Origin of the sequence: Rhizobium sp. CSW-27, assembly GCF_018760785.1 — a bacterium.
Taxonomy (GTDB): Bacteria; Pseudomonadota; Alphaproteobacteria; order Rhizobiales; family Rhizobiaceae; genus Neorhizobium.
This window is the reverse complement of the sequence record NZ_JAHHZO010000014.1, coordinates 55242-110551: the sequence shown is the minus strand read 5'-3', so window position 1 is coordinate 110551 and position 55310 is coordinate 55242. Positions and strand designations below refer to the sequence as shown.

General features: G+C 63.4%; 55 protein-coding genes (2 of these 55 cut by a window edge). 27 read left to right on the top strand and 28 right to left on the bottom strand.

Annotated features, from left to right (window positions below; translation table 11 throughout):
• A protein-coding gene (locus KLP42_RS21825; protein WP_215569480.1) for an SIMPL domain-containing protein crosses the window boundary here: on the top strand, positions 1 to 9 show its 3' portion. It extends 744 nt beyond the left edge of the window; 9 of the gene's 753 nt are visible here — the last part of the coding sequence; the start codon falls outside the window, past its left edge; its stop codon occupies positions 7 to 9.
• A 673-nt stretch (positions 10 to 682) separates the two neighbouring features.
• Here the strand turns inward: KLP42_RS21825 and KLP42_RS21820 are convergent.
• The 3 genes from KLP42_RS21820 to KLP42_RS21810 all read right to left on the bottom strand — a co-directional run bounded on the left by KLP42_RS21820 (position 683) and on the right by KLP42_RS21810 (position 2698).
• A complete protein-coding gene (locus tag KLP42_RS21820; protein ID WP_215569444.1) occupies positions 683 to 1018 on the bottom strand; it encodes a hypothetical protein in 336 nt (111 codons plus the stop codon).
• 119 nt (positions 1019 to 1137) lie between these two features.
• Positions 1138 to 1560 (bottom strand): secondary thiamine-phosphate synthase enzyme YjbQ, encoded by a 423-nt coding sequence (locus KLP42_RS21815; RefSeq protein ID WP_215569442.1) that lies wholly within the window; start codon positions 1558 to 1560, stop codon positions 1138 to 1140.
• A 31-nt stretch (positions 1561 to 1591) separates the two neighbouring features.
• Entirely contained in the window at positions 1592 to 2698 is a 1107-nt protein-coding gene (locus KLP42_RS21810) for a DUF930 domain-containing protein (RefSeq protein WP_215569440.1), read from the bottom strand.
• A gap of 330 nt (positions 2699 to 3028) precedes the next feature.
• Here KLP42_RS21810 and KLP42_RS21805 point away from each other — a divergent pair, with 330 nt between their 5' ends.
• The gene (locus tag KLP42_RS21805) at positions 3029 to 3268 is read left to right on the top strand and encodes a DUF2798 domain-containing protein (protein ID WP_252193162.1); all 240 of its coding nucleotides are present in this window, start codon (positions 3029 to 3031) and stop codon (positions 3266 to 3268) included.
• Between the two features lie 143 nt (positions 3269 to 3411).
• Here the strand turns inward: KLP42_RS21805 and KLP42_RS21800 are convergent, their stop codons facing one another.
• The 4 genes from KLP42_RS21800 to KLP42_RS21785 all read right to left on the bottom strand — a co-directional run bounded on the left by KLP42_RS21800 (position 3412) and on the right by KLP42_RS21785 (position 11139).
• A complete protein-coding gene (locus KLP42_RS21800) occupies positions 3412 to 5421 on the bottom strand; it encodes a toll/interleukin-1 receptor domain-containing protein (protein WP_215569438.1) in 2010 nt (669 codons plus the stop codon).
• 232 nt (positions 5422 to 5653) lie between these two features.
• Entirely contained in the window at positions 5654 to 7702 is a 2049-nt protein-coding gene (rpoD, locus tag KLP42_RS21795; protein WP_215569436.1) for an RNA polymerase sigma factor RpoD, read from the bottom strand.
• Between the two features lie 459 nt (positions 7703 to 8161).
• Entirely contained in the window at positions 8162 to 10186 is a 2025-nt protein-coding gene (gene dnaG, locus KLP42_RS21790) for a DNA primase (RefSeq protein ID WP_215569476.1), read from the bottom strand.
• 503 nt (positions 10187 to 10689) lie between these two features.
• Positions 10690 to 11139 carry a GatB/YqeY domain-containing protein gene (locus KLP42_RS21785; RefSeq protein ID WP_215569473.1) on the bottom strand — a complete coding sequence of 150 codons (450 nt, stop codon included), beginning with the start codon at positions 11137 to 11139 and terminating at the stop codon, positions 10690 to 10692.
• A gap of 328 nt (positions 11140 to 11467) precedes the next feature.
• Here KLP42_RS21785 and carA point away from each other — a divergent pair, with 328 nt between their 5' ends.
• Positions 11468 to 12673, top strand: a complete 1206-nt coding sequence (gene carA / locus KLP42_RS21780; protein WP_215569434.1) for a glutamine-hydrolyzing carbamoyl-phosphate synthase small subunit — start codon at positions 11468 to 11470, stop codon at positions 12671 to 12673.
• Between the two features lie 61 nt (positions 12674 to 12734).
• Here the strand turns inward: carA and KLP42_RS21775 are convergent, their stop codons facing one another.
• Both KLP42_RS21775 and KLP42_RS21770 read right to left on the bottom strand, forming a co-directional pair.
• Positions 12735 to 14117: an MATE family efflux transporter gene (locus KLP42_RS21775; protein ID WP_215569426.1), complete on the bottom strand. Its 1383-nt coding sequence runs from the start codon at positions 14115 to 14117 to the stop codon at positions 12735 to 12737.
• 159 nt (positions 14118 to 14276) lie between these two features.
• Positions 14277 to 15191, bottom strand: coding sequence for a LysR substrate-binding domain-containing protein (locus tag KLP42_RS21770; RefSeq protein ID WP_215569424.1), 915 nt, complete (start codon positions 15189 to 15191; stop codon positions 14277 to 14279).
• Positions 15192 to 15304: 113 nt separating this feature from the next.
• On the opposite strand from KLP42_RS21770, the gene KLP42_RS21765 reads away from it, so the two are divergent.
• Positions 15305 to 16300: an aldo/keto reductase gene (locus KLP42_RS21765; protein ID WP_215569422.1), complete on the top strand. Its 996-nt coding sequence runs from the start codon at positions 15305 to 15307 to the stop codon at positions 16298 to 16300.
• A gap of 27 nt (positions 16301 to 16327) precedes the next feature.
• On the opposite strand, the gene KLP42_RS21760 is transcribed toward KLP42_RS21765, so the two are convergent.
• Positions 16328 to 16999 (bottom strand): glutathione S-transferase family protein, encoded by a 672-nt coding sequence (locus tag KLP42_RS21760; RefSeq protein ID WP_215569420.1) that lies wholly within the window; start codon positions 16997 to 16999, stop codon positions 16328 to 16330.
• A 12-nt stretch (positions 17000 to 17011) separates the two neighbouring features.
• A complete protein-coding gene (locus KLP42_RS21755; RefSeq protein WP_215569418.1) occupies positions 17012 to 17530 on the bottom strand; it encodes a DUF2306 domain-containing protein in 519 nt (172 codons plus the stop codon).
• Between the two features lie 89 nt (positions 17531 to 17619).
• Here KLP42_RS21755 and KLP42_RS21750 point away from each other — a divergent pair, with 89 nt between their 5' ends.
• Together KLP42_RS21750 and carB are read left to right on the top strand one after the other, a co-directional pair.
• Entirely contained in the window at positions 17620 to 18468 is an 849-nt protein-coding gene (locus KLP42_RS21750) for a LytTR family DNA-binding domain-containing protein (protein WP_215569416.1), read from the top strand.
• Positions 18469 to 18747: 279 nt separating this feature from the next.
• Positions 18748 to 22233, top strand: a complete 3486-nt coding sequence (gene carB, locus KLP42_RS21745) for a carbamoyl-phosphate synthase large subunit (protein ID WP_215569414.1) — start codon at positions 18748 to 18750, stop codon at positions 22231 to 22233.
• 225 nt (positions 22234 to 22458) lie between these two features.
• Here carB and KLP42_RS21740 read toward each other — a convergent pair whose 3' ends face one another.
• The 3 genes from KLP42_RS21740 to KLP42_RS21730 form a co-directional block, all read right to left on the bottom strand.
• Positions 22459 to 22911, bottom strand: a complete 453-nt coding sequence (locus KLP42_RS21740; protein WP_215569406.1) for a DUF1842 domain-containing protein — start codon at positions 22909 to 22911, stop codon at positions 22459 to 22461.
• A 202-nt stretch (positions 22912 to 23113) separates the two neighbouring features.
• Complete coding sequence (locus tag KLP42_RS21735; RefSeq protein ID WP_215569404.1) at positions 23114 to 24556, bottom strand: UdgX family uracil-DNA binding protein; 1443 nt, start codon at positions 24554 to 24556, stop codon at positions 23114 to 23116.
• Positions 24556 to 25788 carry a putative DNA modification/repair radical SAM protein gene (locus tag KLP42_RS21730; protein WP_215569470.1) on the bottom strand — a complete coding sequence of 411 codons (1233 nt, stop codon included), beginning with the start codon at positions 25786 to 25788 and terminating at the stop codon, positions 24556 to 24558. Before KLP42_RS21730 ends, KLP42_RS21735 begins: the two co-directional genes overlap by 1 nt.
• Before the next feature lie 230 nt (positions 25789 to 26018).
• Between KLP42_RS21730 and greA the strand changes: the two genes are divergently transcribed.
• The 3 genes from greA to KLP42_RS21715 are packed head-to-tail and all read left to right on the top strand — an operon-like array spanning position 26019 to position 28391.
• Positions 26019 to 26495, top strand: a complete 477-nt coding sequence (gene greA / locus KLP42_RS21725; protein WP_215569402.1) for a transcription elongation factor GreA — start codon at positions 26019 to 26021, stop codon at positions 26493 to 26495.
• 14 nt (positions 26496 to 26509) lie between these two features.
• On the top strand, positions 26510 to 27568 hold the full coding sequence (locus tag KLP42_RS21720; RefSeq protein WP_353844908.1) for a glycosyltransferase family 4 protein: 1059 nt from the start codon (positions 26510 to 26512) through the stop codon (positions 27566 to 27568).
• A gap of 7 nt (positions 27569 to 27575) precedes the next feature.
• On the top strand, positions 27576 to 28391 hold the full coding sequence (locus KLP42_RS21715) for a glycosyltransferase family 25 protein (protein WP_215569400.1): 816 nt from the start codon (positions 27576 to 27578) through the stop codon (positions 28389 to 28391).
• Here KLP42_RS21715 and KLP42_RS21710 read toward each other — a convergent pair.
• From KLP42_RS21710 to KLP42_RS21700, 3 genes are all read right to left on the bottom strand, one after another.
• On the bottom strand, positions 28333 to 29529 hold the full coding sequence (locus KLP42_RS21710) for a glycosyltransferase (protein WP_215569398.1): 1197 nt from the start codon (positions 29527 to 29529) through the stop codon (positions 28333 to 28335). The two genes, KLP42_RS21715 and KLP42_RS21710, sit on opposite strands and share 59 nt — an antisense overlap.
• Positions 29526 to 30107, bottom strand: coding sequence for a hypothetical protein (locus KLP42_RS21705; RefSeq protein WP_215569396.1), 582 nt, complete (start codon positions 30105 to 30107; stop codon positions 29526 to 29528). The genes KLP42_RS21710 and KLP42_RS21705 overlap by 4 nt, the downstream gene beginning before the upstream one ends.
• Before the next feature lie 354 nt (positions 30108 to 30461).
• Positions 30462 to 30929 (bottom strand): Lrp/AsnC family transcriptional regulator, encoded by a 468-nt coding sequence (locus KLP42_RS21700; protein WP_215569394.1) that lies wholly within the window; start codon positions 30927 to 30929, stop codon positions 30462 to 30464.
• A gap of 10 nt (positions 30930 to 30939) precedes the next feature.
• On the opposite strand from KLP42_RS21700, the gene KLP42_RS21695 reads away from it, so the two are divergent.
• The 5 genes from KLP42_RS21695 to KLP42_RS21675 all read left to right on the top strand — a co-directional run bounded on the left by KLP42_RS21695 (position 30940) and on the right by KLP42_RS21675 (position 35116).
• Positions 30940 to 31095: a hypothetical protein gene (locus tag KLP42_RS21695; RefSeq protein WP_215569386.1), complete on the top strand. Its 156-nt coding sequence runs from the start codon at positions 30940 to 30942 to the stop codon at positions 31093 to 31095.
• A gap of 80 nt (positions 31096 to 31175) precedes the next feature.
• A complete protein-coding gene (gene trxB, locus KLP42_RS21690) occupies positions 31176 to 32150 on the top strand; it encodes a thioredoxin-disulfide reductase (RefSeq protein WP_215569384.1) in 975 nt (324 codons plus the stop codon).
• A gap of 8 nt (positions 32151 to 32158) precedes the next feature.
• Positions 32159 to 33055: a LysR family transcriptional regulator VtlR gene (locus KLP42_RS21685; RefSeq protein ID WP_353844909.1), complete on the top strand. Its 897-nt coding sequence runs from the start codon at positions 32159 to 32161 to the stop codon at positions 33053 to 33055.
• 579 nt (positions 33056 to 33634) lie between these two features.
• Positions 33635 to 33931: an ArsR/SmtB family transcription factor gene (locus KLP42_RS21680; RefSeq protein ID WP_215569379.1), complete on the top strand. Its 297-nt coding sequence runs from the start codon at positions 33635 to 33637 to the stop codon at positions 33929 to 33931.
• Positions 33932 to 33994: 63 nt separating this feature from the next.
• Positions 33995 to 35116 carry an alkene reductase gene (locus KLP42_RS21675; protein WP_215569377.1) on the top strand — a complete coding sequence of 374 codons (1122 nt, stop codon included), beginning with the start codon at positions 33995 to 33997 and terminating at the stop codon, positions 35114 to 35116.
• Positions 35117 to 35208: 92 nt separating this feature from the next.
• On the opposite strand, the gene KLP42_RS21670 is transcribed toward KLP42_RS21675, so the two are convergent.
• Positions 35209 to 36255, bottom strand: coding sequence for an NAD-dependent epimerase/dehydratase family protein (locus tag KLP42_RS21670; RefSeq protein WP_215569375.1), 1047 nt, complete (start codon positions 36253 to 36255; stop codon positions 35209 to 35211).
• A 102-nt stretch (positions 36256 to 36357) separates the two neighbouring features.
• Between KLP42_RS21670 and KLP42_RS21665 the strand changes: the two genes are divergently transcribed.
• Positions 36358 to 37278, top strand: coding sequence for a LysR family transcriptional regulator (locus tag KLP42_RS21665; RefSeq protein WP_215569368.1), 921 nt, complete (start codon positions 36358 to 36360; stop codon positions 37276 to 37278).
• A gap of 61 nt (positions 37279 to 37339) precedes the next feature.
• Positions 37340 to 38296 (top strand): ornithine lipid hydroxylase OlsE, encoded by a 957-nt coding sequence (gene olsE, locus KLP42_RS21660; protein ID WP_353844907.1) that lies wholly within the window; start codon positions 37340 to 37342, stop codon positions 38294 to 38296.
• Positions 38297 to 38356: 60 nt separating this feature from the next.
• On the opposite strand, the gene KLP42_RS21655 is transcribed toward olsE, so the two are convergent.
• Complete coding sequence (locus KLP42_RS21655) at positions 38357 to 38626, bottom strand: DUF2188 domain-containing protein (protein ID WP_215569359.1); 270 nt, start codon at positions 38624 to 38626, stop codon at positions 38357 to 38359.
• Between the two features lie 208 nt (positions 38627 to 38834).
• Between KLP42_RS21655 and KLP42_RS21650 the strand changes: the two genes are divergently transcribed.
• Together KLP42_RS21650 and KLP42_RS21645 are read left to right on the top strand one after the other, a co-directional pair.
• Positions 38835 to 39944 carry a calcium:cation antiporter gene (locus KLP42_RS21650; RefSeq protein ID WP_215569357.1) on the top strand — a complete coding sequence of 370 codons (1110 nt, stop codon included), beginning with the start codon at positions 38835 to 38837 and terminating at the stop codon, positions 39942 to 39944.
• Positions 39945 to 40122: 178 nt separating this feature from the next.
• On the top strand, positions 40123 to 41346 hold the full coding sequence (locus tag KLP42_RS21645) for a PQQ-dependent sugar dehydrogenase (protein WP_215569466.1): 1224 nt from the start codon (positions 40123 to 40125) through the stop codon (positions 41344 to 41346).
• Between the two features lie 31 nt (positions 41347 to 41377).
• Here KLP42_RS21645 and KLP42_RS21640 read toward each other — a convergent pair whose 3' ends face one another.
• The 3 genes from KLP42_RS21640 to KLP42_RS21630 form a co-directional block, all read right to left on the bottom strand.
• Positions 41378 to 41770 (bottom strand): type II toxin-antitoxin system VapC family toxin, encoded by a 393-nt coding sequence (locus KLP42_RS21640; RefSeq protein ID WP_252193167.1) that lies wholly within the window; start codon positions 41768 to 41770, stop codon positions 41378 to 41380.
• The gene (locus KLP42_RS21635; RefSeq protein WP_215569354.1) at positions 41767 to 42027 is read right to left on the bottom strand and encodes a type II toxin-antitoxin system Phd/YefM family antitoxin; all 261 of its coding nucleotides are present in this window, start codon (positions 42025 to 42027) and stop codon (positions 41767 to 41769) included. Before KLP42_RS21635 ends, KLP42_RS21640 begins: the two co-directional genes overlap by 4 nt.
• A gap of 109 nt (positions 42028 to 42136) precedes the next feature.
• Complete coding sequence (locus KLP42_RS21630; RefSeq protein ID WP_215569352.1) at positions 42137 to 43339, bottom strand: pyridoxal phosphate-dependent aminotransferase; 1203 nt, start codon at positions 43337 to 43339, stop codon at positions 42137 to 42139.
• Between the two features lie 302 nt (positions 43340 to 43641).
• On the opposite strand from KLP42_RS21630, the gene KLP42_RS21625 reads away from it, so the two are divergent.
• The 3 genes from KLP42_RS21625 (at position 43642) to KLP42_RS21615 (ending at position 45652) form a co-directional block, all read left to right on the top strand.
• Positions 43642 to 43974, top strand: coding sequence for a hypothetical protein (locus KLP42_RS21625; RefSeq protein ID WP_215569350.1), 333 nt, complete (start codon positions 43642 to 43644; stop codon positions 43972 to 43974).
• Between the two features lie 147 nt (positions 43975 to 44121).
• On the top strand, positions 44122 to 45021 hold the full coding sequence (locus KLP42_RS21620; RefSeq protein WP_215569348.1) for a DMT family transporter: 900 nt from the start codon (positions 44122 to 44124) through the stop codon (positions 45019 to 45021).
• 415 nt (positions 45022 to 45436) lie between these two features.
• Positions 45437 to 45652, top strand: a complete 216-nt coding sequence (locus KLP42_RS21615; protein ID WP_143125795.1) for a cold-shock protein — start codon at positions 45437 to 45439, stop codon at positions 45650 to 45652.
• Positions 45653 to 45781: 129 nt separating this feature from the next.
• Here the strand turns inward: KLP42_RS21615 and KLP42_RS21610 are convergent, their stop codons facing one another.
• A complete protein-coding gene (locus KLP42_RS21610; protein ID WP_215569346.1) occupies positions 45782 to 46429 on the bottom strand; it encodes an MBL fold metallo-hydrolase in 648 nt (215 codons plus the stop codon).
• A gap of 65 nt (positions 46430 to 46494) precedes the next feature.
• The gene (locus tag KLP42_RS21605) at positions 46495 to 46686 is read right to left on the bottom strand and encodes a hypothetical protein (protein ID WP_215569344.1); all 192 of its coding nucleotides are present in this window, start codon (positions 46684 to 46686) and stop codon (positions 46495 to 46497) included.
• A 373-nt stretch (positions 46687 to 47059) separates the two neighbouring features.
• On the opposite strand from KLP42_RS21605, the gene KLP42_RS21600 reads away from it, so the two are divergent.
• The 3 genes from KLP42_RS21600 to KLP42_RS21590 all read left to right on the top strand — a co-directional run bounded on the left by KLP42_RS21600 (position 47060) and on the right by KLP42_RS21590 (position 49825).
• Positions 47060 to 47527 (top strand): MarR family winged helix-turn-helix transcriptional regulator, encoded by a 468-nt coding sequence (locus tag KLP42_RS21600; protein ID WP_215569463.1) that lies wholly within the window; start codon positions 47060 to 47062, stop codon positions 47525 to 47527.
• A 1-nt stretch (position 47528) separates the two neighbouring features.
• Positions 47529 to 48233 (top strand): response regulator, encoded by a 705-nt coding sequence (locus KLP42_RS21595; protein WP_215569342.1) that lies wholly within the window; start codon positions 47529 to 47531, stop codon positions 48231 to 48233.
• A 293-nt stretch (positions 48234 to 48526) separates the two neighbouring features.
• On the top strand, positions 48527 to 49825 hold the full coding sequence (locus tag KLP42_RS21590) for an ATP-binding protein (protein WP_252193166.1): 1299 nt from the start codon (positions 48527 to 48529) through the stop codon (positions 49823 to 49825).
• Between the two features lie 24 nt (positions 49826 to 49849).
• Here the strand turns inward: KLP42_RS21590 and KLP42_RS21585 are convergent, their stop codons facing one another.
• The 4 genes from KLP42_RS21585 to KLP42_RS21570 form a co-directional block, all read right to left on the bottom strand.
• Positions 49850 to 50191 (bottom strand): tRNA-binding protein, encoded by a 342-nt coding sequence (locus KLP42_RS21585; RefSeq protein ID WP_215569337.1) that lies wholly within the window; start codon positions 50189 to 50191, stop codon positions 49850 to 49852.
• A 29-nt stretch (positions 50192 to 50220) separates the two neighbouring features.
• The gene (gene proC / locus KLP42_RS21580) at positions 50221 to 51039 is read right to left on the bottom strand and encodes a pyrroline-5-carboxylate reductase (protein WP_215569335.1); all 819 of its coding nucleotides are present in this window, start codon (positions 51037 to 51039) and stop codon (positions 50221 to 50223) included.
• Entirely contained in the window at positions 51039 to 51539 is a 501-nt protein-coding gene (locus tag KLP42_RS21575; protein WP_215569333.1) for a type III secretion system chaperone family protein, read from the bottom strand. Before KLP42_RS21575 ends, proC begins: the two co-directional genes overlap by 1 nt.
• A gap of 430 nt (positions 51540 to 51969) precedes the next feature.
• Positions 51970 to 52230 carry an accessory factor UbiK family protein gene (locus KLP42_RS21570; RefSeq protein ID WP_215569331.1) on the bottom strand — a complete coding sequence of 87 codons (261 nt, stop codon included), beginning with the start codon at positions 52228 to 52230 and terminating at the stop codon, positions 51970 to 51972.
• A 226-nt stretch (positions 52231 to 52456) separates the two neighbouring features.
• Between KLP42_RS21570 and lgt the strand changes: the two genes are divergently transcribed.
• From lgt to pgeF, 3 genes are all read left to right on the top strand, one after another.
• Positions 52457 to 53299, top strand: a complete 843-nt coding sequence (gene lgt / locus KLP42_RS21565) for a prolipoprotein diacylglyceryl transferase (RefSeq protein WP_215569329.1) — start codon at positions 52457 to 52459, stop codon at positions 53297 to 53299.
• An 18-nt stretch (positions 53300 to 53317) separates the two neighbouring features.
• Complete coding sequence (locus KLP42_RS21560; protein ID WP_215569326.1) at positions 53318 to 54421, top strand: class I SAM-dependent methyltransferase; 1104 nt, start codon at positions 53318 to 53320, stop codon at positions 54419 to 54421.
• Between the two features lie 138 nt (positions 54422 to 54559).
• On the top strand, positions 54560 to 55310 hold the 5' portion of the coding sequence (pgeF, locus tag KLP42_RS21555) for a peptidoglycan editing factor PgeF (protein WP_215569461.1). It continues 38 nt past the right edge of the window; the window shows 751 of its 789 coding nt (coding positions 1–751); the start codon lies at positions 54560 to 54562; its stop codon lies off the right edge, out of view.

The following is a 55310-nucleotide window of genomic DNA, read 5'->3' as shown; positions in this document are numbered from 1 at the left end:
GCCCGCTAGGCTTTGTCTGGAAAAATGGAAACTGGCTTCCCAGAAGAGGCAAGCGAACGTGGAGGAAGCCGGAATCTGACTGGTCTGGATTGCACCTGACAGATTCTGGTTGCGCGCCTTCCTGATACTGTCCGTCAGGGGCGGGCGGCAATGACCGGAGCCGCCCTCTCCGGATACCCGCATCGGGCGCCCCGGATGGACAGACCGGAACATGCCGGAGGGGCGCTGCTTCCCCGAGATGACCTGGCGCGCCAGCCCGAGTATCGAGCCATGGTGCCGTCGCGGTCTTTCATCCCGGCATGCTGAGGAAAGCAGGAGGGCAAAGCCCATCCGCCGATTCCGCGCGAGCGATCCCATGCTCGCCGCAAATGCTTCGGGAGCCGCAGGCCGCGCGCGGCGGCGTGCCGGCTGCGGCGGACGGCAGCCTTCGGCTTGCCCCTCTGCGACCAATGCAAAAGCCGCCGCTCACAAGCTAGGGGGGCGTGAGCGACGGCCTCTTCCGTCCATTGGGCGATGGAGCGGAACACCACGGGCAGAGAGTTGCCGGATGCCGGCCGGTCCCGCCCGCTGATGCGAAAATGTGCGGCACGGCGGCCGCAGGCCGGCCGGAGCGCGCGTTCGGCACGTTCCGGCCGGTCTCCTGATGGCAGGCGAATGGTCGCCTTGCGCAGAATGGCAGGCGTCAGCGGCGCAACAGCGGGCAGCCGCGCACATTGGCAAAGACCATGCGGTCGCGACCGTGACGATCAAAGCCCGCCACCACCACCACGCGGCGGTTCACATCCACCACGCGGGCGCGACGCAGCCCCATGCGGGCCGCCTTGTCCTCGGCAAGCCAGGGCGCGCAATGCTCCCTTCGCGGCGGGTGATGGCGCGGACCATGCCCGCCGCGCGGATCATCACGCCACTGCACCTCAACGAGGCGGCCATCGGCGGCGGCGGCGCCGGCAAGCGGCGCAACCAGGCCGGTTGCGGCGATCAGGACGGCCAGTCCGGCCTTTGCAAGAAGCTGCGTCATGGTTTTCCTTCCCGAATGTTCGTTCCACCCTTGCGGGCGTTGAAGGCAAACCTAATGTCGCAGATCTGAATGTTAGCCGAACCTTTCGTTCAGCCATGGTTCAGGCTGTCGCCGTCGCATCAGGGGGAAAGATGCAGCACCACCTCGCGGCGATGCGGACGGTCGCGATGTTCGAACAGGTAGATCCCCTGCCAGGTGCCGAGTGCCAGCCGCCCTGCGACGACGGGAATACCGATGGAGGTCGCCGTCAGCGCCGCCTTCACATGCGCCGGCATGTCATCGGGCCCTTCGGTGGTGTGCACCATCCAGCGCATGGCGGCATCGTCGCTCGGCGGCACCAGCCGGCGGAAGAATTCCTGCAGATCGCGCTGCACGTCCGGATCGGCATTTTCCTGAATCAGCAGCGAACAGGAGGTGTGCCGCACGAAGAGGGTGAGAAGCCCCTGCTCCTGCCCGGCGGCGCGCACGAAGGCGGCCACCGGCGCGGTGAATTCGTAAAGCCCCTGGCCGCGGGTGGAGAGGGAAAGCTGGATCTGTGGCATGGCCGGCTCCTTGCGGACGGAAAACGGATCGTCAGAAACTGGGAAAGCCCCGCTCGCGCCACTCTGCCCGCGGAACCCGCGCCCCCACCGCATAGGAGAAGGCTTCCACCTCGGTGGCATCGGCATTCAGGGTGCAAAGGAAGCTGATATTGTACCAGACACCCTCTGCGCGAAAGGCGCCGCGCGGCACGTTCAGCACATCGGTGCCGGACGGCAGGCGATAGGCCGGCAGCAATTCCGGCAGATAGGAAGGCGAACCGTGCAGCAGTTGCGCCTGCAGTTCGGAGGCGCACAACTGGCCGGCCCGCTCTGCCCGCGGAATGCCGGCCATGGCGGTGGCGGCCTTGGCATTGCCGGTTCTGGCGGTGGAATAGAGCCGCTTGACCGGCTTCGGTTCCGGCTGGGCGCGATTGGCCGGCGGCTCCGGACGCGGCTGCGGCACCGCCACCTTCGACGGCAGGGTGATCTGCGGGACCGCCTCGGACGCCGCATCGGCTTCGGCCGAAAGCACCGGCGGCGCGGCCTCCGCGGCGGGCTCTTCCGCGGCAGTTTCCCCGGGGGCAGCCTCCGTTGACTTCTGCTCCGTGGGCTCAGGCTCCGTGGGCGCCGTCTCCTCAGGCGCCGGCGGTTCGGGTTGCGGCTCGGCGGGCTGGGGCGCAGGCTCCGTCTCGGGCTGCGCTTCCGGCTTCGGCGCCTCCTCGGCCGCGGCCTTCTCGCCATCCGCGCTGTTGCCCTCGGCCGATTGCTCCGGCCCGGACGACTGCTCGCCGAAGCGGAAGACGGGACGCAGCGTCGGAACCGGCGGCGGCGCGGCCTGTTGCTGCGGCTCCGGCGCTTGCGGCGGCGGCTCGGGCGCGGGCGGCTCGGGCGCGGGCGGTTCGGGCGCCGGCGGCTCTGGCGGCGGGGGCTCGGGCTGCGGAGGCTCCGGTGGCGGCTCCGGTTTTTGCGGTTCCGGCGGCGGCACGATTTCGACCGAAACGCTCTCTTCCGGCTGAACCTCGGGCGGGCGGGAAGGCAGGTGAATGAAGAACGGCAGAATCACCATCAGATGCAGAAGGACGGAGGCCACGATGACAGAGCCGCGACGGGACAGGCGCGCCGGCTTCGCCAGCGGCTCCTCGCTCTTCATCTCCTGCATTGCGGCGTCATCCTGCATGGTTCCGATGTAGGCGGGAATGGCGGCGGGATCGAGAGGCGATCGGCCACAGACCGGAAAAAACGCCGTCTTGCCCGAATGCCTGCGCTCGTCTGAAACCTGTCACCGCCCGCCGAAGCACCGGCCGGGCGATCTTGCCACATGGCGCTTTCCGCGCTATCCACCGTGCCGTCGATCTTTGATCGGCCGTAAGCGCCTCACGAGAAGCAACGCACCACCCTTCGGACCGTCACGGGGCGAAGGTGTCACGCACAAGGTTGCGAGGTGCCCATGATGTCTTCCGTGCCGCTCCTTCTCCCAAAGAGAAAAAATATGAAGATCAAGCGACTTCCCGCGCGCGCCGCGGGCGTTCTCCTGCCGCTCATCCTGTCCATCCTGATGACCTTCGTCGTCTCGGCCGTCGCGACGATGACAACCATGGGTCCCGCCCCCGGCTTCCTCGGCAAATGGATGTCCGCCTGGAGCCTCTCCTGGCTGATCGCCTTCCCCACCCTGCTGTGCGCCCTGCCACTGGCACGGCGCATCGTGCTTTCGCTCGTCGAGCGGGCGTGAGGGCGGCTCGGCAACAGAGGCCCGGCGGGAGAGGTCCTGCCGGGCGTTCAGGTTTGTCGAGGGTTTGCGGCGTCGGGCATCGTGGAGAAAGGGCAACGTGCGGTTTCAACCTCGTTGCCATCGCCTCCGACGTTCCTGGTCCGTCAACTGGATGACAGAAAGGAGAGGAATTTGCGGATGGCTTCGGCGAGGGTCGCAATCGCCGCCCTGCCTTGCTCGGTTGTCGCCAGCGTCGTCATGCTGCCAAGCGCGGACAGAATACGCTCCCAGAAACCGATTTGCGAAAAAACGAAGCGGCGCTTCGGGGTAATATCCGTGCCCTGGCCGGCATCGGGAGGAATGGGCAGGGAATCGATATCCTTTGCCCTTTGAACGCTATCCTGAACCACCCGCTCAAATTCAGCCGTTGTTCCACCGATTTGGTGCAGTTCAGCAAGAGCCTCGGCAACTTTCTTCACCGGCTCTAGGAATTCCTTGCCGCTGGCACGATCCTCGTCGATCTCATTAGACGCAAGCGTTTCCTCGCGCTCCTGCGACTTCGGGAAGTGCGTGACGTATTTCGAATGGCAGGAAAAGAAGTTGTCGAAGTGGGTTGCCAGCCCATCACCCCAGACGTGAAACTCCACGGACCGAACGTCCCGATTCAAGGCATCGGCCAGCATGCACAGCAAACCGAGGATGGGGCGGGCGCCACGCTCTGCGAGATGGTCGCCATAGGCTTGCAGCGATGGCGCAATTGTTTTCGGACTGTTCTCCGGAAGAGAGGCCTGGATCACCGTGCAGAGTGTCCGCAACATCTGCGGCAAATCCGGCAGATCGGCGTCAACGACCGGGAGGTCATAGATGGCATTGGGAACGACATCGAGCTTGCCATCCGGCGTCGGCGCAACATCCGGGCTGGCGGTTTCCGCAAGCCGCCGCTTCAGCATGTCGGGCGCAAGTGCATCCGGCCCCGGACCGATTGCTTCCAGCACTGCCGCGCGGCGTTCCTCCCCGTTCAGGCCGACCAAAGACTTGTAGACGATCTGGCGGGCCAGTGTGTTGAGGTTGGCCGGTTTTAACAGCAGCGGAACCAGCTTTCTGCCCTTGCCGAGCGGATCCATGTTATAAACAGCCGCCCATTCGGCCCTGCAATGATCTGATGCTACATAGTCTGGCGACAGCAGGGCAATGGCGCGCGCACCGCGCTCCAATCCATCCTGCATTTCGATGACGAAGTTTGAGCCAACCGGGAAATCCTTGAATTGGACGATCGTGGAGTAACCGGCATCCTCCAGGTAGCCGTTGATTTCCCGCGCTTCCGCTTCGTTTTTGGTGGAGTAGCTGATGAAAAAATCGACCTTTTCGGATGCCGCGTCCGACATCGCTTCAGGCTTCCGGGGCGTTTCACCTCCCCCCAACCGCTCGGCCAGGTCACGCATCACCTCGTCGGGCTCACGCCTCCAGAAATCCTCTCGCTCGTCGGCCATAGCCAACGCAATTGCACCCAAGTCGCTGCCCAGCCCTGCGAACGGTGGATGCCCATCGCGCAGCGCCTGATAGAAAGTATAGACTAGGTGCCAGTCGGGGTTAAACGCTTCCAACGCGGCTCTAAAAACCACCTCGGTGTCGATCAGCTCGCTTGGCGCCCGTCCCTGCGGCCAGAGCGGCGCGGCAAGACACACGGTGGCGGAGATCTCCTGCATGCTGGTGAGTTCCCTGCGGATTCCCTCCCAAGCGTCATGTGTGCCCACCCGGGCGGCGCGGGCGGTAGCTACGGTCGCGAAGCTGATGGTCTCGGCATCAACGATACCGGCAGTACGGGCGGCGTAGGACGCCGCTCCCACGACAGCGCGGACGTCGGCTTCCCCGGCGGCAACAGCTGCAGAAGCCGCAGCAGCGTAAGCGGCAGAGGCAGCGGGGGCAAGTTTCCTGACGTAGTCGGTATAATTATACGCCGCCCAGGAGAAGAAGACGGCACGAAAGTCTGCCAGTATCCAATGCTTGCTGTCATCCAGATGAAAAGAGCTGTTTTTTGTAAGCAGCGGCATGACGCGCACGGCGGATCTCAGCGCCAGCACCCGCGCCTCGTCAATGGAACGGGTGCGCAGATAAGCTTCCAGCGACGTACTATCCCTGATCGCCGCAATGTCCGGCATCGCGTCCGCCATCATTCCCCCAAAAAACCTGCCCCAGCACGCTGCAGGCGAAACACCACCATCGCGACTGCCTTCTCTCAGACTGCACAACCGCGTTGCGGCAGGCAAGCCACAACGATTGTCAGCAAACGAATTATCCCGCCTTCGGAACGATCCGACAGGCTGCAACGGCAACCTCCACCGCCAACAGAAAAACCCGGCGGAACTGCTCCCGCCGGGTCCTGATTGTCTTCGATGCCTGACCGCCTCAGCTGTCGAGGAAGCTGCGCAGCTTGCGGCTGCGGCTCGGATGCTTCAGCTTTCTGAGCGCCTTGGCCTCGATCTGGCGGATACGTTCGCGGGTGACCGAGAACTGCTGGCCGACTTCTTCCAGCGTATGGTCGGTGTTCATGCCGATGCCGAAGCGCATGCGCAGCACACGCTCTTCACGCGGCGTGAGCGAAGCGAGAACACGGGTCGTCGTTTCGCGCAGGTTCGCCTGGATGGCGGCGTCGATCGGCAAGAGCGCGTTCTTGTCCTCGATGAAATCACCGAGATGCGAATCCTCTTCGTCACCCACCGGGGTTTCGAGCGAGATCGGCTCCTTGGCGATCTTCAGGACCTTGCGGACCTTTTCGAGCGGCATGGCGAGCTTTTCGGCCAGTTCTTCCGGCGTCGGCTCGCGGCCGATTTCGTGCAGCATCTGGCGCGAGGTGCGCACGATCTTGTTGATCGTCTCGATCATGTGCACCGGAATGCGGATCGTGCGGGCCTGGTCGGCGATCGAACGGGTGATCGCCTGCCGGATCCACCAGGTCGCATAGGTCGAGAACTTGTAGCCGCGGCGATACTCGAACTTGTCGACCGCCTTCATCAGGCCGATATTGCCTTCCTGGATGAGATCGAGGAACTGCAGGCCGCGGTTCGTATATTTCTTCGCGATGGAAATGACGAGACGCAGGTTCGCCTCGACCATCTCCTTCTTGGCGATACGCGCCTCGCGCTCGCCCTTCTGCACCATATGCACGATGCGGCGGAACTCGGTGACAGAGATCCCGGTTTCCGTTGCGAGATTCTGGATCTCCTGGCGGATGTCGCGGATCGTCTGGTTTTCGGCGCGGGCAAATTCCTTCCAGCCGCGGGCGGACAGGTTCGAGATCGACTTCATCCAATGCGGATCAAGCTCGGCGCCCTGATACTGTTCCAGGAAGCTGTCGCGCTTGACGCCGTAGGATTCAGCCAGACGCAGCAGGCGGCCTTCGTTCTGCACAAGGCGCTTGTTGATATCGTAGAGCTGTTCGACAAGGCTGTCGATGCGGTTCTGGTTGAGCGACAGCGACTTCACAGCCGTGATCAGTTGATCCTTCAGTTCCTTGTAGCGGCGTTCCTGGCCGGACGACAGCGTGCCGGTGCAGGAAAGGCGCGCCTCCACCTGCTGGTCCTGCAGCTTGCGCAGCTTCTTGTAGGTGTCGGCGATCGTGTCGAGGGTCTCCATCACCTGCGGGCGCAGTTCCGCCTCCATGGCAGCGAGAGACAGGCTCGATTCGTCATCGTCCTCCTCTTCCTCTTCCATGGGCGGCAGATCGCCACCGACATTGGTGATGTCGTCCTCGCCGGCCGATGCCCGCGGCTTGCGCGACTTTTCCTTTTCCTCGGCTGCCTTGCGGTCGGCCTCGATCTTTTCCGGGCTCTGGAACTGCGGGGCAGCCTTGGCCTCGGGACCGGAATAGGTCGTTTCGAGATCGATGATCTCGCGCAGCAGCGTCGTGCCTTCGTTCAGTTCGTCGCGCCAGATGATCAGCGCCTGGAAGGTCAGCGGGCTCTCACAGAGACCGGCGATCATCGTCTCGCGACCGGCCTCGATACGCTTGGCGATGGCGATTTCGCCCTCGCGCGACAGAAGCTCGACGGAGCCCATTTCGCGCAGATACATGCGCACCGGGTCGTCCGTGCGGTCGGTCGGCTCTTTCTTCTTGGCGGTTGCCACGGCGGTGCCGGTGGTGGGCGCCAGCTCGCCACCCTCGCTCTCGCCGTCGTCATCCGCCTCTTCTTCGCCGGCCTGCTCCTCGACTTCCTCGTCCTCGACGACATTGATGCCCATGTCGGACAACATGGCCATCGTGTCCTCGATCTGCTCGGAGGTCACTTCTTCGGAAGGCAGCACCGCATTCAGCTCGTCCATCGTGACATAGCCACGCTTCTTGGCGAGCTTGATCATCTTCTTGACCGCGTCGTCGGAAAGATCGAGAAGCGGACCGTCCGTAGCGCCGTCGCGTTCGTTTTCAGCTTCTTCGTTTTCTTTGACTTTTGTTGCCATCTATTCGTCTTTCCTTGGACGTCATCCGCGGCGTTCTACTCATCGGCATCCGCAACGCAAAGAGCGGACGCGATCAGAATCGCACTCAATCACGTACCGGCTGGACATTAAATCTCGCTTAACCAAGAAAGTGTTCCGGCCCTGCAAGCATCGTTTCGCCCTTGGCCCGTGAGATCTCACCCACGCAGCCGCAACGCCCCACGTCGCCCTGTTCCGCCTGGAACGGTGATTCCCACAATTTTACTCCCCGTCAAGCCTTTCCAGAGGCAAACAGCAGATATAACGTGGAAAAAGAGGACTATCGTGGGCTCACCACGCCCTGGTCGCGTCAGCTGCCTGTTATTTAGGAAGCCGGGGCGCCATGACAAGAGCGGCAACCGCCAGAAAGACGCCGCCTCGCCACCGCCCGCCGCGGCACCTCAACCGCTGCCGCAACCGTCTGCGGCAACCGGCAGGTGATCAGCTGCCGTGGCTTGCGGCAATGCCCTTCACCCGGCCGGACATGACGCCGAAACCATCGATGATCGCCTCCTGGTTTTCCATGCGCACGATTTCCTCCTGAACTTCCGACAGCGCCCGCAGCAGGGGCTGGATCGTCTCCTCGTCGCCGGCCTCGATCACGGCGGCAATTTCGCGCTCCAGCTCCATTCTCTGGATGCGCAGCGCCTTGGTGCGCTTGTGCAGCGACAGCGCCTGCCGATAGCCTTCGCGGGCATCCTCGGCGGCGGCCTGCTCCGTCGCAGTCCACAGGCGGGCATTGCGCACCTGCTGGTCAAGCGCGGTGACCAGAGGCTCGAAGCCTTCCGCAAACAGCCGCCCCACCAGGTATTCGCGCGAGAGATTCGCCCCGGCGGTTGCCGCAGCCGGCAGCACGGCCGACCACAGCCGCTGCAGATCGCGATTCTCGAAATCGATGGCGGCGATCTCGTCGTAATCCTCCAGCAGCAGTTGCGGATGGTTGACGATGGTGATGGCAAGCACCACCTCGCGCAGCGCCGGCAGGTCCTGATGCCCGCGCACCAGCCCGGACCGGGCCAGCCGGTCCGAGACCCCGAGCCCCCGGGCGGAATTGCCGGCAAAGCCCGGCCCCTGCCCGCCGCCACGGCCGCGACCATTCATGCCGCCCTGCCCGCGGCCGGGACCGGAAAAGGCGGTGCGCCCGTCACGCCCGCCGCGCTGCGGGGAAAAGAAGCCGTTCAGGCGCTCGCGCATGTCCTGCTGGTAATGGCGGCGCACATTCTCGTCGGCAATCACCGAGACCATCTGCTTCAGGCGTGCCTCCAGTTCGGCCCGCTTTTCCGGCGTATCGAAGGTGCCATTGGCCGCCTCGCGCATCCAGATCATCTCGGCCAGCGGGCGCGCCTGGGCCATCACCTTGTCGAAGGGCGCCCGGCCCTCCTGGCGCACCAGATCATCCGGATCCTTGCCGTCCGGCAGAAGCGCGAAACTGACGGAGCGGCCGGGCTTGATGTGCGGCAGCGCCAGATCGGCGGCGCGATTGGCGGCGCGAAGGCCTGCCCCGTCGCCATCGAAGCACAGCACCGGCTGCGGCGACATGCGCCACAGCAGTTCCAGCTGGTTTTCCGTGAGCGCCGTGCCGAGCGGCGCCACCGCATTCTCGACGCCGGCCTGATGGAGGGCGATCACATCCATGTAGCCTTCGACGGCAATCACCGTCGCATCCTCGCCGTCGCGGCCCTTGGCCTGGGCCTGCACCGCGCGGCGTGCACGGGAGAAATTGTAGAGCACATTGCCCTTGTGGAAGAGCTCGGTCTCGTTGGAATTGAGGTACTTCGCCATGGCATCGGGCGACATGGCACGCCCGCCAAAGGCAATCACCTTGTCGCGCGAGGAGAGAATCGGAAACATGATGCGATCGCGAAAGCGGTCATAGGAGACCGGCACATTCTCGTGCACCACCAGCCCGCAGGCCTCCATCTGCTCCTTCAGCACCCCCTTCGATGCCAGATGTTCCTTCAGCGCATTGCGGCTTTCCGGCGCATAGCCGAGCCGGAAGGTCTCGATGGTGCGGCCGCTCAGGCCACGATCGCGCAGATAGGCACGCGCCCTGGCACCGGCCGCGCTCTGCAGCTGATCCTGAAAGAACTGCGTCGCCATCTCCATGACGTCGAGCAGCGTGGCACGCTCCTTCTCGCGCCGCTCGGCCTGCACATCCGGCTGGGGCATGGCAATGCCGGCCATGTCGGCCAGCTGCTGCACCGCTTCCGGAAAGCTCAGCCCCTCGATTTCCTGCATGAAGCGGAAATGATCGCCGGACACGCCGCAGCCGAAGCAGTGATAGCGGCCCTTGCGGTCCTCGCAATGGAAGCTCGGGCTCTTTTCGCCATGGAACGGGCAGCAGGCCCAGTAATCGCCACGCGAGACATTGGTCTTCTTGCGATCCCACGTCACCCGACGGCCGATGACGGCCGAAATCGGCACGCGATCGCGAATCTCATCGAGAAATGTATTGGAAAAGCGCATCATCACCTCACGGACCACAGTCCATATAGGCACCTTGCCCGGCAAACACCATCGCAGGCGCCGGGCGACACCCGCAATTCACAGGCCCGACCGCGGATTTAACCGGCGAAAATGCATGCTGCGTTGCGTCAAAACTAAGGCAGTCCAACGCCCCGAAAAATTAAGTCTTTGTAATTTGAAAGCGGCATCGTCCGGGGCGTATGTCTTCATCGTCGCTTCCTGACGTCCCACTCTCTCTAGCAGGAAGCGCAACGCACAGGGATGTGTCCCCCCATAACGCATCCCTAGCACTGGCATCCTTCCCCCGGATGCCGTGCAATGTCCAGGCGTCAGAGGCAGGACTTCCCCCAGTCCTGCCTCGCTTGCTTTCATGGACCGCGCACATGGCCTGACCGGGACGAAGTTCCTTGCGGCAATATACCTGCGTCAGCGAACAGAAACGCAAAAGCGGCTGAAACGCGATCCGCGCCAGCCGCCCCGGGTCTTTTCGAGGGGAATGACGCCTATTTCAGCAGATCCTTGACGATTGCGGAGGCGCGGGCGAAGTCCATCTGGCCGGCATAGCGTTCCTTGAGCAGGCTGATGCACTTGCCCATGTCGCGCAGGCCCTGTGCGCCGATCTCGGCGATCACCGCCTTGCAGGCTTCGACCACCTGCTCGTCGCTCATCTGCTCGGGCATGAAGTCACGGATGATGGTGATTTCCTCGCGTTCCTGATCCGCCAGTTCGCCGCGGCCGCCTTCGTCATATATCTTGGCCGATTCCTCGCGCTGCTTGATCATCTTCTGCAGGATCTGCAGGATGTCATCATCGCTGACCGGGTCCTTGCCGACGCCGCGATTGGCGATGTCGCGATCCTTGATCGCCGTCTGGATCAGACGGACGGTGGACAGCCGGCGGGCCTCCTTGGCCTTGAGGGCTTCCTTCATCGCATTGGCAAGCTTGTCGCGCATCATCTTTGTTGTTCTCCTTGGGAAAGGCACGGGAAGGCCGGCTGAAGGGCCACCGCGTTTCCTTGTTCTGGCGCCGCCCTCTTAGACCAGCCGGCAGGGCGGATCAATCGGCGGCATCGGGCCTTGACCATCAGACCGGGATAATTCCCCTCGCGCAAGGGGGTGCAATTGACCGACCCGCCCGCTTCCGTTATTTTCCGGCACCTGCACGAGAATTAACCAGGACACAGGCGCGGGATCGATCTCGCCGCCTCCTTTTCTGCGACCATACATGGCCCCGGCATCCCGCCGCTTCAAGCGGACGGGCAACGGGCGGAGACGAACCGACATGACTGAGACAGCACCCTGGACCACCCGCAAGCCGACCGCCGTTCTTGTCCTCGCCGACGGAACGGTCATCGAAGGCCACGGGATCGGCGCCACGGGCAAGGTAACGGCAGAAGTCTGCTTCAACACGGCGCTTACCGGCTACGAGGAGATCCTGACCGATCCCTCCTATCTGGGTCAGATCGTGACCTTCACCTTCCCCCATATCGGCAATATCGGCACCAATGAGGAAGACATCGAGGACCTGACGCCGGCCGCCCGCCGCGGCGCGGTCGGCGTCATCTTCAAGGCCGACATCACCGAACCGTCGAACTACCGCGCCGGCCGTCACCTCAACGACTGGCTGTCCTCGCGCGGCATCATCGGCCTGTCCGGCATCGACACCCGCGCGCTGACCGCCTGGATCCGCGAGAACGGCGCACCGAATGCCGTGATCGCCCATGACCCGAACGGCGTGTTCGACATCGAGGCGCTGCAGGCGGAAGCCCGAGCCTGGGGCGGCCTGGTCGGCCTCGATCTCGCCAAGGAAGCCACGTCCGGTCAGTCCTCGCAGTGGACGGAAACGCCCTGGGTGTGGAACGAAGGCTATGGTTCGCTCTCGCCCGAGGACGCCAAATATCACATCGTCTGCGTCGATTACGGCGTGAAGCGCAACATCCTGCGCCTGTTTGCCGGCCTTGACTGCAAGGTCACGGTGGTTCCGGCCAAGACCTCGGCAGAAGACATCATGGCGCTCCGGCCGGATGGCGTCTTCCTCTCCAACGGTCCGGGCGACCCGGCCGCCACCGGCGACTATGCCGTGCCGGTGATCCAGGAGGTCATCAAGACGGGAACGCCGACCTTCGGCATCTGCCTCGGCCACCAGATGCTGGGCCTCGCGCTTGGCGCCCGTACCGAAAAGATGCATCAGGGCCATCACGGCGGCAACCACCCGGTCAAGGATCACACAACGGGCAAGGTGGAGATCGTCTCGATGAACCACGGCTTTGCGGTGGATTCCAAATCGCTGCCGGAAGGCGTCGAGGAAACCCACATTTCCCTGTTTGACGGCACCAATTGCGGCCTGCGGCTTGCCGGCAAGCCGGTCTTCTCCGTACAGCATCACCCGGAGGCCTCCCCCGGCCCGCAGGACAGCCACTACCTCTTCCGCCGCTTCATCAACATGGTGCGCGAGAAGAAGGGTGAGCCGGCACTCGCCGAACGCTGAGCCCGCTGTCCGGCGAGACACGACCGAAATAGATGGCCCGCTTTTGCAGCGGGCCTTTTCTTTATGTGCGCCGCACCAGAAGCCAGAAGCGCAGGCTCAGCATGATGGCAGCCGCCATCAGCCCGGTGACAAAGCCGATCCAGATGCCGGGGCCGCCCAGGTGGAGGACGAAGCCGAACAGCCAGGCGCAGAAGAAGCCGACCGGCCAGTAGGCGACGAGCGCCAGCACCATCGGCACCTTGGTATCCTTCAGGCCGCGCAGCAGGCCGGCAGCCACCGCCTGCAGCCCGTCGAACATCTGGAAGGCGCCGGCGGCAATGATCAGCGGCACGGCAAGCGTCAGCACCGCTTGCGCATCGGACTGGCGGGTATCGAGGAAGAGGGCGCCCAGCTGTGCCGGAAGCAGGGCGAACAAGCCGCTGCCGATCATCGAGATGACAAGCCCCACCAGAAGAACCACGAGCGCGGCGCGGCGCACGCCGAGCGGATCCTGGCGGCCATGCGCGAGCCCCACCCGCACCGTTGCGACCTGGGAAAGCCCCAGCGGAATCATGAAGGCGATGGAGGCGAGCTGCAGTGCGATGCCGTGGGCGGCAAGCTGCTGCTTGCCCAGAAGCCCCATCAGCAGCGAGGCCGCCGCAAACAGGCCGGCCTCGGCCAGGATGGTGAAGCTGATCGGCAGGCCAAGCCCGAATATTTCCCGGAAGGCGACCCAGTCCGGCCGCCAGAAGCGCACGAAGAGTTCGTAGGCGCGCATCTCCGGTCGGCTCTCTATATAGGCAACCATCAGCAGGAAGCCGAGTGTGTTGGCGCCAAGGGAGGCGATCGCGGCGCCCTGCAGCCCCCATTGCGGAAGCCCGAAATGGCCGAAGATCAGGCCGTAATCCAGGACCGCGTTCAGGCTGAACATGCCGAGGGTGACATAGAGCACGATGCCGCCGCGCTCCAGCGCGCTGGCGAAGGAGCGCAGAACCATCAGCAGCAGCGCCGGGAAGATGCCCCACTGCAGAATGCGCAGATAGCCCTGCGCCAGGGCCGCGATATCCGCCTCCTGCCCGAGCGCCAGAAGCAGGCTCTCGGAAAACCACAGGAGCGGTGCAGTGACGATACCATAGGCAATCACCAGCCACATGCCCATGCGGACCGAGCGGCGCGCCTGCACCGCATCCCCTCGCCCGACGGCCTGCGCCACCAGCGGCACGACGGCGCTGGAAAAGCCGGTGCCGAAAATGAAGACGACGAAGAAGATCTGCGTGGCAAGGACCGCCGCCGCAAGCTGTGTCGTTCCCAGCCAGCCGATCATCACCACGTCCGTCGTGTTGATCGCCATCTGGGCCAGTTGCGCCCCGACGAAGGGTACGCCGAGCCCGATGGTCGCGCGCGCATGCGCCGACCAGGAATTGTCACCGGCCTGCCCGGCCACGGCAGCAGGATGGGTCGCCATGTACAAAACTCCAGAACGAAAAAAGCCGTTGCCCCGATTTCGGGCAAACGGCCTTGGTTTTCTCTAGCGAATGCTCATCCAACAGGCAAGCCGGGCTGAGGATCCAGCAAAAGAATTGCGGGATGCTTCAGCACGCGTGATGGATCGGGCCGACACGGGTCAAACCGCTTCTGCCCGCTTGTGTTCCGCGCGCAGGAATTCCACGAAGGCCCGGAGTGGCGAAGGCATGTGGTGCCGGCTGTTATAGTAGAGGAAAGGCCCGGAGAAGCTCGGCGACCAGTCCTGCAGCACCGACACCAGATCACCACGGGCAAGGGCCGGCCGCAGGAAATCCTCGAAGGAAAACACAATGCCAAGCCCGCGGCAGGCCAGTTCCACCTCAAGGTCGGAGGTCTCGGCAATGATGCGCGCCGGCGGCAGGATGGACAATTCCCGCCCGCCCTTCTCCTCGAAGACCCAGGCAAGCATGCGGCCACTGGAAAAGCGATGCAGAATGCAACGGTGTTGCAGCAGGTCCTGCGGATGGGCCGGCACGCCATGGGCGGCCAGATAGCCGGGGGCGGCCGCGGCTACGTAATGCTGGAGGCGCGGCCCGATGGGCACCGCAATCATGTCCGGTTGCAGGGATTCCTCATAACGCACACCGGCATCGAAGCCTTCGCCGATCACATCGATAAGCGCGTCATTGGTGGAAACCTCCAGCGTGATGCCGGGATGAAGGGCCAGAAAGCGCGCGGCGATATCCGGCAGGATGGTGCGGGCGACAATGCCCGGCACATTGAGTCGAAGACGCCCGACGGGCCGGTCCCTGAAGTCGTTCACGCCGTCGAGCGCGGCTGCAATGTCCGCGAGGCCGGGGCGCAGGCGCTGCAGCAGACGCTCCCCCGCATCGGTCGGCGTCACGCTGCGGGTGGTGCGGTTCAGCAGGCGCACGCCAAGCCGCGCCTCCAGCCGCCGCACCGAATCGGAAAGCGAGGAGGCCGAGACATTGCGCAACTTTGCCGCCGCCCGAAAGCTTCGGTGCTGGGCAACGGCGGCGAAGACATCGAGGTCCGCCAGTGGAAGATCAGTCATTGTACGAATATCCGAACAGGTCGTGCGTCATGCGCCGGATTATCGCACAGACCAGCCGAAGCTAGAAGAGAGCCAGCCGGACAGACCGGACATCACGCGAAAGGATACCGACCATGAAAACACGTCGACTGGGACAGACAGGCCCGCAGGTTTCCGCCCTTGGCCTTGGCTGCATGGGCATGTCGGACATGTACGGGCCGAGCGACCGCACCGAGAGCATCGCCACCATCCATGCAGCAATCGACGCAGGCATGACGCTCGTCGATACCGGCGATTTCTACGGCATGGGTCACAACGAGATGCTGATCGGCGAGGCGCTGAAGGGCGGCCTGCGCGACAAGGTGGCGATCAGCGTGAAATTCGGCGCCCTGCGCGGACCCGACGGAGGCTGGCTGGGCTATGATGCCCGCCCGCAGGCGGTCAAGACGGCGCTGGCCTATACGCTGAAGCGACTGGGTGTCGATCACATCGACATCTACCGCCCCTCCCGCCTCGATCCGGCCGTGCCGATCGAGGAGACCATCGGCGCAATCGCCGAGATGGTCGAGGCCGGGTATGTGCGCCATATCGGCCTGTCGGAAATGGGCGCCGACACCATCCGCCGGGCTGCAAGCGTTCATCCGATCAGCGACCTGCAGATCGAATATTCGCTGATCTCGCGCGGCATCGAGGACGCCATTCTCCCGGCCTGCCGCGAGCTCGGCATCGGGATCACCGCCTATGGCGTGCTCTCGCGCGGCCTGATCAGCGGTCACTGGCAGAAGGACCGCGACACCGGCAGGAGTGATTTCCGCGCCATGAGCCCGCGTTTCCAGGAGGGCAATCTGGACCGTAACCTGGCTTTGGTGGAGGCGCTGCGCAAGATTGCCGAGGCGCGGCAGGTCACGGTGGCCCAGGTCGCGATCGCCTGGGTGGCGGCGCAGGGCGAGGATATCGTGCCGCTGATCGGCGCAAGACGCCGCGACCGCCTTGCCGAATCGCTCGCCGCACTCGACGTGACGCCGACGGCGCAGGATATCGCCGCAATCGAACAGGCAATACCCAAGGGGGCCGCCGCCGGCACCCGCTATGCCGAAATGCAGATGGCGCATCTCGACAGCGAGCGCTGAGCAAGCCACCGGCGGGACGACCTCGCCTCAGCTCGTGGCATAGTCATACTGGCCGCCGCGCACGAGCGCCCGCTGATAGGCCGGACGCGCACGGATCGCCTCCAGGTAACGGCGAACGGCCTGCACCTCGCCCATGGCGCTCATGCGCGTCATGCCGGCTTCCACCGGGAAGCTCATGGCAATGTCGGCGGCGGAAAAATCGCCGCCGGCAAACCAGCCGTCGCGCGCCAGTTCCGCGTTCCAGAAGGCCAGGTGATCGGCCAGCTGCGGATCGACCAGCTTGGCCTGCACCCCGCTCGCGATCATCTTGCCGAAGGGACGCAGGAAGACAGGCAGCTGCCCGGGCAGCCGCAGGAACAGCAGCTTCAGCAGCAGAAGCGGCATGGCCGAACCTTCAGCGTAATGCAGCCAGTAGCGATAGCGCAGCGCCTCGTCGGTGCCGGGCAGCGGCCGCAGGGATTGCCCCGCGCAATAGGTATCGACCAGATATTCGATGATCGCCCCGCTCTCGGCGATGATGCGTCCCTCATCCTCGATGACCGGCGACTTGCCGAGCGGGTGGACAGCCTTCAGGCTGCCGGGGGCGCGCATGTCCGGTCCGCGCTGGTAGGTTTTCACCTCGTAGGGCAGCCCCAGCTCCTCCAGCAACCAAAGAATGCGGTGGGCGCGGGAATTGTTGAGATAGTGAACGGTAATCATGGCTATCCGCAATCAGGAGAACGTCTTGGAACGCGTGCCGTCACGCCAGCCCACGTTGTGCTGAACGAGAAACAAAAGCAACCAGGGCAGCACGAAAGCAGCCAGCAGTGCCAGCAGCTGCGGCAGGCTGCTGCCTTCGAAGACCACCCGGTTCATGATCCGGTAGGGCAGCAGCGTGAAGCCGCCGGCAATCAGGATGCCGCCGACATACATCTGCGTCACCAGCCGGCGATGGGCCGCAACCCGTCCATGCCGCACCAGCCAGACGGCGCGCAGACAGCCGACAAAGACAAGCACGGAAAGCAGATGGATCGGGTTGAAGTCGCCCCACACCCGCAATTCGTGGATGAAGGCGGTGGACAGGCACGAGATCAGCATCACGCCGATCCATATCCTGCCGAGCAGGCGATGCACCGGCGTTCCACGGCCGCGCCAGATCAGCAGGAAGGCGCCGACGACAGCGGCGGGCAGCATGGTTGCCACATGGATCTGCACGGCCAGCGGCGCTTCAAGAAGAGGGTCGAGCGTCATGGAACAAAGCCTCGATTGAATTCGGTGCCGATCTTCGGCAAAACGGGGCTTGGCAAAAGCCTGTCTGCGCCAATCGGGGGAACTGCTTCGTGAATGAGGGGAAACGGCAATCCGCGCTTCGTGAATTGGAAGGCTTCCTGCTGTCGCCACGCTACTGGCTGACGGTCGGCGTCGTCGTGGCGGTCTTTACCATCAGCGGCCCCTTCGGCACGCTGAAGGCCATGCCGCTGTTGCCGCGCCTGGCCTTCTGGCTGCTGCTGCAGGGCGTTGCCTTCTGCGTGGCCGTGGTGTTTGCGGTGGCCGGCAACCTTCTGCTGGCGCCGTTGCTGCCCTCGCGGCTGCTGCGCATGATGATCGGCTCGGCGCTCGCCGCGCTGCCGATTGCGGCGTGGATCGTGGTGCTGCAGGCAGGCTTCGTCAACGATCCGGTCACGCTCGGCGAATTCGCCGAACAGGTCACCGTTTCCGTGCCGCTCTGCATGATCTTCTGCCTGCTCACCTTTCTGACGACGGGCAGGCCGGCACAGCCCGCCGTCCTTGCGGCCCAGCCCCCTCAGGCTGCCGCAGCGGGCGAAGAGACGGTCACCCGGCCCTCCACAGCACCGCCTGCCATTCTGGCGCGCCTGAAGCCGGACAATCGCGGACACCTGCTGCGGCTTTCGGTGCAGGATCATTATACGGAGGTCGTCACCTCCCGCGGGCGCGAACTCATCCTGCTGCGCTTTGCCGATGCACTGAACGAGACCGGCGACACGCCCGGGCGACGCATCCACCGCTCGCACTGGGTGGCCGATGCCCATGTCGAGGCGCTGAAGCGCGACAAGGGCAAGCTCTTCCTTGTGACCGGCGACGGAGCGCAACTGCCTGTCAGCCGGCCCTACGAGGCGGAGGTGCGCCGCTGCTTTGCAAGCCCGGCTCGGCCGGAACGGGTTGCCTAGGGCGGCACCACGCGGCGACGCCCGCCCCTGCAATTGCCCACTCCAACAGCCGCCTCCGGCTGCCCGTTCCGGCCGAGCCGCCGAGACATCCCGCCCTGCCTCTCCTCCGGCATCCACAGGCCGGCGTTTTTCTGCGCAACAGGCAAGATCGGGGGTTCCTTCCGCGCGGACATTTGCCTATAAGCCGCTTCTAGCCTGAAAAAGAACACCTCTGTGCCCGACCGATGCCTCTGCATCCGGCCGGCTTTTTGCGCAGGGAAGAAGAAGCGGAAAGACGAGATGCCGAAGCGCCAAGATATCAAATCCATCCTCATCATTGGCGCGGGGCCGATCGTCATCGGCCAGGCCTGCGAATTCGACTATTCGGGCACCCAGGCCTGCAAGGCGCTGAAGGAAGAGGGCTACCGGGTCATCCTGGTCAATTCCAACCCGGCAACGATCATGACCGATCCGGGCCTGGCGGACGCCACCTATGTCGAGCCGATCACCCCGGAAGTGGTGGCGAAGATCATCGCCAAGGAACGTCCGGACGCGCTTCTGCCGACGATGGGCGGCCAGACGGCGCTGAACACGGCTCTGTCGCTCAAGCGCATGGGCGTGCTCGACCGCTACAATGTGGAGATGATCGGCGCCAAGCCCGAAGCCATCGACAAGGCCGAGGACCGCGCCCTGTTCCGCGAGGCCATGGCCAGGATCGGGCTGGAAACGCCGCGCTCCATGCTGGCGAATGCCACCGAAATCAAGGATGCCGACCGCAAGAAGCATGAGGCGGAACGCGCCAAGCTGCGCGAAACCCTGTCGGGCGACGCCCTCGACAAGGCGCTCGATGCGCTGGAAAACCAGTGGAACCTCGGCGAGACCGACCGCAAGCAGCGCTACATGGCGCATGCCATGGCGATTGCCGCCCAGGCGCTGGACCATGTCGGCCTGCCGGCCATCATCCGCCCCTCCTTCACGCTCGGCGGCACCGGCGGCGGCATTGCCTATAACCGCTCGGAATTCTTCGACATCGTCAATGGCGGTCTCGACGCTTCGCCGACCACCGAAGTGCTGATCGAGGAATCGGTGCTCGGATGGAAGGAATATGAAATGGAGGTCGTCCGCGACAAGGCGGACAACTGTATCATCATCTGCTCGATCGAGAACATCGATCCGATGGGCGTTCACACCGGCGATTCCATTACCGTTGCCCCGGCGCTGACGCTGACGGACAAGGAATACCAGATCATGCGCAACGCCTCGATCGCGGTGCTGCGCGAGATCGGCGTCGAAACCGGCGGCTCGAACGTGCAGTTCGCCGTCAACCCGGCCGATGGCCGCCTCGTCGTCATCGAAATGAACCCGCGCGTGTCGCGCTCCTCCGCGCTCGCCTCCAAGGCGACCGGCTTCCCGATTGCCAAGGTCGCGGCAAAGCTTGCCATCGGCTACACCCTGGACGAGCTGGAAAACGACATCACGGGCGGCGCGACGCCGGCCTCCTTCGAGCCGTCCATCGACTACGTCGTCACCAAGATCCCGCGCTTTGCCTTCGAAAAGTTCCCGGGCGCAGAGCCGACACTGACCACCGCCATGAAGTCGGTCGGTGAAGTGATGGCGATCGGCCGCACCTTTGCCGAATCGCTGCAGAAGGCGCTGCGTGGTCTCGAAACCGGCCTGACCGGCCTCGACGAGATCGAGATCCCCGGCATGGAAGCCGGCGAGGGGTCGAAGAATGCGATCCGCGCCGCCATCGGCACGCCGACGCCGGACCGCCTGCGCATGGTGGCCCAGGCCCTGCGTCTCGGCATGTCGGAAGCCGAAGTGCATGAAGGCTGCAAGATCGATCCATGGTTCATCGCCCAGTTCAAGGCGATCGTCGACATGGAAGCCCGCATCCGCGAGCATGGCCTGCCGACAGATGCGGAGAACCTGCGCATGCTGAAGGCCATGGGCTTTTCCGATGCGCGTCTCGCCAGCCTCACCGGCAAGCGCCCGAAGGAAGTGGCCGAACTGCGCAACGGTCTTGGCGTGCGCCCGGTCTTCAAGCGCATCGATACCTGCGCTGCCGAATTCGCCTCGCCGACGGCCTACATGTATTCGACCTATGAGACGCCCTTCGTCGGCCTCGCCCGCTCCGAAGCCCTGGTGTCGGATCGCAAGAAGGTCGTCATCCTCGGCGGCGGCCCGAACCGTATCGGCCAGGGCATCGAGTTCGACTATTGCTGCTGCCATGCCGCCTTCGCGCTGAAGGATGCGGGCTTCGAGGCGATCATGGTCAACTGCAACCCCGAAACCGTCTCGACCGACTACGACACCTCCGACCGGCTCTACTTCGAGCCACTGACGGCGGAAGACGTGATCGAGATCCTGCGCGCCGAGCAGGAAAAGGGTGAAGTGGTCGGCGTCATCGTGCAGTTCGGCGGCCAGACCCCGCTGAAGCTTGCCGAAGCGCTGGAAAAGAACGGCATCCCGATCCTAGGCACGGCGCCCGACATGATCGATCTCGCCGAAGACCGCGACCGCTTCCAGAAGCTGCTGATGAAGCTCGACCTGACGCAGCCGAACAACGGCATCGCCTATTCGGTCGAACAGGCCCGCCTCGTCGCCTCCGAAATCGGCTTCCCGCTCGTCGTGCGCCCGTCTTATGTTCTGGGCGGCCGCGCCATGCAGATCATCCATTCGGAAGGCCAGCTGCAGAGCTACCTGCTGGATACGGTGCCGGGCCTGGTGCCGGAAGACATCAAGCAGCGCTATCCGAACGACAAGACCGGCCAGATCAACACTCTGCTCGGCAAGAACCCGCTGCTGTTCGACAGCTACCTGACCAATGCCGTCGAGGTGGATGTCGATGCGCTGTGCGACGGGGAAAGCGTCTTCGTCTCCGGCATCATGGAGCATATCGAGGAAGCCGGCATCCATTCGGGCGACTCGGCCTGCTCGCTGCCGGTCCGCTCGCTGTCGAAGGAGATCGTCGACGAACTGGAACGCCAGACGACGGCGCTCGCCAAGGCGCTGCATGTCGGCGGCCTGATGAACGTGCAGTATGCCATCAAGGACGGCGTCATCTACGTTCTCGAAGTCAACCCGCGCGCCTCGCGTACCGTTCCCTTCGTGGCGAAGACCATCGGCGCGCCGATTGCCAAGATTGCCGCCCGTGTCATGGCCGGCGAAAAGCTCGACGACGCGATTGCCGCCTATGGCGAAAAGCCCGATCCGCGCAACCTGAAGCACATCGCCGTGAAGGAAGCCGTCTTCCCGTTTGCCCGCTTCCCCGGCGTCGACACGCTGCTCGGCCCGGAAATGCGCTCGACCGGCGAAGTCATCGGCCTCGACACCAGCTTTGCGCTTGCCTTCGCCAAGAGCCAGCTCGGCGCCGGCGTCGAACTGCCGCGCGAAGGCACCGTCTTCGTCTCCGTGCGCGACGAGGACAAGGAGCGCGTGCTGCCGGCCATCAGGCTTCTGGTCGAAAACGGCTTCAAGGTGCTCGCCACCGGCGGCACCGCCCGCTTCCTCGGCGAAAAGGGCATCGAGGCCACCAAGATCAACAAGGTTCTGGAAGGCCGCCCGCATATCGAGGACGCGATCCGCAATCGCCAGGTCCAGCTGGTCTTCAACACCACGGACAGCAACAAGGCGATTTCGGACTCCAAGTCGCTTCGCCGCGCCACCCTGATGCAGAAGGTGCCCTATTACACCACCATGGCCGGCGCCATGGCTGCCGCCGAAGCCATCGAGGCCCTGCGCAAGGGCCAGTTGGAGGTTCAGCCGCTGCAGAGCTACTTCTGACGGCGTCTGCCCGTCTGACGGCGGAGACAACACGATACGACAGAAGGGCGGCTTGAGGCCGCCCTTCTGCATTTTTGGGGATGGTCCGACACACCGGCCCGCGTCGGCCGTCGTTGGCCGGCTCTGCCGCCTTGAACGACACCAACCGGCATCAAGGACAGTCGGGATGTGCGGGAGACATCGCGTCCGTGCTCGTCCTCATCGCTCCGACGAGCGCAGCACTCTTCAGGCTGCCTTGCTCAGCGATTCCTGGCCGGCCTCGTTGCGGACGATCTTCTGGCGCACCTGGTGCCACTCGCCGGTCAGCCCGGTCCGATACTGGTAGATGATCTCGCCGCTCGAGAAATCCGGCTCGAGAACGATGATCGCCGAGTAGTTTTCCGGAATGACCGGACCGACACCTGCGCCGGCCGGCCAGTTGATTTCCGGCCAACCCGTCAGATCGATGCGAACCTTGGAGCCCGGCCCCATGACGGTTTCATAGATAAGCGTCCCGGTCACATGCGAAGACACGTTGAGCGGCGGATTGACGGCCTGCGTGACTTCCGAATGCCCCGTGACGATGCTCTTCGGCGTGTAGACCGTCAGGCTGAGCGTGTTGACCGGAGCACCCAGTGCGCCTTCCGTGCGCAGCGGCAAAAAGAACAGCCCGGTTTTCTGAACACCTTCGATGGCCATGAAACTTCCTCCCTTTTCTATGGCGTGCAATCCAGAATATTGATTTCCTCTAAATCAACCTTCGGACGCATTCATCATGCGCCAATCGCTAAAATATGCAACCATAAGATTTTATGGATTTCGTGATCACCAAAGTAAAATTTCGATCAAATCGGCAAAATAGACTTCACAACAGAAGCATATGGCGTCAAAATTATACTAATTATTGTATAATCGCGGTTAGATCATCGCGAAACAACTCCCTCTCCCTTTGCTGCGCCACCGGATCCGGCAGACGCAACAGATAAGATGGATGCACCGTCACCAGCAGCCGGCGCCCTTCGGTCATGTTGAGCACCTGACCACGCACCTCCGACAGACGGCGCCGCTCTCCGGTCAGGGAGAAATAAGCGGTCGCGCCCATGGCGACGATCAGGCTCGGGCAGATGAGATCCACCTCCTGCTTCAGCCACCAGCGGCATTGGGCGATCTCCGCTTCGTTCGGTTTCCGGTGGATGCGCCGCTTGCCGCGCGGCTCGTATTTGAAGTGCTTGACGGCGTTGGTCACATAGAGCCCGGCGCGCTCCACGCCGATGTCGGAGAGAACACCGTCGAAGAGTTTCCCTGCCGGGCCGACGAAGGGCCGGCCGGAGAGATCCTCCTGATCGCCGGGCTGCTCGCCGACCAGCATCACGCGGGCATCCTGCGGGCCCTCGCCAAACACGGTCTGCGTGGCATGGCAATGAAGCGGACAGCGCGTGCAGCGGCGCGCCTCCTCGCGGAGCGCCTCCCAGGAGCCTGACGGCGGCGCTTCGAGGGTTTCGGCCTGCCCGTGCCGCGCCCGCAGGCGCGCATGAAAGGCCGGCGGCTGCGAGGCGGCCTTTTCCGCCATCTGCCGTACCTTGGCCTCGGCATTGGCGATGAGGTCCGGAATGAGATCGGCCTCCGGCAGGTTCTTCCAGTATTTCCGCGGCATTTCCGATGTCATCGCCTTCACCTTCAACCGCGCCGGATTGAAGATATTGGCATAATAGATGCGCCACAGATCATCGGCATCGTCGCGAATATCCGGCTTTGCGGCCGGTTCGTCATTGATCGTCAGCTGCTCGCCATCCCAGGCCGCCGATCCCTTCGGGGTCGCAATCACCCAGTCCATGTCGAAGAAGCGGCGGCGAAAGAAGGGCGCCAGTCGCGCAACGATGAAATGATCCGGCTCGAACCAGGCAAGAAAGGAGCGGCGGCGCCCGGTCGGATCGCCGGACGCGACCTCCTTGAAGCGGACGAAGGCCTTCATCTTGTGGCTGTCGCGCCGCACGGATTTTTCCAACCTGCGCGCCGCCATCACATCCGGATCGGAGACCACCTGCATCAGATGCCGATCGCCGCGGATGCGCCAGAGCAGCCGATAGAGAAGATCGAAGCGCTGAGGATCCGAATGGCAGACCGCCGTTTCCGCCAGATCCACGAAGGCCGGCGGCACCGTGACCACCCGTTTCTCCGCCGGCAATGACAGTTGCTGCGGCTCGGCGAAACCGGCCAGCGCATCGCCCTTCCCGGCAATCCGCCAGGCAATCTCGCCCGGAGCAATGTCGTTCAGAAGCAGCAGGCGGGCGGCGGCGCGCCATTCCTCGAAATCGCCGCGCCCCTTGAGAAAGATCGTCTGCATCAGAACAGCGCCAGTTGTTCCGGTTTCGGGGCAAACAGCGCCCTCAGATCGGCGCGGTCGAGCAGCCGGTTCGGCGTCCAGCCTTCCGCCACGATGAAGGGCTGCACCTTGCGCAGCGACACCCCGAGCCGTCCGAGATCCTCCAGCCGGACACGGCGGAAGCGGCGCGAGGACAGAATGGCATTGACCGTCTTCGTGCCGAAGCCCGGCACGCGCAGCAGCAGTTCCTTGCCCGCCCGGTTTATATCGACCGGAAAGCGCTCGCGATGGGCGAGCGCCCAGGCGAGCTTCGGATCGAGATCAAGATCGAGATTGCCATCGGCCGTCACCGCCGTAATCTCGCCGATCTCGAAGCCATAGAAACGGTAGAGCCAGTCTGCCTGATAAAGCCGGTGCTCGCGCATCAGCGGCGGCTTGACCAGCGGCAGCCTGGCGGACGCATCGGGAATGGGACTGAAGGCGGAATAATAGACGCGCTTCAGGCCATAGCTGCCATAGAGCCTGGCGCTCGTGCCGAGAATGGTGGCGTCGCTTGCCCCATCCGCACCGACGATCATCTGCGTGCTCTGCCCGGCCGGCACGAAATGGCGCCGCTTCTTCGTGCGAAGCGTCGGCTCGGCCGCGTCCTCGATCTTCCGCCGCAACTCGCCCATCGCGCGACGGATGCCTTCCGGCTTCTTCTCGGGCGCGAACCGGCCAAGGCCGCTGTCGGTCGGCAGTTCGATGTTGATCGACAGGCGATCGGCATAAAGCCCCGCCTCCTCGATCAGCGCGGCCGAGGCTTCCGGAATGGATTTCAGGTGGATGTAGCCGCGAAAATTATGGGTGGTGCGCAGTTCACGGGCGATCCGCACCATCTCCTCCATCGTGTGATCGGAGGAGCGGATGATGCCGGAGGACAAAAACAGCCCTTCGATATAGTTGCGCCGGTAGAATTCCAGCGTCAGCCAGATCACCTCTTCCGGCGCAAACCGCGCCCGCTCCACATTGGACGAGGATCGGTTGATGCAATAGGCGCAGTCATAGATGCAGAAATTGGTGAGCAGGATCTTCAAAAGAGAGATGCAGCGTCCGTCCGGCGCATAGGCATGGCAGATGCCCGATCCTTCCGTCGACCCAAGCCCGCCGGAGCCGGCGGCATGGCGTTTGGTCGTGCCGCTCGATGCGCAGGAGGCATCATATTTGGCGGCATCGGAGAGGATGGCGAGGCGTTCCTTCAGCGACTTCTTCATTAGTTTGTTCACTATATGTTCGTGGATGAACAGTCAATACGCCGGTGCTCCCGCCTCGGACCATCTTGCTGGATGCGGCTGGTGCCCTATTTCGAATTTTCTGGAAATTCGCGTCACGATTCTGCTATGATTCGCGAAGTTCAGGTTTTCACATGGTTCCGGGGCATCCCTCCGGGACCTGTTTCTTTTTGTGGCCGCCCGTTGCGGCCATGAGACTGAGGAAAAGAGAAATGGTTGATAAGGTACCGATGACGCCGTCCGGATTCGCCAAGCTGCAGGAAGAGCTGCGCTGGCGCCAGCAGGAGGAACGTCCCCGCATCATCGAGGCCATTGCCGAAGCCCGCGCCCATGGCGACCTTTCGGAAAATGCCGAGTACCATGCCGCCAAGGAAGCGCAGAGCCACAACGAAGGCCGCATCACCGAGCTGGAAGACCTGACGGCACGCGCGGAAGTGATCGACCTGACCAAGATGTCGGGCTCCAAGATCAAGTTTGGCGCACGGGTGAAGCTCGTGGACGAGGACACCGATGAGGAAAAGGTCTACCAGATCGTCGGCGACCAGGAAGCCGATGTGAAGGAAGGCCGCATCTCCATCTCCTCCCCCATCGCGCGCGCGCTGATCGGCAAGGAAGTGGGCGACAGCATCGAAGTGAACGCACCCGGCGGCTCCAAGGCCTACGAAGTGCTGTCCGTCAGCTGGGGCTGAGAGCTCCTGCCCTCGTGACAAGCGATCTCGCCCAAGTCGAGGTCATTGCTCCGCACTTCAAGCGAAGGCTGTCGGGCGTGACCTCCACCGTGATCCAGCTGGTGCCGGTGCAGAACCGCCTTGGCCAGAAGGTTGCAACCTTCGGGCCGGGCCTGCCCTCGCATCTGCCGTCGATGTCCGCAGCCGACCTTTTCCGCCTGTGGCGCCCGCCCGTCGGCCGCCGGCACCGGGTCTGGCATGCGCGTCGCAATATCGAGATGCTGCCCGGTATCCTGCTGCGTGACGTGCTGCGCATGCCGCTGAAGCTCGTCTTCACCTCGGCCTCGCAGCGCAAGCATAGCGGCTGGACGAAATGGCTGATCTCGAAGATGGACCGGGTGATCGCGGTCTGCCGGAAAACCGCCGCCTATCTGGAGCGGGAAAGCACCGTGATCCTACATGGTATCGATCTGGAACGCTTCTCGCCCGCACCGGACAAGGCTGCCGCCAAACAGGCGCTCGGCCTCGATCCGGCCCGTCGCCATGTCGGCTGCTTCGGCCGCGTGCGCCACCAGAAGGGCACCGATCTCTTCATCGACGCGATGATCCGGCTGCTTCCCGATCACCCGGACTGGGTCGCGGTGGTGGCCGGTCGCGCCACCGCCAAGCATGTCGCCTTCGAGGACGCGTTGAAGGCGAAGGTGAAGGCCGCCGGCCTTGGCGACCGCATCCTCTTCGTCGGCGAACATACCAACATCAACGCCTGGTATCGCGCGCTCGATCTCTTCGTCGCCCCGCAGCGCTGGGAAGGTTTTGGGCTGACCCCGCTGGAAGCCATGGCAACCGCCGTGCCGGTGGTGGCCGCCGATGTCGGCGCCTTTGCCGAACTGATCGTCGACGGCCAGACGGGCACCATGGTGGAGCGCGGATCGCTCGACAGCTTTGCCGCGGGCATTGCCCCCTATCTCGCCGACCCCGCTCTCTGCACGCAACACGGCGAGAATGCTCTCGCCCACATGCGTGCCAGTTTTTCCATCGAGCGCGAAGCGGCAGCGATCGGTGAGGTGTATGCGGAATTGCTGAGCCACGGATGAGGCCATCGTGACCATCTACGTGATCAATCTCGACCGCGCCACCGAACGCATGGCCCGCATGCAGGCAATGCTGGAGGGACGCGGCCTAGCCTTTCAGCGGCTGGCTGCCGTAGACGGGCGGGCTCTGCCGCAGGAGACGCTGGCCGAATGGTCCGGCCGGCATGCGGATGGCAGCCTGATCCTGTCGCCCGGCGAAGTCGGCATCCTGCTCAGCCAGCGGGAAGCCTGGTCGCGCATCGCGGCGGATGGTGTGCCCGGCATCGTCTTCGAGGATGACATTCATCTTGCCGCTGGCGCAGAAGAATTGCTGAGGGACCTCGCGTGGCTTCCGGCAGACGCCGATATCGTCAAGTTTGAGACCACCGGCCGCAAGATCGCGGTCTCGCGTCAGCAGTATGCCGTTGCACCCGGCATTATGCTGGCAAGGTTGCGCACCGCCCATCTGGGGTCTGCGGGCTATATCGTGACGCCGGCTGCCGCAAGACGACTGCTTGATGTCATCCAGAGGATCGACCGTGCGGTGGATCACGAAATCTTTGATCCCGTCGCTCCGATTTTTGCGCAACTGGTCATTTACCAGACCATCCCGGCGCTCTGTATCCAGGACCAGTTCATCGGCCACCAGAAGCTGGGGCTCGGCGGCGAGATCGAGCGCGCCTGGGCATTGGAGAAAAAGAAGCGGAAGGTTTCGACTTCCCAGAAGATCCGCAGGGAGCTGCGACGACTGATTGAACAGGCAGACTTTGCGGTGAAGGGTTCGCGCCTCAATCCGCTGTCCGACCGCCTGAACGTGAAGGTTCGCTATCCGGAACCGGAGGAGTGACTGCAGCGTGTGATCCGGCAGCGGCCTTCGGCTGAGACGATGGATTCTGCAAGATATTCCGCATCATTGCCGATGCGGGCAATCTGAGAACCTTTCCGTCAAAGACTGCTACCCGGTTTTCCGCAGGGGCCTCAGGCCGCCAGCCATCTGCAAACCGTCCTTCCTCAGAAAAGCACCGGACATACTCAAGGAAATCAGACCGCAACCGGTCCGCCATGTTGCGCAGACGCTTTTCCTTTGCGCTTGGCATCCCTGCGGATGACATGTGACGACGCAGGAAGAACTTGCAGCGCGAGAGCACGTCGACCTTCTTGGGACGCCGGAGACCCGAAAGATCGATGCCATCCGCAGAACAGAGTGCAACCAGATATTCGTGTCCTAGCTTGTCGATATCGCAGATTTCTGGGTCAAACTGACCGAACCACGGTTTCTCGTACTTACTGAAGTGCACGAAAAGCGGGCGGCACAGCATGTCTACCCCCCAGTTGAACAGGCTCGCCTGAAAATTCCAGCGGGGACTTAGCTCACTCCAGATGTCCTGCAGGGCGTAGTTCAGAAAATCCTGATCAAAGAATGTCATGTTTTTGGCAAAGGCTGCAACATACGCAGGAAGAAGCTGCCTGAAATCGATCGTCAGCCATCGTTCCACGTCAATGACCAGCACACCGGAATTGAAATAGCGACCTCCTCGGATGCCGACGGAATCGAGCCAGTCGCGCTTTGAACGTCCCGGCACAGCTGACGAGGCAATCGTCGCGAAATCACGGATGGCACCAACTCCTCCGCTCAGACTTACTGCCCAGATGCTCTGATCGATACCGAGAGGAAGAATGTCGGCATCAAGGTAGATGAGTCTGGTGTAGGACCGAAGACGTTCGGGCGCAAATATTCGAGCATACACAATACGTGGCCAACGATCATCGCCAGGCAGACCATCGGGCAGCAGGCTATCCAGTTCGTTGTAGTGATAGAATATATGAGATTCGGAGGAGACTGACGCCCTCCCCCCCGACGGCATCCCTTCTATGAAGATATGGACATCCTGCCGCCACTGAGCAGCGAGAGACCTCGCCAATGCCGATGTCACTCCGACCAGCGAGGAATCGACGACGAAGTAGAATGCAAATGGCGTCGTCACTTCGGCACCGCATAGAGCCACTGCATCGCGTCGTGACGGAATTCATCCAGCAACAGTTGGGCAACGGGACGACGAAGCTCCGCAAGTTCGGGGAAATCGCTTGGCTGCCGGATTTGCTGATTGATGATCGTTATCGAGTGACTGGGGGAAAGAAACTCCAGCAGTCTTTCCCGTGTGCCCGGCATAAACAGATCGTGGAGTTCAATGATGAACGAGGAATTCGCCACTACGCTGCGCGGCATGTCGACCACGTGGTTTTCGTAGCCTTCACAGTCTAGAACAAACAACGCCGTCTTGCCGCTCAGGCTGATGACGCCATCAAGCGGATGGCCATAATCGAACTTGTCCAGCCTGACGACCTTAACGCCGTTTTGAGACATGCACCGATCAAGCACCGGAAACGACCGTTCATCAATGTCGTACGTGTAAACTTCCGCATCCGGCAGGCGCCGCTTCAGACCAATTGCGTAATATCCCTCCGATGCTCCGATGTTGACGATGACATCAGGTCGCCTTGCGATCTCGCTCTCGATAGCTTCGAATATCTCTCGCTCGTAGGAGCCAAGGATCTTGGCCACAATGTCGTAGTCACTCCACGCTCCCAGTTCCGGAAGTCTCAAGCCTGAGAAAGGTCCGCGCACAACGCTGCATTCGACTTGCCTCAGCATATCGGAGACCAAAAGCTTCTTGTAACGTAATGCCGCCTCAAGGAAATTTTGTTCCGCGTAGTTCCGGCGAGTGCGGTAGACGCCGAACCCGAATGGTCCAAGCAGTTTCTCTAGTGTCGCAAGCCTTCCCAGTGGATCATCCTTAGGTAGTAACAGTTGGCTTAATCCCCTCCCAGACGAACAAGTTCAGCCGGGATATGTCAATGCTGTTCAGCGCCGTGCGTCATGAGGCTCTGGAGCTACCGGACAGCGGTGCTGCTTTCCTCACACCTCCACCAGCCCCAGTTTCTTCACCTGGCGGATGGTCAGCATCGTCCGCACGGTATCGACATGCTCGTTGGCGGCCAGGACCTCGATCACAAAGTCCTGGAAGGCGGTGAGGTTTTCTGCCGTGCAGCGGAGCAGGAAATCGCTGTCGCCGGAGACCATCCAGGCCTCGCGCACGATCGGCCAGCTCTGGGCGAGCGCGGCGAAGGCCTTCAGATTGGCTTCCGACTGGTGCTTGAGGCCAACGAGGCAGAAGGCGACGAGATCGAAGCCGAGCCTGGGGCCGTTGAGGATTGCGGCATAGCCCTCGATCACGCCTGCCTCTTCCAGCTTGCGCACGCGGCGCAGGCAGGGCGGCGCGGAAATGCCGACCCGCTCGGCCAGCTCCACGTTCGTCATGCGTCCATCCCGCTGCAATTCGCGCAGGATCTTGATGTCGATGGCGTCGAGTTCGGCTCTGAGCACGGGAAACCTCATGTCGGTTTTTGCCATGCTATTAGCCAAAGGAATCCTGAACGCAAGGATTGCGCGCAAGATTATGTCGCGACAGCGTACCATTATTGTGCGTAACTCCGCCTGCCATGCCGTCGGCGCAGTGCTGACCTTGAATTGGCGCATGGAACGTTCATAAATGAGCGGGAAAGGCGTCCGACGCTTGCGCCTGCACGGAAAGTTGCAGGCGCGCCGACGCCAGCTGAAAGGAACTCTGCAATGTCTGCCCGCCATGCCCACGTCCTCATCATCGGCTCCGGCCCGGCCGGTTACACGGCCGCCATCTATGCCGCGCGCGCCATGCTCAAGCCGGTCCTCATCGCCGGCATGGAACAGGGTGGCCAGCTGATGATCACCACCGATGTCGAAAACTATCCGGGCTTTGCCGATCCGATCCAGGGCCCCTGGCTGATGGAACAGATGCTGAAGCAGGCGACCCATGTCGGCGCCGAAATCGTCAACGATCTCGTCACCGAGGTGAAGCTGTCGCAGCGTCCCTTCGTGATCCGCACCGATTCCGGCCAGGTCTGGACCGCCGATACGCTGATCATCGCCACCGGCGCGAAGGCGAAATGGCTCGGCATCGAGAGCGAACAGCACTTCCAGGGCTTTGGCGTCTCGGCCTGCGCCACCTGCGACGGCTTCTTCTATCGCAATCGTGACGTGATCGTGGTCGGCGGCGGCAATTCCGCCGTCGAGGAAGCGCTCTATCTCTCCAATATCGCCAAGTCGGTCACCGTCGTGCATCGCCGTGACAGCTTCCGTTCGGAAAAGATCCTGCAGGAACGCCTGTTCCAGCGCCCGAATGTCGAGGTAATCTGGAACAGCGAAGTGGCCGAGATCACCGGCGAACCGGCCAGGCCGCCGATGCCGCCTTCGGTCAGCGGCGTGAAGCTGCGCAACACCCTGACCGGCGAAATCACCGAACGCGCCACCCACGGCGTCTTCGTCGCCATTGGTCATGCGCCGGCCACCGAACTGTTCAAGGGCCAGGTGAAGCTGAAGGACAATGGCTACATGTGGACGGCGCCGGATTCGACGGCAACGGACGTTCCCGGCGTGTTTGCCGCCGGCGACGTGACCGACGACACATTCCGCCAGGCCATCACCGCCGCCGGCATGGGCTGCATGGCAGCGCTGGAAGCGGAACGCTATCTCGCGGGCATCCAGCCCGTGGCAGAAGCTGCGGAGTAACAATGGTTGTGCCTCTCGACTGGGACAAATTGCGCATTTTTCACGCGGCGGCGGAGGCAGGCTCGTTCACCCACGCAGCCGACAAGCTCCACCTGTCCCAGTCGGCGATCAGCCGTCAGGTCAGCGCGCTGGAGCAGGATGTGGGCGTCAAGCTCTTCCACCGTCATGCGCGCGGCCTGATCCTGACGGAACAGGGCGAACTGCTCTATCGCACCGCGCATGACGTGCTGCTGAAGCTCGAAAGCGTGAAGGTGCAGCTGACGGAGACGACGGAGAAGCCGAGCGGCAAGCTGCGCGTCACCACCACCGTCGGGCTCGGCCAGGGCTGGCTGACAGACAAGGTGCAGGAATTCCTGCAGCTTTATCCGGAAATGTCGATCCAGCTCATCCTCGACAACGAGGAGCTGGACGTGAACATGCGCCATGCCGATTGCGCCATCCGCCTGCGCCAGCCGCAGCAATCGGATCTCATCCAGCGCAAGCTGTTCACCGTGCACATGCACGTGTATGCGGCGCCCTCCTATATCAACCGCTTCGGCGAGCCTCAGACGATCGAGGATCTCGACCAGCACCGCATCATCACCTTCGGCGAACCGGCGCCTAACTACCTGCTAGACGTCAACTGGCTGGAATATGCCGGCCGCAACTCGGACAATCCGCGCCTGCCGCATCTGCAGATCAACAGCCAGACCTCGATCAAGCGCGCCTGCCTGCTGGGAATCGGGATCGCCGTGCTGCCGGATTACATCGTGGGGCGCGACCCGGGCCTGATTCAGCTGGCCATCAATGCCGACATTCCGTCCTTCGACACCTATTTCTGCTATCCGGACGAGATGAAGAATGCGGCGAAGCTGAAGGTTTTCCGTGATTTCATTGTGGCCAAGGCCCGCAACTGGAATTTCTGACGCCGCCCGCACATCATGCGGAAAATCGGTTTCTGTAAGTAAATCAATCGCTTGCGAGGGAACGCAAGCGCAGATGGAAGGTTATTGCGCATAGCATTGCGCATCTCGCATAGCTGTGTTGCACAAAAACGGATTGTTCAGTGCACAAGAAAGCACCATATCGCACACAGCTGATGCACATGGTGGCTTTTCCTCCCAGTTCCACCGCAGCAGCTGTTCCCCTCTGGAGGTTATTTGACCTTCACACTTATAAGGGCCCTGGAGCAATCCGGTGGCCCTCTTTTTTTAACCGGCCATTGCCCGTAACTCCTAAAATCCGCTGGTGAAACGGCCCGGACCTCTTGTCTGTCAGCGCCGCGCCACCCATATTGTCGGTAGCTGGCGTCTCCTGGCAACATCCCCTCGTTGCTCTGCGCCGGCTGTTCCCCTCTGGAGGTTTTTCAACCTTCACACTTCAGGCCTCGGGCGTTCCGGGGCCTTTTTTTTGCCCTGCAGCATGGCGGGGTCTTTAAATCGGAAAATTACGATCCACATATCGGCCATGATCGATTTAACTATCGATCTACGAGGGACCGCCGCATGGACAAGACCGAAATTCTGAAAGCGCTCTCGCATCCGGTGCGCGTCGAGTTTCTCGAATGGATGCGGCAGCCGCAGGCGCATTTTTCGTCGCAGGCCCATCCGCTGGACATGGGAATCTGCGCCAACCAGTTCGAGAAGCGCTGCGGCCTCTCCCAGTCGACCGTCTCGGCTCATCTGTCGACGCTGGAGAAGGCGGGCCTGGTGACGACCACCAGAGTTGGCCAGTGGACCTTCTACCAGCGCGACGAAGAGACGATCCGCCGTTTCCTGTCCCATCTCGGGGAGACGCTCTGAGCGCGGATATCCGCCGCGGCATCGCCTCCCCCCCTCCCAAGATACCAACCAAGAGGATATCCCATGCCGACATTGTTCGATGAGGTCACGTTTGGCGATCTGTCGCTGAAAAACCGCGTGGTCATGGCCCCGCTCACCCGCAACCGCTCGCCGAAGGCGATCCCGAACGACCTCAACGTCGTCTATTACGAACAGCGCGCCACGGCCGGACTGATCGTCTCGGAAGGCACGGCCATCACGCAGCAGGGCCAGGGCTATGCCGATGTGCCGGGCCTTTACCTGCCGGAAGCGCTGGCCGGCTGGAAGAAGATTACCGATGCGGTGCATGCTCGCGGCGGCAGGATCGTCGCCCAGCTCTGGCATGTCGGCCGCGTCTCGCATGTCTCGCTGCAGCCGGACGGCCAGGCGCCGGTGGCTCCGTCCGCGATTGCCGCCCGCTCCAAGACCTATATCCTCAACGAGGACGGCACCGGCGGCTTTGCCGAAACCTCCACGCCGCGGGCGCTGGAACTGGCCGAACTGCCCGGCATCGTCGAGGATTTTCGCAAGGCGGCCCGCGGTGCCGTGGATGCCGGCTTTGACGGCGTCGAGATCCACGCCGCCAACGGCTATCTGCTCGACCAGTTCATGAAGGATGGCGCCAACAAGCGCGAGGATGCCTATGGCGGCTCGATCGAGAACCGCATCCGCCTGACGCTCGAAGTGGTCGATGCCATCGTCCGGGAAATCGGCGCCGGCAAGACGGGCATCCGCCTGTCGCCCACCACGCCGGCCAACGATATCAGCGACAGCAATCCGCAGTCCGTGTTCAACGCCGTGGCGGAAGCGCTCGCCTCCCGCAACCTCGCCTTCATCCACGTCATCGAGGGTGCCACCGGCGGTCCGCGCGACCACCAGTATGAAGGCACCAGCTTCGACTATGCCGCCTTCAAGCAGGCCTATCTCGCCGCAGGCGGCAAGGGCGCCTGGATGGTCAACAACGGCTATACGGCAGAAAGCGCTGCCGAAGCCGTGGCCAGCGGCAAGGCGGACCTGGTATCCTTCGGCAAGCCGTTCATCGCCAATCCGGACCTCGTGCGCCGCATCAGGGATGGCGCCGCCTGGAACAGCATCAACCCGCAGACCCTCTATGGCGGCGGTGCGGAAGGCTATACGGACTATCCGGCGCTGGAGGCTGCGGAATAACCGCCGTCACATTCCTCCGACAGAGGCCCGCCACCTGCGGGCCTCTTGCATTTCGGGAGTTCGGCCAGCCGACCCCGGCGCAACGGTCGAAGTCAGGCCGGATGTGGCCCGGCCTTGACCGCCGCTGCCTGCCCTACCTGCTGCGTCCCGCCTGCGGTGTCGGGCAGGCAGCCGAGCGCAAGCAGCGTGGTGCGGACAGCATCCTCCAGCGGCGTGCGCGGTTCGGCGCCGAGCATGGCACGCAGCTTGCCATTGGAGAGGCGCACCGGGCATTGCCAGAGATAGCGCATTTCCCGCAGTTCCCGGAACAAGGGTACGACCGGGCTGGCGAGCATCACCGCCCACCAGGGAAAGCGCCGACGCGAGAGCGGACGGCCGGCAATGCGCTCGATCGCTTCGATCATCTGCAGACCGTCATGGTCCCACACCCCGTCCATGTGAAAGGTTTCGAAGGTGCCGAGGCGGTCCGACATCTCGATCAGACGCACCATGGTTTCGGCGACATCGGGCAGATAGGCCCACTGATGGCCGATCCTGGGCCGGGCAATGAAGCTGACCGACCGGAGCGGTCTGCCGGGCGTCACAAGACCCTGCGCAAACCAGTTGTTGGCGGCTCCCGGCCCGAAGAAATCGCCGGCCCGCACGATGAGGACGGGAACGCCTTCGGCGGCGGCGGCCTGCAGCCGCTGCTCCATCTGCACGCGGATGGCGCCCTTGCGCGTGCGGGGATTTTGCGGCCCCGTTTCCGCAATCAGCGGAAAGCTGTCCGGTCCGTAATTGTAGACGGTGCCGGGCAGCAGAATACGCGCGCCATTGTCGCGAGCAGCCGCAATCGTGTTGTCGAGCATCGGCATCACCAGCCTGTCCCAGTCGCGATAGCCCGGCGGGTTGACCGCATGGACGATGAGGCGCGCGCCTTGCGCCGCAGTGCGAACGGCCTGCGCGTCCATCGCGTCGCCCTGCACCCAGTCGAAGGACGGCGCCTTGCCGGCCGCCTCTGCGGCGTTGCGATTGAGGGCGCGGATACGCCAGCCGGCCTGCAAGAGGCGGCGGGCAACCGAGCCGCCGATGCCGCCGGTGGCGCCCAGGACGAGGGCCAGCGGCCGCTCGATCTGTGGGAATGAAGTCTCGCTCTGCATGACGGCAACTCCTTCTATTGTGCCTTGTGTTTCGCTGGCTGGAGTATCCGCGCAAACGGAGCTATACAAAATTGCCGAAACATGTGGAGCAATCATTCAAAAATGAATGACCCCGACTGGAGCCTCTACCGCACCTTTCTCGCCGTCTGCCGCACCGGTTCGCTGTCGGCTGCGGCGCGGGATCTCGGCCTCACCCAGCCGACGGTCGGCCGCCATGTGGACGAACTGGAACGGCTGCTTCGCCGCACCCTCTTCACCCGCTCGCCGCAGGGACTGATGCCGACGGATGCGGCCGTCGAGATCCGCCCCTATGCGGAAAGCCTTGCCACCACCGCCGCCGCCCTTCTGCGGCAGGTCTCCGGCGGCCTGGAGCGTGTGGAAGGGATCGTCCGGATCACGGCCAGCGATGTCATCGGCATCGAGGTGCTGCCGCCGATCCTGGCGCAGTTGCAGGCGGCGCATCCGGGCCTGGTGGTGGAACTGTCGCTTTCCGATCTGGTGGAGGATCTGCTGCATCGGGAAGCGGATGTCGCGGTGCGCATGACGCGGCCCGTGCAGGATGCGCTGGTGATCCGCGCCGTCGGCGAGATCGAGCTTGGCCTCCATGCGCATCCGGATTACCTGACGCGGGCGGGAACGCCTGAAACATTCGCCGATCTTGCCCGTCATCGCATGATCGGCTTCGACCGGCAGACGGCCTTCGTGCGCATGGCAACCGCCGAGATGCGGCGCCTCAATCCGGGCTTTTCCACCGTGGAGCAGATCGGCTGGCATTATCGCACCGACAACAACCTCGCCCAGCTTGCCGCCATCCGCGCCGGCGCCGGGATCGGCTTCTGCCAGACACGCCTCGCCGAACGGCAACCCCGCCTGCAACGGGTGCTGCCGGACCTGCGCTACCCGCTGCCCACCTGGGTCGCCATGCATGAGGACCTCAAGTCATCGCCGCGCTGCCGCGCCACATTCGATGCACTCGTCGAAGGATTGCAGGATTACATCGGCGGCGGCACCGGAGGCCGGTAGACGGCGGTCGTCTGACGTGGCTATACAGTCAGCATTGGCAACAGCCGGATCGAGGCGTCTCGTGATTCATGCTTTCGCTGCCCGTGCCCTGTGGCCGGCCTTTCTGGTCGGCGGTCTTGTCGGCACCCATTTTGCCTTTCAGTCCTCCACCCCGCTGCTCTGGTTCAACGTGGTCTATCTCTGCGTGGTGGCGCTGATTGCGCTGGCCGAGCGCCTGATGCCCTACGAGAACGACTGGCTGCAGCCGGATGGCGAGACCTTCAACAACGTGGCGCATACCCTGCTGAGCAAGGGCGCGGTACAGCTCTTCGCTGCAATCGGCGCTTCGCTGCCGATGGGCATTGCCAGCGTGCTGCAGCCGCTCACCGCGCCGCATGTCGGTCTGTGGCCCGACCATGCGCCGCTCGCCCTGCAGGTGGTGCTCGGGCTGGTGATCGCGGAATTCGGTCTCTATGCCGCCCACCGCATTGCGCACGAAAACCTGTTCCTCTGGCGCTTCCATGCGCTGCATCACAGCGTCAGCCGGCTGTGGGTGGTCAATGCCGGCCGCTTCCATTTCATCGATTCCGGCTTCAAGATCGCGCTCAGCCAGATCCCGCTCTATCTGCTGGGCGCACCGCTTTCCGTCTTCCTGTGGATCGGCGCGGTCACGGCCTTTGTCGGCCTGCTCACCCACTGCAACATCGCGGTGAAGACGGGCGTTCTGGATTACATCTTCAGCACGCCGCGCCTGCATCGCTGGCACCATTCCAAGATTATCGCCGAGGGCAATACCAATTATGGCGAGAACCTCGTCCTGTGGGACCAGATCTTCGGTACCTATTTCAATCCGCCCCGCGACCCTTCGACCGATATCGGCATTACCGGGCGCGTCTCGCCGCATTTCCTCGGCCAGTTGATTCAACCCTTCTCACGCAAGGGCGCCCGCCAGATCCTCGGAAAGGCGCCGAAGCCGGCCTCCTCCCCGGCGGTCGAGCAGCCGGCCGTCGCCATCGACGAGGCCGCCCCCTCGCCGTGAGGCAACGGCACGGAACCGCAACGAACCGACGCGCGCATCATCTCGTGGCGTTGCCGTTCCTCAGCGTCCTGCGGCACGGGCGGCATAATCCGCATCGTCCACTTCTGCCTCGGGACGGTCGCCGCCATCGCTGTATTCGATGTGCCAGTTGCCGTCGGCATCCTGCCAGCTGATTTCTTCCGGGTCGCCACCCACCTGCTGCTCTGCAGCGGCAATGCGTGCCGCCGCCAGCGCGTCGCCATGGCTCGGAAAGGTTTCGGAATAGACATCGCCCAGCCTGTAGGCCCAGCCGCCATCATGCTGCACCACCTTGTAGATCACCTTGGTCATGATTTCCTCCTGTCTGTCTTTTGGTGTACGACCCGGCCCGCTGACGGAATTCCAAACCACGGAGTTCGGTTCCGTCGGCAGGGCTATCGGCAGAGGCAACGAAGACGGTCGGCGGCAGCGGCACAACGCAGGAACAGGCCGAATGCCGGCTTGATCGCTTCGGGCATCGCCATAGATTGCTCCCACACAGCAGGAGCATCTTCCAAGCATGCCATCACTCGTCCGCCGAGAAAAGTTTCTTCTGATCGCGCTGCTTGTGGCAGGGCTTGCGGCCTTCACGGAGCACGCGATCCTGGACGCCGGCAAGCTTGCGGCGCTCGGCGCCGCCATCCTGCTGATCCTCGTCATCGTGCTCACCTCGACGCGCGTGGCCCATCATGCGGAAGTGCTGGCGCACAAGGTGGGCGATCCCTACGGCACCATGATCCTGACGCTGTCGGCCGTAGCAGTCGAGGTGCTGATCCTCGCCATCCTGATGAACAGCAGCAGTTCTCCGACGCTGGTGCGCGACACGATCTATGCGGCGGTGATGCTGGACATCAACGGCATCCTCGGCCTTGCCGCCCTGCTCGGCGGTTTGCGCCACGGCGAGCAGCCCTACAACGACAATTCCGGCAAGACCTATGGCGTGATGATCCTCACTGCCATGGGCATTTCCATGGTGGTGCCGGAGTTCGTGCCGAAGGATCGCTGGCATTATTATTCCGCCTTCACCATTGCCGCGATGATCGCCCTTTACGGCCTGTTCCTGCGCATGCAGGTGGGACCGCACAGCTACTTCTTTTCCTACAGCTATCCACGGCAGAAAGTGCGGGCCCCTGCGGAGGCACAGACGGCACCGGCCGGCAGCACACCGCAGGAGGGCTCCGCCACCGCCTCCATCGCCATCATCCTGGCCGGCGTGGTGCTGATCGGTCTGCTGGCCGAATTCATGTCGGGCTTCATCAATACCGGACTTGAGGGCAGCGGCGCTCCGCCGGCACTGATGGCGGTGATCGTCGCGGCGATCTCGGCAGCGCCGGAGATCCTGACGGCGCTGCGGGCAGCACTGCGCAACCGCATGCAGTCGGTCGTCAACATCGCCATGGGCGCCTCGCTCTCGACCGTCATCCTGACGGTGCCGGTGATGGAGGCGATCGCGCTCTATACCGGCCAGCCCTTCATCATGGCGATGACACCGGTGCAGACGGTGATGGTGACGATCACCCTGATCGCCGCCGCCATCAACCTCAATGACGGCGAAACCAATGCCATCGAGGGCATGACGCATTTCGTGCTGTTTGCCACCTTCCTGATGCTGACCGTCATCGGGCTCTAATGCGGCGGGCAGCGGCGCGATCACCGCCCGATAAAGCAAACTTGAACGCTGTCCATGCGGCAGGTGGGACAGCGCGGCCCTACATCCATGAACACATGCCTGCGTGCTCCGTCCTTGGCGGTCGCGCGCCATGCCAACCGAACTCCGGGACGAGTTCGCCAATGACCGGGAGAAGATCATGACGCGCCTGCCCCTTGCCCTTGCCAGTTCGCTGCTTGCCGCGACCCTTGCCGTGCCGGCCCTTGCCCAGCAGGCCGGACCGCCAGTCGAACGCAAGCCGCCGAATGCCCCCGACCAGCAGCCGGCCTTTGCCGGCCAGACCCGCGCACCGCAACCGCCGCAGATGCCGAAGATCCGGACGGAAACCGTGGCCGAGCGCCTGCCGCATCTCTGGGCGATGGAATTTCTGCCGGACGGCCGCATGCTGGTAACGGCCAAGCAGGGCGCCATGCACATCCTGTCCCGCGACGGCAAACCAGGCCCTGCCCTTGCCGGCGTGCCGAACGTGCTGGCAATCGGCCAGGGCGGCCTGCTGGACGTGGCGCTGGCACCGGATTATCCGCAATCGGGACGCATCTTCTTTTCCTTCTCCGAACAACGCGGGGACGGAAACGGCACCTCCGTCGCATCCGCCCGCCTGGTGCCGGATGATCGCGGCGGCGGCCGGCTGGAAAACGTCCAGGTAATCTTCCGACAGATGCCGAGTTATGACGGCAACAAGCATTTCGGCTCGCGCCTCGCCTTCGGGCCGGATGGCGCGCTTTATGTGACCGTCGGCGAGCGATCCGACCGCGAACCGCGCGTGCAGGCACAGGATCTTGACAGCGGGCTCGGCAAGATCTTCCGCATCACCCAGCAGGGCGAACCCTTCAAGGGCAATCCCTTCATTGGCCAGAACAATGCGCAGCCGGAGATATGGTCGCTTGGCCACCGCAATCTGCAATCCGCGACCATCGATGGCGAGGGGCGGCTGTGGACAGTGGAACACGGCCCGCGCGGCGGCGACGAGTTGAATCGCCCCGAGGCCGGCAAGAACTATGGCTGGCCGGAGGTGACCTACGGCGTCGAATACAGCGGCGCCCCGGTCGGCCAGGGCATTACCCGCATGGCAAACACCGAACAGCCGGTCTATTACTGGGATCCGGTGATCGCGCCCTCCGGCATGGCCTATTACGACGGCAACGCCATTCCGGAATGGAAAGGCGCCTTCCTCGTCGGCGGCCTCGTCAGCCAGGGCATCGTCGTGCTGCACATGGAGGGCGACCGCGTGAAGTTCGAGGAGCGCGTGCCGCTCGACGCCCGCATCCGTGACGTGAAGGTCGGGCCGGATGGCGCCGTCTACGCCGTCACCGAACAGCGCGGCGGCGGAGGTTCAACTATCATCCGGCTGAGCAAGGCATAATGAAAAGCTCCGGTTCTGGTCCCGCGACGGGTCAGAACCGCAATGCCAGGGGATGGCCGACCAATGCCCGGTCAATCGTGACGAGCTGCAAGCCCTCCACCTGGCACTGCGCAAGCAGAAGCCGGTCGAAGGGATCGCGCGTCGGCGGCTCGGGCTCGGCGGCGGTCAGGACGTGTTCGATGTCGATGCGCAACGTGCGAAAACCGGCAACATTTAGGAAGGAGGGGATTTCACGTAGTGGAAGCTTTGGACTGAGCTTTCCCAGTCGTGACTTGATTGCGATTTCCCAAAAGCTCGCCACGCTGATGAAACAGGCATCTGCAAAGCGGGAGATATAGCGTTCTGCTCTCGGATATTTGACGGCCATATCCCCATCAGCTCCGGCCAGCACAAAATGCGTGTCAAGGAGCAGCTTCACCATCAGGGAAGCGGCCTCAGCAAAAAATCCTCGGGAAGAGGCTCGTCAAAATCGTCGGAGACGAAACCATCGTTACGCACGATGCCTTTAGAACGCAGATAGGCTTCTGCGGCCTCCCAGTCTATGCCCGGTTTCTTCATGTGCGGCACGATGTCGAACACCGGTTTTCCGTCTCGCGTCACGGTCACGGTCTCGCCGTTCTCGACATCCTGCGCGAGTTCGTCAAAACGATCCTGAGCTTCGGCGATGGACACGGTCTTCATGAATGAAAGTCTACGCCCGCGCCGTGAGACCGTCAACAATGGCAGGCAGGACGGCAAAAGGGCCCGCCATCGCTGGCGAGCCCCTTCACACAGAGGACAGACCGATTGCTTACTGGCAATTATTGCAGAAGCGCTGGATGCGGCGGCAGGCCTCTTCCAGCTGGTCTTCCGAGGTCGCGTAGGAGATGCGGAAGTTCGGACCGAGGCCGAAGGCCGAGCCATGCACCACGGCCACACCTTCCGTCTCCAGAAGCTCGGTGACGAAATCCTCATCGGTTTCGATGACCTTGCCCGACGGCGCGGTCTTGCCGATCAGCCCCTTGCAGGACGGGTAGACGTAGAAGGCGCCTTCCGGGTTCGGGCACGAAATACCCTTTGCCTGGTTCAGCATGGAAACGACGAGATCGCGGCGGCCTTCGAAGATCTTCTTGTTCTTCGCCACGAAATCCTGCGGGCCGTTCAGTGCTTCGACGGCCGCCCACTGGGCGATCGAAGAGGCGCCGGAGGTCTGCTGGCCCTGGATCATGTCCATGGCCTTGATCAGCTCCAGGGGACCTGCCGCATAACCGATACGCCAGCCGGTCATCGCATAGGCCTTGGAGACGCCGTTCATCGTCAGCGTGCGGTCATAGAGCTTCGGCTCGACTTCCACCGGCGTTGCGAACTTGAAGTCGCCGAAGGTCAGGTGCTCGTACATGTCGTCCGTCAGCACCCAGACATGCGGATACTTGACGAGAACATCGGTCAGCGCCTTCAGTTCGTCATGGCTGTAGGCCGCACCCGACGGGTTGGAGGGCGAGTTGAACACGAACCACTTCGTCTTCGGGGTGATTGCCTTTTCGAGGTCGGCCGGCTGGAGCTTGAAGTTGTTCTCCTGCGTGGTCGCGACGAAAACCGGCGTGCCGCCGCACAGCGATACCATTTCCGGATAGGACACCCAGTAAGGGGCCGGAATGATCACTTCATCGCCGGCGTTCAGCGTCGCCATGAAGGCGTTGAACAGGATCTGCTTGCCGCCGGTGCCGACGATCGTCTGGGCCGGCGTATAGTCGAGACCGTTCTCGCGCTTGAACTTCTTGGCAATCGCCTCGCGCAGCTGCGGAATGCCGGAGACCGGCGTGTACTTCGTCTCGCCGCGATTGATCGCATCGATGGCTGCCTGTTTCACATTGTCCGGCGTGTCGAAATCCGGCTCGCCGGCACCCAGCCCGATCACGTCACGGCCCTTGGCTTTCAGTTCGCGGGCTTTCTGCGAAACGGCAATGGTGGCGGACGGCTTTACGCGGGAAAGTGCATCGGCAAGAAAGGCCATGATGTTGAGATCCTGAAGCTGTTGAAAACGGCAGGTCCGTTCGGCACTACCGAAGGGTTCTATGTCGAAGAAAGCCGCCTGATTCAAGGCCGAAAAGCCGGTCGCGCCGCTGATTCTTGTCCAGATTGCGCGCCGGAAAAAACGCCGCGCAATCCGCCGTTTGGCCTCCCGGCACAGCATGGAATGTTAACGCCTTGATTCTGCCACAACAAATGTCAGCGACTGCCCCAATCCGGTCCTTGTCCAGTCGCTTTCGCAGGCTCTTCTCATGGTCATTGATCGAGCACGAGAGGAATTGCACCATGTTTCTGGATGACGAGGAAGCCACCACACGGCTTCGGATCCGCAGATTGAGCAGCAGCATCTGGATCGCCGCTGCGGCCCTGGCGGCCTGCGTGGTGATGATGCTGGCGCTGGTGGAAACGGCGCAGGCGGGCGAACTGCCGACGCTTTCGGAAGTCGTCGTGCCGCAGCTTCTCTTCAGCCCCGGCCCCGCCGGTGACCAGCGCATCCTGTTCGGCGCGCTGACCCTTGTCTTCACCCTGGCTGCCGCCGGCCTGTGGCGGCTCAGCTTTCGCGACCTGCCGCCGAAGGTTCGCGACCGCAACGAGGACGGGCAGATCCACCGGTTCTGATCCGGCACCTCGCGCGGCAGGCGACCACCGGCTCGACGGTCGCCCGCTTCGCATGACCCGCGGATGCCGTGCTCTTGATGCGGCAGCCGCCCCCTGATAGGGAGCCCGGGCAGGCCGACGCGCCACCCTCCCCTTCAGGACCGATCCATGACACGCATGCAGGCGAATCTCGTTCTTCTTCTGGCCGCCGCCATCTGGGGTGGCGGCTTCGTCGCCCAGTCGGTCGCCATGGACAAGATCGGCCCCTTCTGGTTCGTCGGCCTTCGCTTTGCCATTGCCGCCCTTGCGGTGCTTCCCTTCGCCCTGCGGGAAGAAAAGCGCATCGGCTCGCGCCCGACGTCGCGGCAGATGGCAGGCTTCGTTCTCGTCGGCACCGCCCTGTTCGGCGGCGCGATTACCCAGCAGATCGGCCTCGTTACCACCACGGTCACCAATTCCAGCTTCCTCACCGGGCTCTATGTCGTCTTCGTACCGGTGATCTCGATCCTGCTGTTCCGGCGCTTTCCGCACTGGATCATCTGGCCGGTCGCGGTGATGGCGCTTGGCGGCATCTTCCTGCTCAGTGGCGGCAACCTGCAGCAGATCTCCACCGGCGACCTGTGGAGCATCCTGTGCGCCGCCTTCTGGGGGCTGCAGATTGTGCTGGCCGGCCAGTTCGTCGGCAGCTCCGGGCGCCCCCTGGCCCTCTCGGCCACGCAGTTTGCCACCTGCGCGGTTCTCGCCATGGCGCTCGGTCTGGTGCTGGAACCCTTCTCGCTGGCCGCCGTCTTCGATTCGATGGCGGAGATCCTCTATGTCGGCCTCATCTCCTCCGGGCTCGCCTTCGTGCTGCAGGTCATCGGCCAGCGCTATACGACCGCGCCGCAGGCTGCCATCTTCCTCTCCTCGGAAGCTCTGTTCGGCGCCTTTTTCGGTGCATTGCTGCTCGGCGAGACACTTCCCGCGGTCGGTTATGCCGGCTGCGCGCTGATTTTTGCCGCCATGCTGGTGGTGGAACTCGTGCCGGAACTGTTGAAGCGACGCGGCGAACTGCGTCCGGCGGATTGACGTGGAGGCAGAAAAGGCGTTTCCTTGCCTTTCATCCCGCCTTCGACTGCACAAGAAAACGCCACGTCCGTCAAACCGCTTGCAAAAACCCTGGCTTTCAGGGGGAATGCAAGCGTCGATTGGTGTTGCCTATTCGCGTCAGAAAACTTTTTCTTGCCAATTTACGATAAACACAGCACTCTGTGGCTGTTCGGGCAATTTGCGAGCATGGGAAGAGCTATAATGAAGCGATCCGGAAGCGCCAACACTTCCGGGCGGGGGATGCGGTAAGGATGACATCAAGTCCTGATCTCTTTTCCTGCGGTAAGACGGGCCCCTTTCCTCCATTTCCGAAATGCCTGCCGCCTGCCCCTTGTGGGCAATATCGTGATGCTGTCCGCCGCTGAACACGGACAGAGGAAAAAGGACCTGATGCATGGCCGAAACTGGCACTGTAAAATTCTTCAACACGGACAAAGGCTTCGGCTTTATCAAGCCCGACAAGGGCGGAGCTGATATCTTCGTTCACATCTCCGCCGTCCAGGCTTCCGGCCTGTCCGGCCTGACGGAAAACCAGAAAGTAAGCTTCGACACGGAACCGGATCGTCGCGGCAAGGGCCCCAAGGCAGTCAATCTGCAGATCGCCGGCTGAGCCTGATCACCGCTTTCATTTCGAGTTGAAGCCCGGCAGTCATGCCGGGTTTTTTTGTGCCTGCAACCTTCTCGCGACACCGCCCGGGTGGGCGGGGTCGGGGTCGCTGGACGGATGGCTTTTGCGGTCTCACAGGCCCCGCAGAAACGGATTTTCCCGCCGCTCGTCGCCGATCCGGCTGCCGGGGCCGTGGCCGCAGAGAAAGCCCACATCGTCGCCCAGCGGCAGAACCTTGTCGCGAATGCTGTCGAGCAGTTGCTGGTGGTTGCCGCCCGGCAGATCCGTGCGGCCGATCGAGCGATTGAACAGCACGTCGCCCATGATCACGAAGCGCATCTCGCGGTTGAAGAAGATCACATGACCCGGCGCATGGCCCGGGCAATGCAACACCTCGAAACGGTGCGTGCCGAAGGAGACGACATCTCCCTCCTGCAGCCAGCGGTCCGGGGTCAGCTTGCGGGCCGGCAGATCGAAGCCGAGGGCAGCGGCGCGTGTGTCGAGAATGTCGAGCAGCGGCTTGTCGGCCTCGTGCGGGCCAATCACCGGTGCGCCGAGGCGCTCGCGCAACTCGTCCGCGCCGCCGGCATGGTCGATATGGCCATGCGTGATCCAGATTTCCTTCACCGTCACGCCCTGCCCGCCAACGGCCTCGACGATGCGATCCACATCACCGCCCGGATCGACGATGACGCCCTCCTTCGTCTCGCTGTCGAAAAGCAGCGTGCAGTTCTGCTGGAAGAGCGTGACCGGAATGATACCCGCTTGGAGCTGACCCATGATGCCTCGCGTGATGACAGAAACGATCCCCCTATAACGCCCCTGCCGCTCGGTCGCAGCAAAAATCAGTCGGAGACAAAGTAACGCCCCTCTGCGGCAACGGTTGGTGCCATGGAGGCACAGGCGAGAAGCACGGCCGCCACCGCAAGCTTCACGGCAAGGACCGTGACCAGCACCGGTCGCAAGGGGTGTGCGGGGCAGGCAGCGTGCAGGCGTTGCTGCGCCGGCGCCAGTTCGCCGGACGTTGCCAGGCTCATGTTATCTCTCCTGTTTGACTGACCTCGCAACGGGTTTGACCGGCAAAAGGTTCCGACACGCGCAAGGCGGGGAATGAACAGGGCAGCGGCCGGGAAACTCGCCCGTTCCGCGCCCGCGCCTCCATCGCCCGGCAAGCTTCGCAGCGCATGGTTTGGCAGGGGACGACGAACCGGCTTGCGGCACAATCCGGTTGATTGTTGACACGCTTCACGCTTTATCAGTGACTTCGTGAAATCTGTCGTTCGGACCCAAAGCCGGCCGAACGGCGCGCCCGGACCGGCCGAACGGCCACCGGGCAGCGCGAAGGCTCGAAAGGAATGACTGGTGCCCTCGGGATCGACCGCCAAAGCCGTCAAGAAGACGCTTCCGCCGATGCCTGCCGTGGATGAAGGCAAGATCGACTTCGAGACGATCGAACTCTTCTTCTTCGCCTATCGCGACTTCATTTCCGATCCGGATGCCATTCTTGCCAAGATCGGCATGGGACGCGCGCATCACCGCGTCGTCTATTTCGTCTGCCGCCATCCGGGCATGATGGTGACCGACCTTCTGGACACGCTGCAGATCACCAAGCAGAGCCTGGCGCGGGTGCTCAAGCAGCTGATCGACAGCGGCTATGTTCGCCAGATGGCCGGCGCCAAGGATCGCCGCCAGCGCCGCCTTTACCCGACACTGGCAGGCCGCGAACTGGCGCTTGCCCTTTCCGAGCCGCAATCGGACCGCATATCCAGGGCAATGCAGGAGCTGACGCAGGACCAGCGCGACGGGGTGATCGCCTTCCTGCGGGCCATGCGTGGACGGGCCGAGGGGCTGGAGGCCCCCGAAAACGAGGTGGACTGACATGGGGACCAATCCTGTTTCGCTTTCCGATGATGCCGCGCATCTCCTGGTGGTGGACGACGATACGCGCATTCGCGCCCTTTTGCGCCGCTACCTCAGCGAGCAGGGTTTCCGCGTCACCATTGCCGGCGATGCGGCCGAGGCGCGGCGCAAGCTGGAGGGATTGGACTTCGACCTGATCATCCTCGACGTGATGATGCCGGGCGAGACAGGCATCTCGCTGACGCAATCGCTGCGCGACAAGCGCCGCATCCCGATCATCCTGCTGACCGCCCGGGCGGAAGCCGATGCGCGCATCGAGGGGCTGGAGGCAGGCGCGGACGACTATCTGCCGAAGCCATTCGATCCGCGCGAACTGGTGCTGCGCATCAACAACATCCTGCGCCGAAATGCAAATCCGGACACGCCGAAGATCGACCAGATCATGTTCGGCCCCTTCACCTTCTCCATCGCGCGAAAGGAGCTGCGCCGGGCCGCCGAAACCATCCGGCTGACCGACCGCGAGCAGGACATCATGCTGCTGTTTGCGCTGCGGGCCGGCGATACCATTCCCCGCCATGAGCTTATCGGCGACGATGCCGAGGTGGGCGAGCGCACCATCGACGTGCAGATCAACCGCCTGCGCCGCAAGATCGAGGACGACCCGGCCAACCCTGTCTACCTGCAGACGGTGCGTGGCGTCGGCTATCGTCTCAGCATAGATTGAGGCAGCTGCCTGACGGGCCGGCGGACGAAGGCGTTTTGCGCAACACCGTGCAGCGGTGCTGCGGGCAGGACGCGCGCAGGAAACAGGGAGATCAAGCGTGCAAGGCGAACCGGGCGGTTGGCGGCACGCTTCGAGCCGGAAGGACGGGCATGAAGGGCGTGGCAGACAAGGCCAGAGCGCAGGCGGACACCATCCGCGACCGGCTGCAGCAGGCGCTGGCGGTGCTGCGCCGTCAGCCGGTGCGGCTGCAGCCGCCGGGTTGGGCCGCCCTCGGCCGCTGGCTGAAACGCCGCATGCCGAGCGGCCTCTACATGCGCTCGGTGCTGATCGTCATCATTCCGATGCTGCTGCTGCAGAGCGTGGTGGCGGCCGTGTTCATGGAACGGCACTGGCGCCTCGTCACCGAGCGGCTGTCGCAGGCCGTGACGCGTGACATCGCCGCGATCATCGAGCTTATCCGCACCTATCCCGATCCCACCGACGATTATAGCGCGATCACGCGGATCGCCCGCGACCAGCTGTCGCTCAACATTTCCATCGATCCGGATGCGCAGCTGCCGCCGCCGCGGCCAAAGCCGTTCTTCTCGATCCTGGACGACATTCTCGCCGACCAGATCAACCAGCAGATCCGCCTGCCCTTCTGGATCGACACGGTGGGCGACAGCCGGCTGGTGGAAATCCGCATCCAGCTGGGCGACAAGGTGCTGCGCGTCTTCACAGTGCGCAACCAGACCTATGCATCGAACACCCATATCTTCCTTGTCTGGATGGTCGGCACCTCGCTGCTGCTGATCGGCATTTCCATCCTGTTCCTGCGCGGACAGATCCGGCCGATCCTGGCGCTTGCCGATGCGGCGGAAAGCTTCGGCAAGGGCCAGAAGATGCCGGCCCCCTTCGTGCCGCGCGGCGCCGACGAGATCCGCCGCGCCGGCATCGCCTTCATCCAGATGCGCGAGCGCATCGAGCGGCAGATGGAACAGCGCACGGCAATGCTCACCGGCATCAGCCACGACCTGCGCACCATTCTCACCCGCTTCAAGCTGCAGCTGGCGCTCGCCGGCGACAATCCCGATCTCGCCGGCATGGGCACCGATGTCGACGACATGCAGAGCATGCTCGAGGGCTATCTCGCCTTTGCCCGCAGCGAAGCGGCCGAGGATTTCGGCGAAATGCGCCTCAGCGACCTGCTGGAGAAGATGAAGGCGGATTTTTCACTGCACGGCAAGAACATGACCTACCGCATCGACGGCGAGGACCGGATCGCGGTGCGCCCCGGCGCCTTCCAGCGACTGGTCGGCAATCTCGCCTCCAACAGCCGCCGCTATGCAAACAGCCTGCATGTCGAGGCGCGCCATAACGCCAAATGGCTGACGCTGGTGTTCGACGACGACGGGCCAGGCATTCCGGAGGTCTCGCGCGAGGATGTATTCAAGCCCTTCTACCGGCTGGACGAAGCGCGCAATCTCGATGCCTCCGGCACCGGCCTTGGCCTCGCCATCGCCCGCGACATCGCCCGCGCGCATGGCGGCAACGTCACGCTGGGCGACAGCCCGATGGGCGGCCTCAGGGCAACCGTGCGCGTGCCGGCCTGAGAAAGCCCGGCCGGGCGCCTTGCCTCACATCATCTTCATGCCGTTGGGAACCGGTCGTTCGACGCCGGCCAGCACAATGGCACCATTCTCATCGGCAAAGCCGAGCGTGAGGACTTCCGACCGCACGGGTCCGATCTGACGGGGCGGAAAATTGACGACGCCGAGCACCTGGCGCCCGATGAGCGTTTCCGGCGTGTAGTGCACGGTGATCTGCGCGGACGAACGCTTCACGCCGATCTCCGGACCGAAGTCTATGCGCAGCTTGTAGGCCGGCTTTCGCGCCTCCGGGAAGGGCTCGGCCTCAATGATGGTGCCGACGCGGATGTCGACCTTCTCGAAATCGTTCCAGCTGATCTCGTCGGCCATAGGCCCTGCTCCCTGACGGCGTCCTGTCTTCAGCGTCCCAGTTCTTCGGCCCGCTTGCGGGCGGCGGCAAGTGCTGCGTCGAACAGCGGCTGCATGCCGTCATCGGCCATCAGCACCGAAAGGGCTGCCGCCGTCGTGCCGCCGGGGGACGTGACGTTCTGGCGAAGGCGTGAGGCCTCGTCGCCGGACCGGAAGAGAAGCTCGCCGGCACCGGCTACGGTCTCGCGCGCCAGCCGCATGGCAAGATCGGCCGGAAGTCCGAGCTTGCGCCCCGCTTCCGCCATGCATTCCACCAGATAGAACACGTAGGCCGGGCCGCTGCCGGACAGCGCGGTGACGGCATCGATATCGCTTTCGGCGGCCACCCATTCGACCGGGCCGCTGACCTTCAGGAGATCGTGCACCGCAGCCCGCTGCGCGTCGCTGACCAATCCGTTGGCATGGGCACCGGTGACGCCGCGGCCGATCATTGCCGGTGTATTCGGCATGGCGCGCACCATGGCGGCCTTGCCCAGATGGTTTTCAAGGAAGCCGAGCGTCTTGCCGGCGGCAACCGAGACCACCACCGTTCCAGACCCGACGAGAGGCTTCAGCGGCGGCAGAACGGCCTCCATCACCTGCGGCTTGACGGCGAGAAACAGGATCGCGGCCTCAACACCGGCAGGAGCCGCGGTCTCGTGGCGTGCGCCCGCAGCGGCCAGCATTTCCTGCATTGCCTCGGACGGCGACGGATCGACCACCAGAATGGATGAGCCCGGCAAGCCGCTTTTCAGCCAGCCGGACAGCATGGCGCCGCCCATGTTGCCGGCGCCGACAAGCACCACCGGTCCAGAAGCAGTCGCAGACATCAGCACTCTCCAACGGTCTCGAACAGAACCGCATCCATGGCGGCCTTCGCCTCCATGCCGGACCATACGACGAACTGGAAGGCCTGATAATAGGTCTCGCAGGCTTCAAGCGCGCTCGACAGCAGCACCTCCACCTGCTGGTTGGTCGGCTCGGCCCCGCCGGCCAGCAGCAGCGACTGGCGGAAGATCACCACATCCTCCTGGCGCCACAGGTCGAAATGGCCCATCAGCACCTGGCCATTGACATGGGACAAGAGGCGGATGACCTCGTTGACGCGCGGTTCGGGCACCTTGATGTCGAAGGCGCAGGCCAGATGCAGCGCCTCGAACTCCTCCATCCAGGAGAAGGAGACGTGATAATCCGCCCAGTGACCGGCGACGGTCATGGCGATCTCATCCTCTCCGGACCGCTCGAAGGTCCAGTCATTGGACGCAGCGACGAATTCGATCATGTCGACCGGATTCGACTGGCGTTCCATCTGTATTTCCATGAGGCTCATGCGGCACCCTCTAAACCGGAATGGAAGCGACATTCGTGTTAACGAAAAACACACCAACGCACGCGTACTCACCGGATATCCAACCCCTCGATGATTCCCTGCGACGCCCAGTCCAGCACGCTCATCCTGTGTGAACCTGTCCGGCGGCCGTTTCGAATCATCATTTAAAATCAGTGTATAGGCCCGGAGTCCCAGCACCAGCCCCTGCCCCTCGTTTTTGCGGGGACGACTCAGGTTTGCGCTTCGCCCGCGGCCTCAGCCGCAGCGATTAACCGACTCTGTCTGAAGCGTTTTTCGACTGTGTCCACAGGCTGCGATTTTGTTGGGCAAACAACCGCGGAAACTTGCGTCAAGACAAAAAAAGAGCGGCCCCCGTTATCCAGAGACCGCAGCAAGATGTTCAAGATGATCAGGTGGCAGGCCGGGCGCGTTACTCGGCGCCACCGGCAAGCTTTGCTTCGAGCGCTTCAAGGCGTGCCTTCAGCGCATCGTTTTCATCGCGCGCCTTGATCGCCATCTCGCGAACGACCTCGAATTCCTCGCGGCGCACGAGATCCATGCTGTTGAGGAAACGCTCGGCCTGGGCCTGAAAGGCGGTTTCAACCTCGCGACGCATGCCCTGGGCCGCACCGGCGGCATCCGTCATCAGGCGCGCGAATTCATCCATCATGCGGTTCGGTCCGGTCGACATGACCCTCATCTCCCGTTGGCTGCGCCGGCAAGGCGGCGGTCGGTCTCATTGCCTGCGTGGAGGTAGGGTCTGATGCGGGCCGTTGCAAGGAGAATCGCCGATCCGGCCCAAAATCCCGCCAATTCCTTGAGGATCATCATGAAACACGGGAGATGGGTCTTGACCCGGACATGGGCTGAAGCCATGTTCCCGCCCAAACGCGGCACGTGGCCAGGGTACGTCACACTTGTATTCACCAGCATCATTCCTCGCCATTCTGCCATTTCCCAACATTGATCCAATCGCCCTTTCCATCGGGCCTCTGGCGATCCACTGGTATGGGCTCGCCTATGTTGCGGGCATCATGCTCGGCTGGCTCTATGCCCGCAGCCTGCTTGCCCGTCCGAACCTGTGGCCCGGCGGCACGCCGCCGACGAGCCGCGAGAAGCTGGACGATTTCCTCGTCTGGGCCGCAGCCGGCATCGTGCTCGGCGGACGCATCGGCTATGTGCTGTTCTATGATCTGGCGGCAGTGCTTGAGAATCCTGTCCGCGCCATAGAGATCTGGAACGGCGGCATGTCCTTTCACGGCGGCCTGACGGGCACGACCATCACGATGATCCTGTTTGCCCGCCGCAACAACATCCGCGTCTGGAGCCTGTTCGACCTCGTGGCGGCCGTCGCGCCGTTCGGCCTGTTCTTCGGCCGCATTGCCAATTTCATCAATGGCGAACTCTGGGGCCGCATCACCGATGTGCCCTGGGCGATCGTGTTTCCCACCGGCGGCCCGTTTGCCCGTCATCCGAGCCAGCTTTATGAAGCGGCTCTGGAGGGAATCGTGCTATGGATCGCGCTGAGGGTTGCAACCCATGGCTTCAGGTCGCTGCACAAGCCCGGCGTGGTGTCGGGTATCTTCGTGTGCGGCTACGCCCTGTCGCGCATCTTCGTGGAATTCTTCCGCGAGCCGGATGCGCAGCTTGGCTATCTGGCCTTCGGCTGGCTGACCATGGGCATGGTCCTGTCACTGCCGATGCTGCTGATCGGACTGTGGGCCATCTGGCGCGGCCGTCGCGCCGCTGCCGCCAATTGACGCGAGGACGAGTCATCCATGACCACGCCGCTTGCAGACAAGATCAGGAACCTCATCCGGGCCAATGGCCCGATCAGCGTGACCGATTATTTCGCCCTGTGCCTGGCCGATCCGGAGCACGGATACTACCGCACGCGCGATCCGTTCGGCCGAAACGGCGATTTCGTCACGGCCCCGGAAATCAGCCAGCTGTTCGGCGAGATGCTCGGCATCTTCATGGTGCATGCCTGGCAGCAGCACGGCAGCCCGACACCGGTCAACCTCGTCGAGGTCGGGCCCGGTCGCGGCACCATGATGCAGGACATGCTGCGGGTGATCCGCCGGCTGGCACCTGCACTTTACGAAGAACTCGACGTGCACATGGTCGAAACCAGCGACCGGCTGCGCGGCGTGCAGCGGGTGACGCTGGAGGCCTATTCCTCCAAGATAACCTGGCATGCCGCCTTCGAGGATGTGCCCGGCGGCTTCACGCTCATTGCCGCCAACGAACTGTTCGACGCCATCCCGATCCGCCAGTTCGTCAAGACGCCGACCGGCTTTCGCGAGCGGATGGTGGGGCTTGATGCGAGCGACAGGCTGGCCTTCGGCGTCGGCATCGCCACCATCGATCCGGCCCTCCTGCCCCCCTCGCATGCCAGGGAACGCGACGGCACCATCTTCGAGGTGGCCCCTGCCCGCCAGGCGGTGATGAGCGCGCTCTGCGAGCGGCTGAAGCGGCATGGCGGCACGGCGCTCATCATCGACTACGGCCACATGGTCACCGGCTTCGGCGACACGCTGCAGGCGGTGCTGAGGCATGATTACGATCCGCCGCTTGCCCATCCCGGCGAGGCGGACCTGACCAGCCATGTGGACTTCGAGGATCTCGCCCGCATCGCGCGCGCCTCCGGCATCCAGATCAACGGCTGCCTGCGCCAGGGCGACTTCCTCTACGGCCTTGGCCTTGCCGAGCGGGCCGCCGCCCTTGCCAGCGGCAAGAGCGAGCCGGAACAGCGGGCGATTGCCGTTTCGTCCGACCGGCTGGCCGGCGCCGGCGAAGGCAAGATGGGCGAACTGTTCAAGGTTCTGGCCGTTTCCAGCCCCACAGTGACGCTTGCTCCGTTCCGCCCGGCGCGGGACTGAGCCACCTCCCCGGCGGTTGACAGGACGCCGGGGCTCGGGCCACAGTCAGGCCAGAACGAAGCAGCCATGCGCCTGCGGCCGCGCCTTCGCGGCGCCCCGACCCGTCACCATCCTTCAGAAAACGGACAGATCGAGCCCATGCAGGATCTCTCGCCGATCACAAGCCCCCTGCTGAGCGCCCGGATCGGCGCAAGCACAATCCGCCATGGCTTCTTCACCCGTCAGGGCGGTGTGTCCGGCGGCTTTTACGGCAGCCTCAATGTTGGGCTCGGCTCCAGCGACCGGCGCGAAGACGTGCTGGAAAACCGCCGCCGCGTCGCCGCCTGGTTCGACCAGCCGCTTGAGCGGCTGGCGACCGTCAATCAGGTACATTCACCGGATGTCGTCACCGTCGATGCCTCCTATGCCGGCGAACGACCGAGCGCCGATGCCATGGTGACTGCCACGCCCGGCCTCGTGCTGGGCGTGCTGGCGGCCGATTGCGGGCCGCTTCTGTTCGCCGATGCGAGGAACCGGGTGATCGGCGCGGCCCATGCCGGCTGGAAGGGCGCGCTCGGCGGCGTGGCGGAAAACACCATCGAGGCGATGATCGCGCTCGGCGCCCGCCGGGAAAACATCACCGTCTGCCTCGGACCGTCGATTGCCCAGCCGAGCTACGAGGTCGGGCCGGAATTCGTCGAGCGCTTCCTTGCTGTCGATACAGGCTTCGCGCGCTTCTTCCGCCCTTCGACCAAGGCCGGGCATTCGCTGTTCGACCTGCCGGGGCTGACCATGATGCGGCTGCAGCGGGCGGGCGTGCAGGCGGAAAATCTCGACCTCGACACCTATCCGGACACCACCCGATTCTTTTCCTATCGCCGCACCACGCATGCGGGCGAACCCGATTACG

What these genes read in the sequence shown, in the direction of transcription:
- KLP42_RS21645 (WP_215569466.1), top strand. Translation starts at nt 40,123, where the DNA reads ATGACGCGCCTGCCCCTTGCCCTTGCCAGTTCGCTGCTTGCCGCGACC.
- KLP42_RS21635 (WP_215569354.1), bottom strand. Translation starts at nt 42,027, where the DNA reads ATGAAGACCGTGTCCATCGCCGAAGCTCAGGATCGTTTTGACGAACTC.
- rpoD (WP_215569436.1), bottom strand. Translation starts at nt 7,702, where the DNA reads ATGGCAACAAAAGTCAAAGAAAACGAAGAAGCTGAAAACGAACGCGAC.
- KLP42_RS21695 (WP_215569386.1), top strand. Translation starts at nt 30,940, where the DNA reads ATGTCGGTTTTTGCCATGCTATTAGCCAAAGGAATCCTGAACGCAAGG.
- KLP42_RS21615 (WP_143125795.1), top strand. Translation starts at nt 45,437, where the DNA reads ATGGCCGAAACTGGCACTGTAAAATTCTTCAACACGGACAAAGGCTTC.
- KLP42_RS21650 (WP_215569357.1), top strand. Translation starts at nt 38,835, where the DNA reads ATGCCATCACTCGTCCGCCGAGAAAAGTTTCTTCTGATCGCGCTGCTT.
- KLP42_RS21820 (WP_215569444.1), bottom strand. Translation starts at nt 1,018, where the DNA reads ATGACGCAGCTTCTTGCAAAGGCCGGACTGGCCGTCCTGATCGCCGCA.
- trxB (WP_215569384.1), top strand. Translation starts at nt 31,176, where the DNA reads ATGTCTGCCCGCCATGCCCACGTCCTCATCATCGGCTCCGGCCCGGCC.
- KLP42_RS21815 (WP_215569442.1), bottom strand. Translation starts at nt 1,560, where the DNA reads ATGCCACAGATCCAGCTTTCCCTCTCCACCCGCGGCCAGGGGCTTTAC.
- KLP42_RS21600 (WP_215569463.1), top strand. Translation starts at nt 47,060, where the DNA reads ATGCCTGCCGTGGATGAAGGCAAGATCGACTTCGAGACGATCGAACTC.
- KLP42_RS21755 (WP_215569418.1), bottom strand. Translation starts at nt 17,530, where the DNA reads ATGACGCTCGACCCTCTTCTTGAAGCGCCGCTGGCCGTGCAGATCCAT.
- KLP42_RS21730 (WP_215569470.1), bottom strand. Translation starts at nt 25,788, where the DNA reads ATGAAGAAGTCGCTGAAGGAACGCCTCGCCATCCTCTCCGATGCCGCC.
- greA (WP_215569402.1), top strand. Translation starts at nt 26,019, where the DNA reads ATGGTTGATAAGGTACCGATGACGCCGTCCGGATTCGCCAAGCTGCAG.
- KLP42_RS21770 (WP_215569424.1), bottom strand. Translation starts at nt 15,191, where the DNA reads ATGACTGATCTTCCACTGGCGGACCTCGATGTCTTCGCCGCCGTTGCC.
- KLP42_RS21620 (WP_215569348.1), top strand. Translation starts at nt 44,122, where the DNA reads ATGACACGCATGCAGGCGAATCTCGTTCTTCTTCTGGCCGCCGCCATC.
- KLP42_RS21680 (WP_215569379.1), top strand. Translation starts at nt 33,635, where the DNA reads ATGGACAAGACCGAAATTCTGAAAGCGCTCTCGCATCCGGTGCGCGTC.
- KLP42_RS21665 (WP_215569368.1), top strand. Translation starts at nt 36,358, where the DNA reads ATGAATGACCCCGACTGGAGCCTCTACCGCACCTTTCTCGCCGTCTGC.
- KLP42_RS21800 (WP_215569438.1), bottom strand. Translation starts at nt 5,421, where the DNA reads ATGATGGCGGACGCGATGCCGGACATTGCGGCGATCAGGGATAGTACG.
- KLP42_RS21740 (WP_215569406.1), bottom strand. Translation starts at nt 22,911, where the DNA reads ATGGCCATCGAAGGTGTTCAGAAAACCGGGCTGTTCTTTTTGCCGCTG.
- KLP42_RS21610 (WP_215569346.1), bottom strand. Translation starts at nt 46,429, where the DNA reads ATGGGTCAGCTCCAAGCGGGTATCATTCCGGTCACGCTCTTCCAGCAG.
- KLP42_RS21655 (WP_215569359.1), bottom strand. Translation starts at nt 38,626, where the DNA reads ATGACCAAGGTGATCTACAAGGTGGTGCAGCATGATGGCGGCTGGGCC.
- KLP42_RS21785 (WP_215569473.1), bottom strand. Translation starts at nt 11,139, where the DNA reads ATGCGCGACAAGCTTGCCAATGCGATGAAGGAAGCCCTCAAGGCCAAG.
- KLP42_RS21590 (WP_252193166.1), top strand. Translation starts at nt 48,527, where the DNA reads ATGCCGAGCGGCCTCTACATGCGCTCGGTGCTGATCGTCATCATTCCG.
- KLP42_RS21630 (WP_215569352.1), bottom strand. Translation starts at nt 43,339, where the DNA reads ATGGCCTTTCTTGCCGATGCACTTTCCCGCGTAAAGCCGTCCGCCACC.
- KLP42_RS21575 (WP_215569333.1), bottom strand. Translation starts at nt 51,539, where the DNA reads ATGAGCCTCATGGAAATACAGATGGAACGCCAGTCGAATCCGGTCGAC.
- carA (WP_215569434.1), top strand. Translation starts at nt 11,468, where the DNA reads ATGACTGAGACAGCACCCTGGACCACCCGCAAGCCGACCGCCGTTCTT.
- KLP42_RS21805 (WP_252193162.1), top strand. Translation starts at nt 3,029, where the DNA reads ATGAAGATCAAGCGACTTCCCGCGCGCGCCGCGGGCGTTCTCCTGCCG.
- KLP42_RS21625 (WP_215569350.1), top strand. Translation starts at nt 43,642, where the DNA reads ATGTTTCTGGATGACGAGGAAGCCACCACACGGCTTCGGATCCGCAGA.
- KLP42_RS21810 (WP_215569440.1), bottom strand. Translation starts at nt 2,698, where the DNA reads ATGCAGGAGATGAAGAGCGAGGAGCCGCTGGCGAAGCCGGCGCGCCTG.
- dnaG (WP_215569476.1), bottom strand. Translation starts at nt 10,186, where the DNA reads ATGCGCTTTTCCAATACATTTCTCGATGAGATTCGCGATCGCGTGCCG.
- KLP42_RS21670 (WP_215569375.1), bottom strand. Translation starts at nt 36,255, where the DNA reads ATGCAGAGCGAGACTTCATTCCCACAGATCGAGCGGCCGCTGGCCCTC.
- KLP42_RS21595 (WP_215569342.1), top strand. Translation starts at nt 47,529, where the DNA reads ATGGGGACCAATCCTGTTTCGCTTTCCGATGATGCCGCGCATCTCCTG.
- KLP42_RS21605 (WP_215569344.1), bottom strand. Translation starts at nt 46,686, where the DNA reads ATGAGCCTGGCAACGTCCGGCGAACTGGCGCCGGCGCAGCAACGCCTG.
- proC (WP_215569335.1), bottom strand. Translation starts at nt 51,039, where the DNA reads ATGTCTGCGACTGCTTCTGGACCGGTGGTGCTTGTCGGCGCCGGCAAC.
- carB (WP_215569414.1), top strand. Translation starts at nt 18,748, where the DNA reads ATGCCGAAGCGCCAAGATATCAAATCCATCCTCATCATTGGCGCGGGG.
- KLP42_RS21570 (WP_215569331.1), bottom strand. Translation starts at nt 52,230, where the DNA reads ATGTCGACCGGACCGAACCGCATGATGGATGAATTCGCGCGCCTGATG.
- KLP42_RS21585 (WP_215569337.1), bottom strand. Translation starts at nt 50,191, where the DNA reads ATGGCCGACGAGATCAGCTGGAACGATTTCGAGAAGGTCGACATCCGC.
- KLP42_RS21560 (WP_215569326.1), top strand. Translation starts at nt 53,318, where the DNA reads ATGACCACGCCGCTTGCAGACAAGATCAGGAACCTCATCCGGGCCAAT.
- KLP42_RS21760 (WP_215569420.1), bottom strand. Translation starts at nt 16,999, where the DNA reads ATGATTACCGTTCACTATCTCAACAATTCCCGCGCCCACCGCATTCTT.
- KLP42_RS21735 (WP_215569404.1), bottom strand. Translation starts at nt 24,556, where the DNA reads ATGCAGACGATCTTTCTCAAGGGGCGCGGCGATTTCGAGGAATGGCGC.
- KLP42_RS21775 (WP_215569426.1), bottom strand. Translation starts at nt 14,117, where the DNA reads ATGGCGACCCATCCTGCTGCCGTGGCCGGGCAGGCCGGTGACAATTCC.
- KLP42_RS21765 (WP_215569422.1), top strand. Translation starts at nt 15,305, where the DNA reads ATGAAAACACGTCGACTGGGACAGACAGGCCCGCAGGTTTCCGCCCTT.
- KLP42_RS21675 (WP_215569377.1), top strand. Translation starts at nt 33,995, where the DNA reads ATGCCGACATTGTTCGATGAGGTCACGTTTGGCGATCTGTCGCTGAAA.